Below are 57,671 nucleotides of genomic sequence, written 5' to 3'. Positions count from 1 at the left end.
AAAGACGCTGGCTACACTGCTGTCATCTCTCACCGTTCTGGCGAAACTGAAGATGCTACCATCGCTGACCTGGCTGTTGGTACCGCTGCAGGCCAGATCAAAACCGGTTCTATGAGCCGTTCTGACCGTGTTGCTAAATACAACCAGCTGATTCGTATCGAAGAAGCACTGGGCGAACAAGCTCCGTACAACGGTCGTAAAGAGATCAAAGGCCAGGCTTAATCGCCCCGCTTTTTAGCTCTTGATAAAAACCCGCTTCGGCGGGTTTTTTTGTGTCTGCAGGTGAAAGCACCAGCAAACATGACCCTCCCGCAGAAATCTGCGATAATTACCGCAGACCCCTTTTACAGAGATGATTATGCAGTACCCGATTAATGAAATGTTCCAGACCCTGCAAGGCGAGGGTTACTTCACTGGCGTTCCCGCTATCTTTATTCGTTTACAGGGATGCCCGGTGGGCTGCGCCTGGTGTGATACCAAGCATACCTGGGAAAAACTTAGCGATCGGGAAGTGTCTCTGTTCAGCATCCTGGCAAAAACCAAAGAGAGCGATAAATGGGGCGCGGCAGGCGAAGACGATCTGTTAACCGCCATTACGCGTCAGGGCTGGACGGCGAAGCATGTTGTCATCACCGGCGGCGAACCGTGCATTCACGACCTCACCCCGCTGACTACGCTGCTTGAGCAACATGGCTACAGCTGCCAGATAGAAACCAGTGGTACTCACGAAGTACGTTGCACGCACACCACCTGGGTGACGGTTTCCCCGAAAGTGAACATGCGTGGTGGTTATGATGTGTTATCACAGGCTCTGGAACGTGCCGACGAAATTAAACATCCGGTAGGCCGAGTACGCGACATTGAAGCGCTGGACGAGCTGCTGGAGACGCTGACGGATGATAAACAGCGTGTGATTGCGCTTCAGCCGATCAGCCAGAAAGAGGATGCGACCCGTCTGTGTATTGATACCTGTATCGCGCGCAACTGGCGCTTGTCGATGCAGACGCATAAGTATTTGAATATTGCCTAATAAAAAAGCCCGGTCGCGTGTACCGGGCTTTCATCGCCTCGCAGAAAATTATTCTCCGCGATAAACACAACCCGCCGTACAGGTCTCTTTTACCATCACTGCACTCAGCAGCGGTACGACTGGTTTCACCTGTTCCCAAATCCAGCGTGACAGCACTTCACTGGTTGGATTCTCCAGGCCTGGAATATCATTCAGATAATAGTGATCCAGACGATCGTAAGTCGGTTTGAACGCCGCTTTCAGTTCGGCGAAATCCATGATCCAACCGGTATGCGGATCGACTTCACCCGTAATCTCAAGGCGCACCATGAAGGAGTGGCCGTGCAGGCGACCGCATTTATGCCCTTCGGGTACGTGAGGCAAACGGTGAGCGGCTTCGAAAGTGAAATCTTTAAACAGTGTGGTGGACATCATGAACTCTCAGTCTTGCGGAAAAAACCGCCGCATAGTACCGGAAAGCACATTTTTTATCATTAATTAAAACCCATAAATGGCCGCGAAGAGCGTAATGGATTGTGTCTATACGTCATTTGTTAATTATATCAACAGGTTATCCAATCACTTTTATTGCTATTAACTACCGGGAAATCAGGTTAGTCCATTTGGTTATTTGTTATTTCCAACCCTTCTTTAATTGTTATTATCCAGCTCGTTAACCTTACATTCAGTTTTGTTTTTCCCGATTTAAAACAGCTTTGATACTGGAACATAACAAGCATGACAACACAGGTCCCCCCTTCCGCGCTGCTGCCGCTTAATACGGAGCAACTGGCACGCCTTCAGGCGGCCACCACTGACTTAACGCCGACCCAGCTTGCCTGGGTTTCTGGCTATTTCTGGGGCGTGCTTAATCAGCAGCCAGGTGCGGCGGCGGTCGCAGCAACGCCTGCTGCCGTTGCCGCACCAACCATCACGCTGATTTCAGCTTCGCAAACGGGTAACGCTCGCCGCGTTGCTGAAGCGCTCCGTGACGATTTACTTGCCGCTAAGCTGAACGTGAACCTGGTGAATGCCGGGGATTATAAATTTAAACAAATCGCGTCAGAAAAACTGCTGGTTATCGTGGCTTCCACCCAAGGGGAAGGGGAGCCGCCGGAAGAAGCGGTGGCGCTGCATAAGTTCCTGTTCTCGAAAAAAGCGCCGAAACTCGATGGCACTGCATTCGCGGTGTTGGGACTGGGCGATACGTCGTATGAATTCTTCTGCCAGGCCGGGAAAGATTTCGACAGCAAACTGGCGGAGCTTGGCGGCGAGCGTCTGCTCGATCGTGTTGATGCGGATGTGGAATATCAGGCTGCCGCCAGCGAATGGCGTGCGCGCATCGTCGAAACATTGAAATCACGCGTACCGAAAGATTCACCCGCGCAGGCTGCCGTTGCGGCCACGGGCGCGGTGAATGAAATTTATACCAGCCCGTACAGCAAAGAAGCACCGTTGAGGGCCAGCTTGTCCGTTAATCAGAAGATCACTGGCCGTAACTCAGAAAAAGATGTCCGCCATATCGAAATCGACTTAGGTGACTCTGGCCTGCGTTATCAGCCGGGTGATGCGCTGGGTGTGTGGTATCAAAACGATCCTGAACTTGTAAAAGAGCTGGTTGAACTGCTGTGGCTGAAAGGGGATGAACCCGTCACCGTTGATGGCAAAACTCTACCGCTGGCAGAAGCCTTACAGTGGCATTTTGAACTGACCGTCAACACCGCCAATATTGTCGAGAACTACGCCACCTTAACCCGCAGTGAAACCTTGTTGCCGCTGGTGGGCGATAAAGCGAAGTTGCAGCACTACGCGTCGACGACGCCGATTGTCGACATGGTGCGCTTCTCTCCGGCACAGCTTGATGCGCAAGCCCTGATTGATCTGCTACGACCATTGACGCCTCGTCTTTACTCTATCGCCTCATCGCAGTCGGAAGTGGAAAGCGAAGTGCACGTCACCGTTGGCGTGGTTCGCTACGATATCGAAGGCCGCGCCCGTGCGGGGGGGGCCTCCAGCTTCCTTGCGGACCGCGTGGAAGAAGAGGGCGAAGTTCGCGTCTTTATCGAACATAACGACAACTTCCGCCTGCCAGCCAACCCGGAAACGCCGGTGATTATGATTGGCCCGGGCACCGGTATTGCGCCGTTCCGCGCCTTTATGCAGCAACGCGCAGCCGACGAAGCGCCGGGCAAAAACTGGCTGTTCTTTGGCAACCCGCACTTTACGGAAGATTTCCTCTATCAGGTGGAATGGCAGCGTTACGTCAAAGAAGGCGTGCTGACGCGTATCGATCTCGCCTGGTCGCGCGATCAAAAAGAAAAAGTTTACGTACAAGATAAACTGCGCGAACAGGGCGCAGAGCTGTGGCGCTGGATTAATGACGGCGCTCACATTTATGTCTGCGGCGACGCTAATCGCATGGCGAAAGACGTTGAACAGGCACTTCTGGAAGTGATTGCCGAATTTGGTGGCATGGACACCGAAGCGGCGGATGAATTTTTAAGTGAGCTGCGCGTAGAGCGCCGTTATCAGCGAGATGTCTACTAATGAGCGAAAAACATCCAGGGCCTTTAGTGGTCGAAGGTAAGCTGGCAGATGCCGAGCGCATGAAGCTTGAGAGCAATTACCTGCGTGGCACCATTGCAGAAGATTTAAACGATGGCCTGACCGGCGGGTTTAAGGGCGATAACTTTCTGCTGATCCGCTTCCACGGTATGTATCAGCAGGACGACCGTGATATCCGCGCCGAACGTGCTGAACAGAAGCTGGAGCCGCGTCATGCGATGCTGCTGCGCTGCCGTCTGCCGGGTGGGGTGATCACCCCTACACAGTGGCAGGCGATTGATAAATTTGCCGGTGAAAACACCCTCTATGGCAGCATTCGTCTGACCAACCGTCAGACATTCCAGTTTCACGGCATTCTGAAAAAGAACGTCAAACCGGTGCACCAGATGCTGCATTCGGTCGGTCTTGATGCGCTGGCAACGGCCAATGACATGAACCGTAACGTTCTTTGCACCTCGAACCCGTACGAGTCGCAGCTACACGCGGAAGCGTATGAATGGGCAAAGAAAATCTCTGAACATCTGCTACCGCGTACCCGCGCGTATGCTGAAATTTGGCTCGACCAGGAAAAAGTTGCGACTACCGATGAAGAACCGATCCTCGGTCAGACCTATTTACCGCGTAAGTTCAAAACCACGGTAGTGATCCCGCCGCAGAACGATATCGATCTGCATGCCAACGACATGAACTTCGTGGCGATCGCCGAAAATGGCAAACTGGTGGGCTTCAACCTGCTGGTGGGCGGTGGGCTTTCTATCGAACACGGCAATAAAAAAACCTACGCACGTACAGCCAGCGAATTCGGCTATCTGCCGCTGGAGCACACGCTGGCGGTGGCGGAAGCTGTCGTGACCACCCAGCGCGACTGGGGTAACCGTACTGACCGTAAAAACGCGAAAACCAAATACACGCTGGAGCGCGTGGGGGTTGAGACATTTAAAGCGGAAGTGGAACGTCGCGCGGGGATCAAATTCGAACCGATCCGCCCGTATGAGTTCACCGGACGTGGCGATCGTATCGGTTGGGTGAAAGGTATCGACGACAAATGGCACCTGACGCTGTTTATCGAAAATGGTCGTATCCTTGATTATCCAGGGCGTCCACTTAAAACCGGGCTACTGGAGATCGCGAAGATCCACAAGGGGGATTTCCGCATTACCGCTAACCAGAACCTGATCATTGCGGGTGTCCCGGAAAACCAGAAAGCGAAGATTGAGAAAATTGCGCAAGCGAGCGGCCTGATGAATGTTGTCACCCCGCAGCGTGAAAACTCGATGGCGTGTGTGTCATTCCCGACCTGCCCGCTGGCAATGGCGGAAGCTGAACGTTTCCTGCCGTCGTTCGTCGACAAGGTGGAAGCGGTGATGGCCTCCCATGGCGTCAGCGATGAGCATATCGTTTTGCGCGTGACGGGTTGCCCGAACGGCTGTGGCCGCGCGATGCTGGCGGAAATTGGTCTCGTCGGGAAAGCGCCAGGCCGCTATAACTTACATATCGGCGGCAACCGGATGGGAACGCGCATTCCGCGGATGTACAAAGAGAACATCACCGATGCTGAAATCCTTGTGGTGATTGATGAACTGGTAGGGCGCTGGGCGAAAGAGCGCGAAGCGGGTGAAGGCTTCGGCGACTTTACGGTGCGTGCGGGCATTATCCGCCCGGTGCTCGACCCGGCGCGCGATTTGTGGGATTAACGCATCTCCTGACCATTCCCTCTCCCTTTGGGAGAGGGTTAGGGTGAGGGGAAAAGTGCAGAGGTAATTATGTCCAAACTCGATCTAAACGCCCTGAACGAACTGCCAAAGGTAGAGCGCATTCTGGCGCTGGCGGAACCGAATGCCGAGCTTGAAAAACTGGACGCTGAAGGCCGCGTCGCCTGGGCACTGGAAAATCTGCCCGGTGAATATGTGCTCTCTTCCAGTTTCGGCATTCAGGCGGCGGTGAGCCTGCATTTGGTGAATCAGATCCGCCCGAATATCCCGGTGATCCTTACCGATACTGGCTATTTGTTCCCGGAAACCTACCGTTTTATTGACGAGTTAACGGACAAACTCAAACTTAACCTGAAAGTGTACCGCGCCACTGAAAGCGCAGCCTGGCAGGAAGCCCGCTACGGTAAACTGTGGGAGCAGGGTGTTGAAGGCATTGAAAAATACAATGATATCAACAAAGTCGAACCCATGAACCGGGCGCTAAAAGAACTGAATGCGCAAACCTGGTTTGCAGGATTACGCCGTGAACAATCTGGCAGCCGCGCTAATTTGCCAGTGCTGGCTATCCAGCGTGGCGTATTTAAAGTGCTGCCGATTATCGACTGGGATAACCGAACTATTTATCAGTACCTGCAAAAACACGGTCTTAAATATCATCCATTGTGGGATGAAGGGTATTTATCCGTCGGTGATACCCATACAACTCGTAAATGGGAACCCGGCATGGCGGAAGAAGACACGCGCTTCTTTGGCTTAAAAAGGGAATGTGGATTACACGAAGGGTAAATGTTGTCCGGATAAATGAGACGCCTCTGTCAGAAATGATGGGGGCGTTTTTATTTTGCGAGAAGGATTCCTGATTTTAAACGTGAACGTAGCGGGGGGAATCAACAGGCATAGAATGGCGTCGGGTGCTTGAGGCTGTCTGGCGTTAAGCATTCGCGAGGTTCCAGATGGACAAAAGCCCCAGGCGATATTTCTATCAACCTGAGGCCTGCGTCCGAACCTAAGCAATTCGGATGTTAGTCTCTTCTTTGCAGGGAGGCAAGACATGCTGACAAAATATGCCCTTGTGGCAATCATCGTGCTGTGTTTTACAGTACTGGGATTCACGCTGATGGTAGGTGACTCGTTGTGTGAGTTAAGTATCAGAGAGCGTGGTATGGAGTTTAAGGCAGTTCTCGCTTACGAATCGAAGAAGTAGCCATCACGCGGGGGTAAAACCCCGCGTATTGAATTGTGAGGGTTGGGTCTCCGGCACCCTTTTAACCTAAACCTTCCCCGCCTTCGCCAGCTCCTTCACCAGCGGCATCATCACCTTCACTACATCGCGGCTGCGGCGCTCAATTCGCCCCGGGAGGGCTTTATCGAGATACTGTTGATTATCCAGACGCGCGTCGTGCCAGCTATTCCCCTCCGGGAAGCTGCGGGTTTTTGCCCGCTGCTGATAACCATCTTTTTTGCCTAACGACCAGTTAGTGGCTTCGACAGATAACACCGGAATACCCGCTTTATCAAACACCTCCGCGTCATTACAGCATCCGGTGCCTTTCGGGTAATCAGGATTCAACCCTGGATTGGTAAACGCGGCAATGCCGTGGCTGCGCGCAATCGCCAGCGCGCGGTCGCGCGTGAGTTTTCGTACCGACGCCGGGGTTTTTACGCCGCTGTTGAAATAGAGCTTATCGCCGACGACCAGATTATCGAGATTAATGACCAGCAGCGTATTTTTCTTCTCGGCGTCGCTCATGCGTTTCAGCAGATTCTCCGCGCCCAGCTTGCCTTCTTCTTCGCCGCTGGTGGCGACAAAGCGAATGCCGTACTCCGTCGGCACATCCTTCAGACGCTCGGCCAGCTCCAGCATCACGCCCAGCCCCATCGCGTTATCATCTATCCCCTGAAGCGTCAGCCCACCGAGGTTTTTTTCCACATCGTCATCATTTTGCGGCGCATAGGTGTCCAGATGCGCCATCACAATAATCTGCTGCTGCGATTTACCTTCATGGGCCGCGATGACGGTGCTGCCAATGACGTTATGCCAGTTCTGGCGGTTATTCTGGGCGGTGTAGATATAGCGGCTGTGGAAGGTGCGGATATCGCTTTGATAACCCATTTTGGCAAACTGCTGACGCAAATAATCTGCCGACAGCATCTCTGCCGGTGTGCCGGTAATCCGGCCTGGGAAATAGGTTGCGATATAACGAGCCTGGGTGTTCGCGATAGAACCGGGCGACGTTGTTGTCGCCAGTGCCGGGAAGGCAGAGCATACGCCGAGCGCCAGCGCGAAGAGTCGGCGACGCAGTGCGGAAGACATAGGGAAATCCTTTAAACAATGCAAAAAAATAGACGCAGCCAGTATGGAACCGAGGCGGTGATTACACAATTTCATTTCTTCTTAAATGCCCAAAAAAGAGGGTGTTAAGCACTTTTTGATATTTGCTTTTCCAGGCTGTTATTCCTTTGAGGAACTACTCATTCCATTTCGTAATTTCATTTGCACTAAGGGGCACCCTATAGTCGCTCTATGACTGATTGTTAGTGAGTTGTAACTCTGTGGATTATCTGCCCCTTTTTGCCGCTGTGAAAGACCGCACTGCCCTGGTTGTGGGCGGCGATGACACCGCGGCGCGCAAAATTGAGTTTCTGCTTCGCGCGGGCGCTCACGTTCAGATCGTGAGCGAAACGCTGTGCGATGAACTGACACAATGGGTAGCAGACAACAAAATTTCATGGCTGGCTGACGTTTTTCAGGAAACACAGCTTGATAGTGTGTTCCTGGTTATCGCTGCAACGGAGGATAACGCGCTCAATCAGCGTATTTATGATGCAGCAAATGCCCGCCAGCGCCTGGTAAATGTGGTGGACAGCCCGTCGCAGTGCTCCTTTATTTTCCCGTCGATAGTCGACAGGTCGCCGCTGCTGGTGGCGATTTCTTCCGGCGGCACCGCCCCCGTGTTGGCGCGCATCTTGCGTGAAAAAATTGAAGCGCTGCTGCCTACGCGCTTAGGCCTGCTGGCCGAAGCGGCCAGTTACTGGCGTCATGCGATCAAAACGCACCTGAAAACCACCGCCGAGCGTCGTCGATTCTGGGAACGTGTATTCCGTGGTCGTATTGCCAACATGTTGCTTGCCGGCAATCAACAGGCGGCGGAAGCGGCATTACAGGACGAGTTGACCCAGCCTCAGCGCCGCGTGGGGGAGATTATTCTGGTAGGTGCGGGGCCGGGTGATGCCGGGCTATTAACGTTGCGCGGCCTCCAGGTCATTCAGCAAGCTGACATTGTTTTCTACGATCATCTGGTCAGCGATGCGGTTCGTGAACTGATTCGCCGTGATGCGGAGTTGGTATGCGTTGGAAAACGTGCTGGTACCCATGCCGTGGCGCAGCACGAGACGAATCGTCTGCTGATTGAAGCGGCAAAAGAAGGCAAAAACGTGGTGCGCCTTAAAGGCGGTGATCCGTTTATTTTCGGGCGCGGTGGCGAAGAACTTCAGGCGGCGGCAGAAGCGGGAATTCCTTTCCAGGTGGTACCCGGCGTGACGGCAGCCGCAGGCGCAACCGCGTACGCAGGCATACCGCTTACCCACCGCGATTATGCGCAGAGCGTCACGTTCGTCACCGGTCACTATAAAGCGGACAGCGCGCCCTTTAACTGGAAACAACTGGCGCAAAGTCGCCAGACGCTGGCGATTTATATGGGCACGATGAAAGCCGCGGAAATTAGCCAACAATTGATTCAACACGGCCGCGACAGCGAAACGCCGGTGGCGGTGATTTCGCGCGGGACGCGTGCGGACCAAAAGATAAAAACAGGCACCCTGCAACAACTCGAAAACCTGGCAAAAGACGCCCCCATGCCAGCACTGCTGGTGGTCGGCGAAGTGGTGGAACTGCATCACCAGCTCGCCTGGTTTCAACACACAACAGACTCAGAAAATTTCGATTCTTCTGTAGTGAATCTGGCTTAAGGAACGGTTATGGACCAAAAACGACTCACTCACCTGCGGCAACTGGAGGCGGAAAGCATCCATATCATCCGTGAGGTGGCCGCCGAATTCGCCAACCCGGTCATGATGTATTCGATCGGCAAGGACTCCAGCGTGATGCTGCACCTGGCGCGTAAAGCGTTCTATCCGGGAACCCTGCCGTTCCCGCTGCTGCACGTGGATACCGGCTGGAAATTCCGTGAGATGTACGAGTTCCGCGACCGTACCGCGAAAGCCTATGGCTGTGAACTGCTGGTGCACAAAAACCCGGAAGGTGTAGCGATGGGGATCAACCCGTTCGTACACGGCAGCGCCAAGCATACCGATATCATGAAAACCGAAGGGCTCAAGCAGGCGCTGAATAAATACGGTTTTGATGCTGCATTTGGCGGGGCGCGTCGTGATGAAGAGAAGTCGCGCGCGAAAGAGCGCATCTACTCCTTCCGCGACCGTTTCCACCGCTGGGATCCGAAAAATCAGCGCCCGGAGCTGTGGCACAACTATAACGGCCAGATCAACAAAGGCGAAAGTATCCGCGTCTTCCCGCTCTCCAACTGGACTGAGCTGGATATCTGGCAGTACATCTATCTGGAAAATATCGAAATCGTTCCGCTGTATCTGGCGGCAGAACGTCCGGTGCTGGAGCGCGATGGTATGTTGATGATGATCGATGACGATCGCATCGATTTACAGCCGGGCGAGGTTATCAAAAAACGCATGGTGCGCTTCCGTACCCTTGGCTGCTGGCCGCTGACCGGCGCAGTGGAATCCGACGCGCAGACGCTGCCGGAAATCATCGAAGAGATGCTGGTTTCAACGACCAGTGAACGTCAGGGCCGCGTCATCGACCGCGACCAGGCTGGCTCGATGGAGCTTAAAAAACGTCAGGGTTATTTCTAAGGAGCCGCCATGAACAGTTCAATTGCACAACAAATTGCGGATGAAGGCGGCGTTGAAGCGTATCTGCACGCCCAGCAACACAAAAGCCTGCTGCGTTTTCTGACCTGCGGCAGCGTGGATGACGGCAAAAGTACGCTGATTGGCCGTCTGCTGCACGATACCCGTCAGATTTATGAAGATCAGCTCTCTTCGCTGCACAATGACAGCAAGCGCCACGGTACGCAGGGTGAACGCCTGGATCTGGCGTTGCTGGTGGATGGCTTACAGGCCGAGCGCGAGCAGGGCATCACCATTGATGTGGCGTATCGCTATTTCTCCACCGAAAAACGCAAATTTATTATTGCCGACACCCCAGGGCACGAGCAGTACACTCGTAACATGGCGACCGGCGCGTCCACCTGTGACCTGGCGATCCTGCTGATTGACGCGCGTAAAGGCGTGCTCGATCAAACCCGCCGCCACAGTTTTATCTCCACGCTGCTGGGGATCAAACATCTGGTGGTGGCGATCAACAAAATGGATCTCGTGGCATTCAGCGAAGAGAAATTTGAGCAGATCCGTCAGGACTATCTGACCTTTGCCGAACAATTGCCTGGCAACCTTGATATCCGATTCGTGCCGCTGTCGGCGCTGGAAGGGGATAACGTTGCCAGTCAGAGCGAAAAAATGCCGTGGTACAGTGGCCCAACGCTGCTGGAAGTGCTGGAAACCGTGCAGATTCAGCGTGTGGTCGATACCCAGCCGATGCGCTTCCCGGTGCAGTATGTGAACCGTCCGAACCTCGATTTCCGTGGGTTCTCCGGCACGCTGGCCTCCGGGAACGTCAGCGTGGGACAACGCATTAAAGTATTGCCGTCTGGCGTGGAATCCTCCATTGCGCGTATCGTCACGTTTGACGGTGACTTGCAGCAAGCGTTCGCGGGAGAAGCCGTGACGCTGGTGCTGAAGGACGAAATCGACATCAGCCGTGGCGACCTGCTGCTGGATGCCTCCGAAACGCTGCCTGCTGTGCAGAGTGCATCCGTGGATGTGGTGTGGATGGCGGAGCAGCCGCTGGCGGCGGGCCAGAGCTATGACATCAAAATCGCGGGCAAGAAAACTCGCGCCCGCGTGGACGGTATTCAGTATCAGGTGGATATCAATAACCTGACCCAGCGTGACGTCGATAACCTGCCGCTGAACGGTATCGGCCTGGTGGATCTGACCTTTGATGAACCGCTGGTGCTGGATAAATACCAGCAAAACCCGGTTACCGGTGGCCTTATCTTTATCGACCGTTTGACCAACGTCACGGTGGGCGCAGGTATGGTGCGCGAACCGAATACTGCTCCGACGGCAGTCGTGTCGGAATTCAGCGCTTTTGAGCTGGAACTGAACGCGCTGGTACGCAAACACTTCCCGCACTGGGGCGCGCGTGACCTGCTGGGAGGCAAGTGATGGCGGTGCATGACGAAAACGTCGTCTGGCACGCTCACCCGGTCACTGCGCAACAGCGTGAACAACTCCACGGTCACCGTGGGGTTGTGCTGTGGTTTACCGGGCTCTCAGGCTCGGGGAAATCCACCGTTGCCGGCGCGCTGGAAGAAGCGTTGCATAAACTGGGCGTCAGCACTTATCTGCTGGATGGTGACAACGTGCGTCACGGTTTATGCAGCGATCTCGGCTTTAGCGATGACGATCGCAAAGAGAATATCCGTCGGGTAGGCGAAGTGGCTAACCTGATGGTGGATGCCGGGCTGGTGGTATTGACGGCATTTATTTCTCCCCATCGCGCTGAGCGCCAGATGGTACGCGAGCGGGTAGGGGAAGGGCGCTTTATCGAAGTGTTCGTCGATACGCCGCTCAATACCTGCGAAGCCCGCGATCCAAAAGGCTTATACAAGAAAGCGCGTGCCGGTGAACTGCGCAACTTTACCGGCATTGATTCAGTATATGAATCCCCCGAACATCCTGAAATTCACCTCGATGGTGAACAATTGGTAACAAATTTAGTAGACCAAATGTTAGACCTGCTGAGACAGGACGATATCATCAGATCCTGAGAGAGTGCCGGGCGTATCGTTGCCCGGCCTGACAGGATTAACTATGCGCAATACTCAAAACATCAGCCTGACGCGTTCAGAGTCCATTCCCCCGCCCGATGACGAAACCACCTGGTCTTTGTCAGGCGCCACCGTGGGTTTCGTCGCCTGGCTGATTGCATTGGGTATTCCCTACCTTTGGTATGGCAATAACACCCTGTTTTTCTTCCTCTATACCTGGCCTTTCTTCCTTGCGCTGATGCCCGTTGCCGTGGTGATTGGCGTGGCAATCCACTCGCTGGTGAACAGCAAATTGCGCTACAGTATTATCGCAACGTTGCTTACCGTCGCCGCGTTGTGCGGTCTATTATTTCTATGGTTGATGGGCTAAGCCCGACATATTCTGTGAATATCCGCACAATCGCCCGACAACGAGACATAAGTATCGGCAGGCAAAATGTGATACATTGCCCGCGTGACGCGGTATCGTCCGCAGCCGGCGTAGAGTACGACGGCAAGTTTTGGGATGATGATGCCGTTTTTCAGGGGGCAGGATGGGTAAATTAACGCTGCTATTACTGGCTTTGCTGGTGTGGTTGCAGTATTCACTGTGGTTCGGCAAAAATGGTCTGCATGACTTTAGCCGGGTCCGTGATGACGTGTCAGTACAAGAGGCGACCAACGCCAAATTAAAAGCGCGCAACGATCAGCTTTTCGCCGAAATTGACGATCTTAACGGTGGCCAGGAAGCAATCGAAGAACGCGCACGCAATGAACTCAGCATGACGAAACCGGGTGAAACCTTCTACCGTCTGGTACCGGATGCATCGAAACGCAATCAGAGTTCAGGGCAAACAAACCGATAAACAGAATAAGCCCAGGATTAACACATGGCAGCAACTTTTCCGGGCGTTTGCGCCGTGGTTCCGGCGGCCGGATTTGGTCGCCGCATGCAAACGGACTGCCCGAAACAATATCTCTCAATCGGTAACAAAACGATTCTCGAACATTCGGTGGATGCGCTGCTGGCTAACGCGTGCGTTCAGCGGGTGATCATCGCTGTCTCTCCCGGAGACGAGCGTTTCAGCCAACTCTCTCTGGCGCAGCATCCGCAGATTACCGTTGTCGACGGCGGTGCCGAACGCGCCGATTCCGTGCTGGCCGGCCTGAAAGCCGCAGGGAATGCTGACTGGGTGCTGGTGCACGATGCCGCGCGGCCTTGTTTGCATCAGGATGACCTGGCGCGACTGCTGGCGCTGTGCGAAACCAGCCGCGTCGGCGGTATTCTGGCCGCGCCGGTGCGCGATACCATGAAACGCGCGGAGCCCGGCAAACCGGCTATCGCCCATACGGTTGATCGCAACGATCTGTGGCACGCCCTGACGCCGCAGTTTTTCCCCCGCGAATTACTCTTCGATTGCCTGACCCGGGCGCTCAACGAAGGCGCAACCATCACCGATGAAGCCTCGGCGCTGGAATATTGTGGTTTTCATCCGGCGCTGGTTGCCGGACGCGCTGATAATATTAAAGTGACACGCCCGGAAGATCTGGCGCTGGCAGAATTTTACCTCACCCGATCGGGACACCAGGAGAAAGCATAATGCGAATTGGACACGGTTTTGATGTACACGCGTTTGGCGGCGAAGGGCCGATTATTATCGGCGGCGTGCGCATCCCTTACGAGAAGGGGCTGCTCGCCCACTCGGACGGCGACGTCGCGCTCCATGCGCTGACCGATGCTCTGCTTGGCGCGGCGGCGTTGGGCGATATTGGGAAACTTTTCCCGGACACCGATCCGGCGTTCAAAGGCGCAGACAGCCGCGCGCTGCTGCGTGAAGCCTGGAAACGCGTGCAGGCGAAGGGCTACACCCTGAGCAACGTCGATGTCACTATCATCGCCCAGGCGCCGAAAATGCTGCCGCACATCCCGCAAATGCGCGTGTTTATTGCTGAAGATCTTGGCTGCCATATGGATGACGTTAACGTAAAAGCGACCACCACCGAAAAACTCGGATTTACCGGGCGCGGTGAAGGCATCGCCTGCGAAGCGGTCGCTCTGTTGTATAAGGCAAACAAATGATTGCATTTGATGACCTGACTTACCTGCACGGGAAGCCGCAGGGACACGGGTTGCTGAAAGCCAACCCGGAAGATTTCCTGGTCGTGGAAGATTTAGGGTTTGAGCCTGACGGCGAAGGCGAGCACATTTTGGTGCGGATCCTGAAAAATGGCTGTAATACCCGTTTCGTGGCTGACGCGCTGGCAAAATTTCTGAAAATTCACGCCCGCGAAGTAAGCTTTGCCGGGCAGAAAGACAAACACGCGGTCACCGAGCAGTGGCTCTGCGCGCGCGTGCCGGGCAAAGAGATGCCCGATTTAAGCAAGTTCGAGCTGGAAGGCTGCCAGGTGCTGGAGTATGCGCGACATAAGCGTAAACTGCGTTTAGGTGCCCTTAAAGGCAACCAGTTCACGATTATTCTGCGCGAGGTCAGCCATCGCGAGGATGTTGACGCCCGCTTGCAGGCGATTAACGCCCGGGGTGTGCCGAACTATTTCGGTGCGCAGCGTTTTGGTATTGGTGGCAGTAACCTACAGGGCGCGCTGCGCTGGGCTGAAAGCGGTGCGCCGGTGCGCGATCGCAATAAACGCAGTTTTTGGTTGTCGGCAGCGCGCAGTGCGTTGTTTAATCAGCTGGTGAGCGCACGCTTACAGAAACCGGAATTTAATCAAGTTGTTGATGGCGATGCGCTACAATTAGCGGGACGCGGCAGCTGGTTTGTTGCCACGCCTGAAGAAATGCCCGAATTGCAAACGCGTGTGGATGCGCGTGAACTGATGATCACCGCGTCCTTGCCGGGCAGCGGCGACTGGGGAACTCAGCGTGAAGCGCTCGCATTTGAACAACTTCAGCTTGCAGAAGAAACCGCGCTTCAGTCGCTGCTGGTGCGCGAAAAAGTAGAAGCCGCGCGGCGCGCAATGCTGCTCTATCCACAACAGCTTGAGTGGAACTGGTGGGACGACGTAACCGTAGAGTTGCGTTTCTGGCTCCCGGCGGGCAGCTTTGCGACCAGCGTGGTAAGGGAACTTATCAATACAACAGGTGAATATGCGAATATTGCTGAGTAACGATGACGGGATCCACGCGCCAGGCATACAGGCACTGGCCAGAGCCTTACGGGAATTTGCCGAGGTTCAGGTAGTTGCACCCGATCGTAACCGCAGTGGCGCATCAAACTCGCTGACCCTAGAATCTTCTCTTCGTACTTTTACGTTTGAAAACGGCGATATCGCCGTGCAGATGGGCACGCCGACGGACTGTGTCTATCTCGGCGTTAACGCACTGATGCGCCCGCGTCCGGATATCGTCGTGTCGGGTATTAATGCCGGGCCGAATCTGGGCGATGACGTTATTTATTCCGGTACCGTTGCGGCGGCGATGGAGGGGCGTCACCTCGGTTTCCCGGCGCTGGCGGTGTCACTGAATGGCACGCAGCATTACGACACGGCAGCGGCGGTCACCTGCACGCTGCTGCGCGCGCTGGCACGTGAACCACTGCGCACCGGGCGTATTCTCAACGTCAACGTACCGGACTTACCGCCCGATCAAATTAAAGGTATTCGCGTGACCCGTTGCGGCAGCCGCCACCCGGCGGATAAAGTGATCCCGCAGCAGGATCCGCGCGGCAATACGCTCTACTGGATTGGCCCGCCGGGCGAAAAACAGGATGCCGGCCCGGATACGGATTTTGCCGCGGTTGACGCCGGTTATGTTTCCGTCACGCCGCTGCATGTCGATTTAACCGCGCATAGCGCCCGTGAAGTCGTAGGCAGTTGGCTGGAACTGGCGGGAGTGGATACGCAATGGTAAGCGGACGCGTACTGGCGCTTCTGGAACAACTTCGCACACAGGGCATTCGCGATGAGCGGGTGCTGGATGCCATTGCCCGTGTTCCACGTGAAAAATTTGTCGATGAAGCGTTTGAACATAAAGCCTGGGAAAACGTCGCTTTACCGATAGGGCAGGGGCAAACCATTTCTCAGCCGTATATGGTTGCGCGGATGACCGAATTGCTGGAGCTGACGCCGGAATCGCGCGTGCTGGAAATTGGCACCGGCTCCGGGTATCAGACCGCGATTCTGGCGCATCTGGTGCAGCGCGTGTGCTCGGTTGAACGCATTAAAAGTTTGCAATGGCACGCAAGACGTCGCCTGAAGCAGCTTGATTTGCATAATATTTCTACTCGCCATGGCGATGGCTGGCAGGGTTGGCAGGCGAGAGCGCCTTTCGACGCCATTATCGTCACGGCCGCACCGCCGGAAATTCCGGTGGCGCTGATGTCGCAGCTGGATGAAGGCGGCATTCTCGTTTTACCCGTGGGTGATGAACATCAGTTTCTAAAACGCGTTCATCGGCGGGGAGGCGAATTCATTATTGATACCGTGGAAGCCGTGCGTTTTGTTCCTTTAGTCAAAGGAGAACTGGCCTGAGACCCGGATTTTTCTTAGGTTTTTCGGCACAATTCAGCGTATCGTGGTGAGACTTTGTAAGCATCCACGATGGACGCGACACGGTTATTAACACACTGGCAGTTAACACTATTCCTGGGGGATAAATGAGCGCGGGAAGCCCAAAAATCACCGTACGCCGTGTTGCGGCATTATCACTGGTTTCACTCTGGCTGGCAGGTTGTACTTCATCGGACAATCCGCCTGCGCCGGTAACCTCTGTTAACGGAAACACCTCCAGCAGCACGAATTCCGGCATGCTCATCACGCCACAGCAAAAAGCGGGCGGAACAGCGCAAAACAGCGTGCCGGCGACGCCGCAAATTCAGCCAGTGCAGCCGGTACAAACCCAGCCGACGCAGATTCAGCCAGTCACTCAGCAACCTGTTGCCCAGCAGCCGGTGCAAATGCAGAACGGTCACATCGTCTATAACCGAAAATATGGTGATATTCCGAAAGGCAGCTACACGGGGGGAAGTACCTATACCGTTAAGCATGGTGACACGCTTTTCTACATCGCATGGGTTACCGGTAATGATTTCCGCGATCTGGCACAGCGCAATAATGTCGCCGCGCCTTATGCGCTGAATGTCGGTCAGGTGCTGCAGGTTGGCAATGCGTCCGGTCAGCCGATTACCGGCAACAACCCGGTCGCCATGGCGAGCGCGCAGGCGGCGACCTCTTCTCAGACGACGTTCGCGAAACCTGCACAAAATTCAACCGTGGCTGTTGCGTCGCAACCAACAATTACGTATTCTGAGGATTCAGGTGAACAAAGTGCTAACAAGATGTTGCCTAATAACAAGCCTGCGACGACAGTCACAGCGCCTGTAACGGCACCTGTTGCGAGCTCTTCCGTACCGAATGCCAGCAGTACGACAACCAGCGCGCCAATTTCGTCCTGGCGCTGGCCGACTGACGGCAAAATCATCGAAGGCTTTGGCGGCTCCGAAGGGGGCAACAAAGGCATCGATATCGCAGGTAGCAAAGGACAGGCTATCACCGCGACCGCGGATGGTCGTGTTGTGTATGCCGGTAATGCACTGCGAGGTTACGGTAACTTAATTATCATCAAACATAACGATGATTACCTGAGCGCCTACGCCCATAACGACACAATGCTGGTCCGGGAACAACAAGAGGTTAAGGCGGGGCAAAAAATAGCTACCATGGGTAGCACCGGAACCAGTTCTACACGCTTGCATTTTGAAATTCGTTACAAGGGGAAATCCGTAAACCCGCTGCAGTATTTGCCGCAGCGATAATTCGGCAGAGTACTGAGCACGGAGTCTTTCAGGCGGTGTGAACACGCCGTCTGGAGATGAAGTGATAAGGTGCTTTGCCTGGGGATCACGGGTAGGAGCCACCTTATGAGTCAGAATACGCTGAAAGTTCATGATTTAAATGAAGACGCGGAATTTGATGAGAACGGAGCAGAGGTTTTCGATGAGAAAGCCTTAGTAGAAGAGGAACCCAGTGATAACGACCTGGCTGAGGAAGAGCTGTTATCGCAGGGGGCCACACAGCGTGTGCTGGACGCGACTCAGCTTTACCTTGGAGAGATCGGTTATTCTCCACTGTTAACAGCCGAAGAAGAAGTCTATTTTGCACGTCGTGCATTGCGTGGAGACGTCGCCTCCCGTCGCAGAATGATCGAGAGTAACCTGCGTCTGGTGGTAAAAATTGCTCGCCGTTATGGCAATCGTGGTCTGGCACTGCTGGATCTCATTGAAGAGGGCAATTTGGGGCTTATCCGCGCCGTTGAGAAGTTTGACCCGGAACGCGGGTTCCGCTTTTCAACCTACGCGACCTGGTGGATCCGCCAGACGATTGAACGGGCAATTATGAACCAAACCCGTACCATTCGTTTGCCGATTCACATCGTCAAAGAGCTGAACGTCTATCTGCGTACGGCGCGTGAGTTGTCCCATAAACTGGACCACGAGCCAAGTGCGGAAGAGATTGCCGAACAGCTGGATAAACCGGTTGATGACGTGAGCCGTATGCTGCGTCTCAACGAGCGCATTACCTCAGTCGACACGCCGCTGGGCGGCGATTCTGAAAAAGCGCTGCTGGACATCCTGGCCGATGAAAAGGAAAACGGCCCGGAAGACACCACGCAGGACGATGATATGAAACAGAGCATCGTCAAATGGCTGTTCGAACTGAACGCCAAACAGCGTGAAGTGCTGGCGCGTCGTTTTGGTTTACTGGGGTATGAAGCTGCAACGCTTGAGGATGTGGGCCGCGAAATTGGCCTGACTCGTGAACGCGTTCGTCAGATTCAGGTTGAAGGTCTTCGTCGTCTGCGTGAAATTTTGCAGACGCAGGGGCTGAATATCGAAGCGCTGTTCCGCGAGTAAGTGAACATTCGTCAAAAAGGCCAGTCGAGAGACTGGCCTTTTTCTTTTGTAGATGACAGGTTATTCACCCCATCATCTTTCTCACCAGTCGCGTGAACAGTTCGCGCTCTTCCTTACTTAATCGCCCCAAAAACTCCTCATCCACGGCGTTGCCGACGGTTTTTTTTGCGTTCAATAACGCTTCACCTTCTTCCGTGAGAAAAACAAAACGACGGCGTTTATCGGCGGGATCGTGCTCGCGTCGCACAAGATTGCGGCTTTCCATGCGGCTCAACATCTCAGCAAGCGTCGCCTTTGTGCTGACCGCCACTTCCGTTAATTCGACCTGCTCAATGCCCGGATGTTCGGCAATCGAGCGCATCACGGCGTACTGGGGCTTGGTCAGCTCTGGCAATTCTTGCTGCCAGCGCGCGGTGTGTTGCTGAAAAAGCTGGCGCAGCAGGTGAAATGCTTCGTTTCTTAACTCCATGAAAACCCCGTTGTAAAAACTTTTCCTCATGATAGCCGCTACGCGGCGTTTTTTTAATCCTTCATTTTTTAGCTCTGAGTGCGATCGTGTACGAACAATATTGTGCATAAGGCCATTCTGACGTAATTTAACTAAAACGTTCGTACACGAACAAATATATTGAGGTGAAGCATGAGACTGATTGTGGGGATGACAGGCGCAACAGGCGCACCGCTTGGCGTCGCGCTGCTTAAGGCGCTGCGTGAGATGCCAGATGTTGAAACGCATCTGGTGATGTCGAAATGGGCCAAAACCACCATCGAGCTGGAAACACCCTACAGTGCGCGTGATGTCGCCGCGTTAGCGGATTTCAGCCATAGCCCGGCGGATCAGGCAGCGACCATCTCATCAGGCTCATTTCAGACTGACGGCATGATTGTTATCCCATGCAGCATGAAAACGCTGGCGGGGATTCGCGCCGGCTACGCCGACGGCCTGGTGGGGCGCGCGGCGGATGTGGTGCTCAAAGAGGGGCGCAAGCTGGTGCTGGTACCGCGTGAAATGCCGCTCAGCACCATTCATCTGGAAAATATGCTCGCGCTGTCGCGCATGGGCGTGGCGATGGTGCCGCCTATGCCTGCTTTCTATAACCATCCGGAATCGGTGGGCGATATTGTCGATCACATCGTTGCCCGCGTACTGGACCAATTCGGCCTGAAGTATGACAAGGCTCGCCGCTGGAAGGGGCTTCCGTCGGCACACTCATTTTCACAGGAGAATGCATAATGGCTTTTGATGATTTACGCAGCTTTTTACAGGCGCTCGACGACCAGGGGCAATTGCTGAAAATCCGCGAAGAGGTGAACGCCGAGCCGGATCTGGCCGCCGCTGCCAATGCCACCGGGCGTATTGGCGACGGCGCACCGGCGCTGTGGTTCGATAATATTCGCGGTTTTACCGATGCGCGCGTGGCGATGAACACCATCGGTTCCTGGCAGAATCACGCCATCTCCCTCGGCCTGCCGCCAAATACGCCGGTTAAAAAACAGATTGATGAGTTTATCCGCCGCTGGGATAACTTCCCGATCGCACCGGAACGCCGCGCGGATCCCGCGTGGGCGCAGAACACCGTTGATGGCGAAGAGATTAACCTGTTCGATATCCTGCCGCTGTTTCGTTTAAACGATGGCGATGGCGGTTTCTATCTCGACAAAGCCTGCGTGGTTTCCCGCGATCCGCTTGATCCGGATAACTTCGGCAAGCAGAACGTCGGCATCTACCGTATGGAAGTGAAGGGTAAGCGTAAGCTCGGTCTGCAACCGGTGCCGATGCATGATATCGCCCTCCATCTGCATAAAGCGGAAGAGCGCGGTGAAGATCTGCCGATTGCGATCACGCTCGGTAACGATCCGATCATCACGCTGATGGGGGCCACGCCGCTGAAATACGATCAGTCCGAGTATGAAATGGCAGGCGCGCTGCGCGAAAGCCCGTATCCAATAGCCACTGCGCCATTGACCGGTTTTGACGTGCCGTGGGGTTCTGAAGTGATCCTCGAAGGGGTCATCGAAAGCCGCAAACGTGAAATTGAAGGGCCGTTCGGTGAGTTTACCGGCCACTACTCTGGCGGGCGCAATATGACCGTGGTGCGCATCGATAAAGTCTCTTACCGCACGAAACCGATTTTTGAATCACTCTATCTCGGTATGCCGTGGACGGAGATCGACTACTTGATGGGGCCTGCTACCTGTGTGCCGCTGTATCAGCAACTGAAAGCCGAGTTCCCGGAAGTGCAGGCGGTAAACGCCATGTACACCCACGGCCTGCTGGCGATTATCTCCACCAAAAAACGCTACGGCGGTTTTGCCCGCGCGGTGGGCCTGCGTGCGATGACCACGCCGCATGGACTGGGATACGTGAAGATGGTGATTATGGTTGATGAAGACGTTGACCCGTTCAACCTGCCGCAGGTGATGTGGGCGCTCTCGTCGAAAGTGAACCCGGCAGGGGATTTGGTGCAATTGCCGAATATGTCCGTGCTGGAACTCGACCCTGGCTCAAGCCCGGCGGGGATCACCGACAAACTGATTATCGACGCCACCACGCCTGTTGCGCCAGACAACCGTGGTCACTACAGCCAGCCGGTGGTGGATTTACCTGAAACCAAAGCCTGGGCTGAAAAACTGACCGCTATGCTGGCCGCACGTCAATAAGGAGAAGAAGATGATTTGTCCACGTTGTGCCGATGAACAGATTGAAGTGATGGCGAAATCGCCGGTGAAAGAGGTCTGGACGGTCTACCAGTGCCAGCATTGCCTTTATACCTGGCGCGATACCGAACCGCTACGCCGCACCAGCCGCGAACATTACCCGGAAGCGTTTCGTATGACGCAAAAGGATATTGATGACGCACCAATGGTGCCGAGCATTCCGCCGCTGCTGGCGGAAGATAAGCGTTAAGCACACAATGGCGGGTGGCGACTACGCCTTACCCGGCCTGTGCTTCCCAGGCCGGATAAGCGTAGCGCCATCAGGCTACACCAGACTCTTTAACCGATAAATCCACTCCAGCGCCTGACGCGGGGTGAGTGAATCCGGGTCGAGATTTTCCAGTGCTTCGACCGCAGGCGACGTTTCTTCCGCTACTGACAGCAAAGACATCTGGGTGCCATCGACTTGCGTTGCGGCGGCATTTGGCGAAATGCTCTCCAGCTCGCGCAGCTTCTGCCGCGCACGTTTGATCACCTCTTTCGGCACACCCGCCAGCGCCGCGACCGCCAGGCCGTAGCTTTTACTCGCCGCACCATCTTGTACGCTGTGCATAAAGGCGATGGTGTCGCCGTGCTCCAGCGCATCAAGGTGCACGTTAGCCACGCCTTCCATCTTCTCCGGTAACTGAGTCAACTCGAAGTAGTGGGTGGCAAACAGCGTTAATGCTTTGATCTTATTCGCCAGATTTTCCGCACACGCCCAGGCCAGCGACAGACCGTCGTAGGTCGATGTACCACGACCAATCTCGTCCATCAGCACCAGGCTGTTTTCGGTGGCGTTATGCAGAATATTAGCCGTTTCGGTCATCTCCACCATAAAGGTTGAGCGCCCGGACGCCAGGTCATCCGCCGCGCCAACGCGCGTAAAGATACGGTCAATCGGGCCAATCTCCACGCTTTGCGCAGGCACGTAGCTGCCGATGTAAGCCAACAGGGCAATCAGCGCGGTCTGACGCATGTAGGTACTCTTACCGCCCATATTCGGGCCGGTGATGATTAACATGCGACGCTGCGGTGACAGATTCAGCGGGTTGGCGATAAATGGCTCGTTCAGTACCTGTTCAACCACCGGGTGACGGCCATCAGTGATGCGAATCCCCGGTTTGTCGATAAAGGTCGGACAGGTATAGTTCAGCGTATAGGCGCGCTCGGCAAGGTTCACCAGCACATCCAGCTCCGCCAGGGCGCTTGCGCTCTGTTGCAGATCGGCCAGATGCGGCAGCAGCAGGTCGAACAGTTCGTCGTAAAGCTGTTTTTCCAGCGCCAGCGCTTTGCCTTTGGAGGTGAGGACTTTGTCTTCGTACTCTTTCAGCTCAGGAATGATATAGCGCTCGGCATTTTTCAGCGTCTGGCGGCGAACATAGTTGATGGGGGCAAGATGGCTCTGCCCGCGACTAATCTGGATGTAATAGCCGTGTACGGCGTTAAAGCCGACTTTCAGGGTATCCAGACCGGTACGTTCGCGTTCACGAATTTCGAGGCGATCGAGGTAGTCGGTTGCGCCGTCTGCCAGCGCCCGCCACTCATCCAGCTCTTCATGATAGCCTGGCGCGATGACACCGCCGTCGCGCACCAGCACCGGAGGCGCGTCGATAATCGCGCGTTCGAGCAGTTCCCGCAGTTCGGTGAACTCGCCCATTTTTTCGCGCAGCATCTGCACCGGAGCGCTATCAACGTTTTCGAGTTGGGCGCGCAGTTCAGGCAGTTGCTGGAAGGCGTGACGCATACGAGCAAGGTCACGCGGGCGCGCGGTACGCAGCGCAAGACGCGCCAGAATACGTTCGAGATCGCCCACCTGACGCAGTACCGGTTGCAGCTCGCCGGTTGCATCCTGCAGCGCGCCGATGGTTTGCTGGCGCTCGATCAGAACTTTCGTATCCCGCACTGGCATATGCAACCAGCGTTTGAGCATACGGCTGCCCATCGGCGTGACGGTGCAATCCAGTACCGACGCCAGCGTATTTTCCACGCCTCCGCCCAGATTCTGGGTGATCTCCAGATTGCGGCGGGTGGCCGCATCCATGATGATGCTGTCCTGCTGACGCTCCATGGTGATGGAACGGATATGCGGCAGGGACGTGCGCTGGGTGTCTTTCACGTACTGCAACAGACAACCGGCGGCGCACAGGCCGCGCGGGGCGTTTTCCACACCAAAACCGATGAGATCGCGCGTACCGAATTGAAGATTAAGCTGTTGTCGCGCGGTGTCGATTTCAAATTCCCACAGCGGGCGACGGCGCAGGCCGCGACGGCCTTCAATCAACGCCATCTCAGCAAAGTCTTCTGCATACAGCAGTTCCGCAGGATTAGTGCGTTGCAGCTCTGCCGCCATTGTTTCCCGGTCAGCCGGTTCGCTCAGGCGAAAACGCCCGGAGCTGATATCCAGCGTCGCGTAGCCGTAGCCTTTGCTGTCCTGCCAGACAGCCGCCAGCAGGTTGTCCTGGCGCTCCTGCAGTAGGGCTTCATCGCTGATGGTGCCCGGCGTGACGATGCGCACAACCTTGCGTTCGACCGGGCCTTTACTGGTTGCCGGGTCGCCAATCTGTTCGCAAATAGCAACGGATTCGCCCTGATTCACCAGCTTCGCGAGATAGTTTTCCACGGCGTGATGCGGAATGCCCGCCATCGGAATCGGTTCGCCTGCAGAAGCGCCGCGTTTGGTAAGCGAAATATCCAGCAGTTGCGATGCGCGTTTGGCGTCATCGTAGAACAGCTCGTAAAAGTCGCCCATACGGTAGAACAGCAGAATTTCCGGATGCTGGGCTTTCAGCTTGAGATACTGCTGCATCATGGGTGTGTGGGCGTCTAAATTGTCAAGTGTACTCATCGATTTCTGATGTCCATTTTCTTAATTTTTAATGAGTTAGTGATTTTTATGGTTATCATTAAGTTTCACGGTGTCTCATCGAATATCATGACATCCTACATTTAAGTGTAGGTTAAAGTGTAGCTTGCCAACCTATAGCCTGGTAAAATATGGGCACATACAGAGCAACCTACATTTATATTCATGACTGCATAAGGTGCATGATAACGGAGTCTTTATGGCAGGAAAACAAGAGGGAAAGCCACTTTCGTTTAAAGCGGTAGAAATGATGAAGCCTGGCGACAAAGATAAGGCTGATGTAGGCGAAAATCGTGGCTTACGTGTCTCCTGCGGTGCAACCGGGGTTAAGTCTTTTTTCTATCGTTACACAAGTCCTCTGACTGGCAAGCTTGCTCAGGTTAAAATTGGTAACTTCCCGCAGACTTCTCTCGCCGCTGCACGTCTTAAACTTCACGAATTAAAGCTTCTCCGACAGGAAGGTCGGTGTCCTGCGTCAGAGCTTAAGCAAGATAAGCTCCAGCGTGCGATTGAAGCTGAACAGGCTAAGATCCCTGAATTGACCGTACAGGGATTAGTTGAACTGTATCTTACCGAACGTATTGAGGATCGTAAAACGAAGGACGGGAAGGTCATTCCCGGTGCCAGAAAGCCGAAAGGGCAGGCTGAGGTTCGTCGTACTCTCTATGGTGACGCTGTTAAAAGCTTAGGAACCCGGAATGCTGCTGAGATTACACGCCAGGATGTCATTAATTTAATCAATAACATTGTAGCTCGAGGTGCAACCGTACAGGCTGGGAATGTACTGAGGGAGCTTTCACTCGCATATGAATTTGCTATTGGCCTTGGGCGCTTTGATGACAGTTTTGCGAATCCAGCGTTGTTAGCAAAATCCAGCTTACGACAGACCAGAATCAAGCTCACAAACGGACGTGGAACACGAGTACTGAGCGAGGACGAGCTAGCAAAATTCCTTAAATGGCTTCCGGGTTCGGCTTATACGCCAACGATCAAAAACGTGTTACGTCTGACCCTCTGGACCGGGTGTCGTACCGGTGAAGTCTGCAATATGGCATGGAAGGATGTTGATCTTGAAAAAGGGACTATTCATCTAAGAGAAACCAAAACAGGAATTGAGCGCTATGTGCAATTATCCACTCAAGCCATCAACTTTTTGAAAGTTCTGCGGCTGAACTCTGATACCTATCTTTTCCCTTCTTCTCGCACAAAGTTGCCTATACAGCAGAAATATCTTACCGAGAATGCCTGGCGTATGCGTGAGCAGGGGCAAATGCTGGATATACCGAGTTGGACGCCTCATGATCTAAGACGGACCGTACGGACAGGGCTATCACGGTTACAATGTCCCAATGAAGTAGCAGAGGCTGTTCTTGGGCATACAAAAGGCGGGGTTGAAGGTATTTATAACCTATATAAATATGACGCTGAGTGCGAAAAATGGTTGCAGATATGGGCTGATTATCTAGATAGCCTTCTGGAGCAATTACATTAAGGTCGTTGTAGCATATTGGCCATGTTGTAACAGGTGAAACACCGCCGTGACCAGCAGATACAGCAATATTGTAGATGCCGTTCTGTCCAGAAAACATATCAATAAAACCCGGGCCAGGCGCCACAGCTTCCTAGACGGCATTAGTCTGGAGGCCTTTGAACAGGCCTCGTCGTGATGACAGAATTTATCTATGGGCGTGGGGTCAGTCCAACTACAGGGCAGTAGCGTCTACCAGTGCGGGGTCAATCCACAACTATCCGGATTTACTGACACATAAAAGTGATGGTGAAAAAATGTTGCCTATCAAATACGCATTTTGAAGTTTTGATACATGCATTCGTTTCTCTGGTTCAGAGCTATCGTAGATGGCTTTAGTAAAAAAATCATCAGGCATTGTGTCAGTTGATTTCTTTCTTAATCGTGCTTCAGAAAGCTTTATGGTGTCAGAATTTAGCATCACGTATTCAAACGCAATGGCACGCTGGACGCTACTTTTCCCAACGCCATGCTCTCCTGTTTCCGTAACGACACCTGAAAAATCAACCTCACCGGACCCGTCTTTATAAATCTGAACGTATACACTGCCATTGAATTTCGCCCCATTAGGTAATTCTGGCATCGAGATCGTCGATACACAATTGATGCTTAAGCCATTATTGGGTGCCCAGTCAGCGATTCCTGTCGCGCGAACAGCAATTGCTGAAACAAACGCAATTGCTGACACGCTTATCAGAGCTTTTTTCTTATTAATTTTCATGGATATAGATATCCTTGCAACCTGCAAACTTAGTTTGTTCTTTGTTGCTCCAGGTGCAGCGGGACAAAAATACGCGTCCGTTTTCACCGTAGGTGTAAAGATCGTCAGGCTGGAAAAAGTAGGTCGCACCCTGAATGCACGGAAGGTAAGTGTTTGTTAACAATCTGGCTTTTTCGAGTTTGACTGACATCATTTCTGGGGAGTTGTTATAAAAAGTATACACAGGACACTGATCAATCTTACCGAGTTTCCAAGTCTTTATAGCTGAAATCATATCAGAAGCACCATTTTGTGATGGGTAAAAGGCTATAACCAGTGAACTCAGCAACAAAGTCATTACAAAAATCCAGATTTTTGCCGATACTTGCGTTTTTTTAATTTGTACCGTTGACTGAACATTTAATGAATTGATTTCACTGTAGTTATCAGCCTCACTGATAGATATAGAGTCATCAGGAACCAAGAAGCCCACCCGGGGTATAGTCTGTATGATTTCCTGATTACAGCCGAGATCGTGCAGCCCTCTTCGTATAAGTGAAATGTACTGGCTCAGAGAGCTATTCGAGGCCTGAAACCCATTCTTATCCCAAACATTAACTAAAATATCCTCACGGGAAACGACCTTACCTCGTTGCTCAAGCAGGAACGAAAAAATACGATTCGCCGTGATGGAAAGTACAACCGAATTTTCGGGTGATGAAAGACTTGCTAGGACACCATCATCAGTCCTGAATGTTACTTCATTGTTAATTTGGTAAAGCATATGTGTATTCATCTGCATATGAGTATTCCTCTCTATTTTAGCTGATGTTTAATGTGTTGACATTGCGCCCTGTCACGCACACGCATTTTGCAGATAGATATTTTATAAAACCATTCCTTCTATTGCTTTATCAGAATATCTACCTAAATGACATGACATTACTTCTATAGATTCTTGGGTAAGGTGTTGTTGTATTACTATTTTCATCTCAAACCCCCTCAGTAACGAGACTCTTCGTGAAGATTCTTTCAATTAATTTTGAGAACACCATGAAGGGCATTAACAGGATTTACTCATGATGGATAGTCAAACATTCATGGTCATCACGCATGATACTTTTCTTCGTCAGTCTATTTCCGCTTTAATGAAACAAATTTGTTATGAACATAGAATATGCTTCATTGATGTCGATTCATTTAACTCGCTTGGAGAACTGAATGACACTCTATATCATATTTCCAAAGAGGATAAAATTCGAACGATTTTGATCTCTCGCGGGTTATGGATCTCTAAGGTTATCTCATCTCAAATTGATTTATCTGTGTATGATGACTTAAATAAATGGCGATACCTTATAACGATACCAAAACTAAAATCGGTAAGTAATGTAATTGAAAAAATTGAATCCTTCAAGGACTTCAAAGGAATGAGCCAATATGAAGTTAAAACAATTCAATCACTAAAACTTTCAGAGAGTATTTTCTTGGCTGCACAAAAATCTGGCGTAAGTTATAAAAACTTTTTGAGAAATACACTCACCATAGCAAAGAGGTATAATCTTAAAAACACCGCCAACCTGCACTTCTTTGTTTACAGATTTAATAGATAGGATTACTCTTAAAAAAGTTTTCCAGGGGGGGGGAATTTACCACCCCCTGGAGCTTTTTAATCATGAAGCTATTAGTTAACGACATGCTGAAAATACTATCGATAATATGTACTCACCAGAAAGTATACTTCCGCTAACCAATAAAATGTTATGTAACACCAGTCATAACTCAGCACAATAAGCTTCAAATTTCAAGTATAATAGATAATTCATCTATAAATAACGCATTATTCATTATATGTACCCCTAAATGAGGGGCGGAAAGTAAAATCACTCACGAAACGCCTGAGCTAAAAATCAGGTACTGATAATTTTGGCCCAAATCACCTGTGAAGTAGTCGCAAAATGGGCTGTTAAAAGCGAGTGAGATGATGAACAAAGTATTTAAAGTTATCTGGAGCGTAGCGCGCTCGTGTGCCGTTGTTGTTTCCGAACTGGCACGTGGAAACGTACAATCAAGCAGTTCTGCGCTTGTTACGGAAGAACACTACATCGCAGAATTTCAGCATGCATATGTTTTTCGAATGACACCTGTCGCTTTATTAATGCTTGCACTTTTTCCAGTGAAATCACAGGCAACAGATTATGTAGTCGACTCCATGACCCCACAAGATGCCATAGAGATAACAGTGAGTGGACGAAATAATACATTGTCAGGTAGCTTTTCGAATGTTTCGTATGGTAATAGCGGTTACACCAATATGACATTGGGTGAGGCTTATGATAAAGGTCTTTTAGGGGCTAATAGTGAGTATGTTAAGAATAACAACATATTTAACGTCGGCTCGCAAAGCAAAGTCATTAACTTTGTAGACCCAGTCACCGGGAATACCGCCTCAATAGTGGTATATGATAATGATGCAATGACAGTCAAACCCCTCGCTGACTTTAATGTTACGATTTCAAATGCAGTAGGCGCAAACGGCCAGTATATCGATCGTAATCTCTATAATGTTGATGGCGGTTCCACTCTTGATGTCAATGTTGGAAGTCAGGACGTGGGCTGGGCTAATGATACTGCCAATTTATTTAGCGCTGTTTTCAAAAGTTCAAATACGAGTAGCGTAAATAAAGCCTCGGTTTTTAAAGTTTCCAGTGAATCGGGTGATAAAGCGGAGCTTAATTACCATTCTAAAACGATCGCCCAGTTAGGTAATTCTTACAACAATCACAGTGGCGGCACGGCAATTGCCTACCCAGTGATTGATGAATTTACAGGTGAGTTCAACAGCAAACTTGGTCCACAAAATGTGACAAATGTGGAGGAGTTTAAAGCTTACAACGCTGCGTTAATCGCTGCGATTGAAAAAGGTGAGCTCTCAATGACTAGTGCAGAGTATAACGCTGAACTGAATTTGGCACGAACTACCGGGTCTATCCCTATTTATGCCAATGAGGATGGGATTGCGTCTGATGATGCAGTTAGAGGAACAGTTAATCGCGATACCGTCTCCTACATCCACGGAAACGGCAAAGATGCCGTTATTAATATTGATAAAGACGCTAGTCTGCAACTTTTTTGGTCTGATGCATCGCTGGTTAACCTGGAAAATGGTGCAACCTTAATCAATGAAGGCACACTAGGGACGAATAACAACACGCTTCGTGGGGCCTATGTCGTTGCCGTACGTAGTGGTTCTGTATTTGAGAACAACGGGGTTGTTGATGCAGGGACTAACCCTGACATGGCTGAAAAATCGAATTCGAGCGCAACATTAGTCGCAGCAGGCCAGCACACGGCAATCCTGGCAAACGGCACATCCACCGTTAATAACAATGCCAGTGGCGTGATTAACCTGGCAACGAGCTCTTCTCAATACAGTAATAAAGGCGTCCTACTCTCTTCGTCTGCGGTGCTGACAAATGACGGCACGATTAATGTCGCATCAACAGCGCAGACGAGTACCACTGGCACACCGGCCACAACAGGTGTTGAGGCCGGCCAGCAATCAACATTTAACCATAACGGCATGTTGTACATTGGTCGGGAGGCTCAACGTGAGGGTTCGGATGCGACTAACGATCTTCGTATTTCGGGAGACTCCATCGGTGTTCTGTTATCAGGTAGTGCGACTTATAACGGCGACACGGCCTCAAAAATCGTAATTGGTTCTCAGACAACGAACGCAACAGCCATTGTTGTTAAAAATACCGCGACGTTGAATCAAAATGGCACGATAGAGATCAACGGCGAACTGCCTGGCGAATCCTCGATTGCTAACGTGGGGATCAACGTAAAATCAGGTACCAGTGAAAACCGGGTCGTGAACAACGGCGTTATCAATCAGAACGGGCAAAACAGTGTTGGTATTGATGTGGAAGCCGGGGGGAAAATCACGCACGCTGGTGTCATTAACGTCAACTCCGGTGTTGATGAGGGCACGCATTATGCTAACTACGGTATCCGGGCAAGCGGTGAGGATGCCCTCGCGGTGGTATCAGGAGAAGTCAATCTCAATGGCGATTATGCCATCGGTGTGCATGCGCGTGATAAAGGCACTATCACCCTGGTGGATGACGGAACGGTCACTTTCAATGCCGGGAGTCACCAGACAGGGTATTACATCTATGGTGCCGGATCGTCAATAATCGATAATTCCACTAGTAATCAGACGGTTTCGACCACAGATTCGACACTTTATCGCGTCGATGGCGGCGCTGCGTTTGATGGTTCTAGTACCAATAAGTCACAAATGAATGCAACGGGTGATAACTCCACCATTATCCTTACGACGGATACAGGCAGCAGTTTTAACTCCGGCAAGCTGGCGTTAAGCATTATGGGGGAAGGCTCGACTGGCGTTCGTATTGAAGGCGGTGCTACGGGGACAATCACGGCGGATGCCGATATTGTTAAAGTCGCCGGTAAGGGCACAACGGCGGGCATTGTTGACGGAAACTACTATGGCCTGGATGGTGAAGTCGTTGAAGCCAAAAAAGGTGAGTCGGTATTAACCAGCTATGCCACCCTTGAAACGGCCAACACCGCTGACGGCGCTTTCGGCTATATCGCTCGTAATGGTGGTACGCTGAACCATAAAGGCACTATTGATTTTGATCAGCCGGACAGTACCGGAGTGCTGATTTCCGGCGGTACGCTGAACAACGACGGCGATATTCAGGTGAATGGCGTGGCGGTCAATATTCAGGGCGCAGATTCCGTAGTGAACAATAGCGCGACCGTTTCTGCCACCGATGGCACCGCGGCGTATCTGGTCGGGAGCGACGCGTCGCTTAAACTGACCGGTGAAGGGCAAACCACCGCTGACGGTACGGCGCACGCCATTCTGCTCGCAAGCAGGGCGAAAGGGCTGGTCGTTGATGGCGCAACCATCACAATGGCCGCGGGCGGCAGCGGTAACGCCATTGAAAACCAGGCTAACCTTGTCGGTATTCAGCTCAAAGAGACCCACATTACCGTCGGCAACGGCATTGGGGTACATACCGGGGCTTCCATGGCGCAGACCAACTCTGGCACCATCAACGTTACCGGTAGTGGAACCGGCATCCTGTTTGAAAGTATGGACGGTTCGCAAACCGATCAGACCCTGGATATGTCCGACTCGCGCGATCTGGTCATCAACGTCCAGCAGGCGGGTGGTAAAGGGATAGTCACCAATTCCTCCGCAGACCTGAAAACAGGTGCCAGCGTCAACGTGCTGGACAGCGATGGCGCAGAGGCGCTGGTTGTCGGCGGGACCACGAAAAATATTGAACAGTCGGGCGAGCTGACGTCGGTTTCCACTTCGCATGCGGTGGTCGATGCAGATAACGGCTCTCTGGAAAGCTTCCTTAATAAAGGGGTGATCCGCGCGCTGGATGCTTCGCAAAAAGCGCTGGAAATCGTTAAAGGGAAGGGCATTGCCTTTACCAATGCCGCGGAAGCCAGCATCACCGGGATTGTAAATTTACTGAGTGGCGATAACACCGTCACGCTGGAGTCCGGTAGTACGGCAACCGATATCACCACCGGTAACGGCAGCGATCTCTTCTTGCTGAAAGACATCAAGGCGACGGAAACCTCGCTCTTCACCAGCCTGAATGGTGGAGAAGGTGAAGACACGCTCCGGTTGCAGAACGCACAGTACACTCTGAACAGTGCCGACGCCATTACCGGCATGGAGCATATCGATCTGACCAGCAACTCCGTGTTTACAGTCAATAACGTCGACTTCGTCCTGGGTGACGCAAAAGATGATGCAGCGAATACGGGTTACAGCATTGATACGAACAGTACGCTGCAACTGAACGCGACCGGCGATATGGCGTTCAACAGCCACCTCTCGGGAACCGGGACCGTGTCTGTGGATGCGTCCGGCAAGGCGTTTGATTTTACCGCCAACAATGCCGCAGACGGTTTCCAGGGCACGCTTGCGCTGCAAAACAGCACCTTTGAACTGGCCGGGTTAAATACTCAGGCCCTGGCTAAAGCGACGCTGAGCGCGGGTGAAGGCAGCCTCATGCATGTCGGCAAGGGCGAACAGAATATCGGCGGGCTGGCGTTTAACGGGGGCACGGTGAGTTTCGACGGTGTTACGCCGGGCAAAACGCAAGCGGATGGTACGATCCATGCGGGTAAAATGGATCTGAGTGGTCGCGGGACCGTTCAGGTGGATACCGGCAGCGTCAGCAATGATCGTCCACAGGCGGATACGACGCTCTCCCTGCTTGAGCAGGACGACGCACAGGAGTTGATCAAACTGGCCACCTCTGACTCCGCTGTGCAGGGTGGCGCGGGCAACCTGACGTTAACCGACAAAGACGGCAACGTCATCAGCGATGGCGTGGTGGCCGACATCGAGCAGAATGATGAAGTGGTGGCCAAAGGCACTTATGACTACCGCCTGACCGGTGGAGAAAACGACGACGGGTTGTATATCAGCTACGGGCTGACGCAGGTTGAACTGCTAGCGTCCGGCAGTAACGCGCTGGTGCTGGATGCCAACGATAAAACAGGTAATGCCGCTGACCTCAGCGCCCGCGTCACTGGCACCGGCGACCTGGCATTCGACAGCGCCAAAGGCCAGACCGTGTCACTTTCCAATATGGATAACGACTACACCGGCATCACCGATGTGCGTAGCGGCAACCTGCTGATGAATAACAACGACGTGCTGGGGCAGACCAGCGAACTGCGTCTGGCATCTGACACTGGTTTTGATATGAACGGCTACAGCCAGACGGTCGGTAAACTGACGGCCGCTGTCGATTCTTTGCTGAATATCCATGGTGGCAGCCTGACGATTGCGGATGGCGGTGAGGCGAACGGCACCTTAACAGGTAGCGGCGCGCTCAACCTGAACGGCGGAACGCTGACTGTCACGGGTGAAAACAGCACTATGACCGCGAAAACCACGATTGCCGAAGGGGCCACGGCGTTGCTGAACTCTACGCTGGGCCTCGGTACTGGTGACATCGTGGCGGCCGGTACGCTGGCGTTAAGTAATGCCGCAGGCGTGCTGTACAACGCCATCAGCGATAACGGCAGTGTCGAACTGACCGACAGCGATGTGGTGCTGGCCGGTAACAACAGCGAGTTTACCGGAACCTTTGACATTGATGGTGGATCGCAGCTTACCGCGTCCGTGGCTGAACATCTGGGCGATGCGGCGGTGAAAAACGCCGGTTCCCTGGTGCTCAACAGCGCCAGTAGCTGGGAGCTGAACAACAGCATTACCGGCGCAGGCAGTGTCACCAAACTCGGCAGCGGCACCATCACCGTGGGCGACAATGCCGCGTGGACCGGTAGCACACACATTGAGCAGGGCGGACTGCAACTGGGCAGCGAGAGCGCTTCAGTGGTGCTGAGCAGCACGCAGGTCACTATCGCAGATCAGGGGAAATTATCCGGGTTCGGCGGCGTGACGGGTGATATCGACAACGCCGGTCTGCTTCAGGTTGGCACCGCTGAAAGCACAGGCACTCACACCTTTACGGTGGGTGGAAACGTCACTAACAGCGGCACGATGGCTACCGGGGTTTCCGGGAAGCAGGCCGGAAACCAACTGGTGATTAAGGGTAACTATGCGGGTAACGACGGGCTGCTTTCGCTTAACACCGCGCTCGGCGACGATAAATCCGTCACCGATAAGCTGGTGGTGGAAGGCGATACCTCCGGCAACACGTATGTCACGGTGACAAACGCCGGGGGCAAAGGGGCGGCGACCATCAACGGTATTGAAGTTATTACCGTTGAGGGGGCGTCCGACGGTGATTTCACCCAGAAAGGCCGTATTGTTGCCGGGGCGTATGACTACACCCTGAACCGCGGTACCGGTGAAAACAGCAGTAACTGGTATCTGAACAGCAGCAAAACGGACCCGGGCACGGATCCGGGTGATAAAGAAACGCCGGATCTGCGTCCAGAAGGCGGCAGCTACACCGCAAACCTGGCGGCGGCTAACACTCTGTTTGTGACCCGTCTGCACGATCGCCTGGGTGAAACACAGTTCATCGACGCGTTAACCGGTGAGCAAAAAGTCACCAGCATGTGGATGCGCCATGTGGGCGGCCACAACAACTGGCGTGATGGCAGCGGTCAGCTCAAAACGCAGAGCAACCGCTACGCCGTTCAGCTGGGCGGTGATGTGGCGCAGTGGAGCCAGAGTGGTCTCGACCGCTGGCACCTGGGGCTAATGGCCGGTTACGGCAACGACCACAGCAATACTCATTCGTCACGCACGCAGTATGGTTCGAAAGGGTCGGTGAACGGCTATTCCGCCGGAGTTTACTCAACCTGGTATGCCAACGATGAGACGCACAGCGGGCTGTATGTTGATACTTGGGCGCAGTACAACTGGTTTAACAACAGCGTGAAGGGTGAAGGCCTGCAGGGCGAATCCTATAAATCGAAAGGCGTGAACGCCTCGGTGGAAACCGGCTACACCTGGAAAATGGGGGAATACCAGACGCGTGAAGGTTCGACCAACGAATGGTATATCCAGCCGCAGGCGCAGGCCGTGTGGATGGGCGTGAAAGCCGATGATCACCGTGAAAGCAACGGCACCCGCATTACCAGCAGCGGTGACGGTAATGTGCAAACGCGCCTTGGGGTGAAAACCTGGATCAAAGGCCACAGCCAGCTCGATAACGGCAAAGAGCGTGAGTTCCAGCCGTTTGCCGAAGTTAACTGGCTGCACAACACTCGTGATTTTAGCACCCGGATGGACGGCGTAAACGTCAGCCAGGCAGGAGCGAAAAACTTGGGTGAGGTGAAAGTGGGTGTCGAAGGGCAGGTCAGCCCGCGTCTCAACCTGTGGGGCAACGTTGGCGTGCAGGTGGGTGATAAAGGCTATAATGACAGTGCGGCGATGATCGGCGCGAAATGGAACTTCTGATAATCATCTCCTGACCTTTTTGCCAGGCAACCAGTTTGCCTGGCAAATTCTGACGGTGTAATAAATATGCGCCTCTCAGAGGCGCATCATAAATATCTAGGATGACATATGTCTCTTCGTAGAAAAGTGCTACCCCTATTGCTGGCACTACTGGTTCTGTTATCTGGAGTGTTGTCTTCACTCATTCAGTGGAAACAAGATGAAAAAAAAGTCAGAGAAAATTCACTTAATGATCTCATTAGTGTTATTGATGCTGAGTTCGAATCCGCACAGGCGATGGCCGCTATCGCGGGAAGTTATATTGGAAAAACCTGTACCGATGAAGTCGTTCGCTCGCTTAGCAGAATTAATGCCTCTGTTGAACACATTCGCTCGGTTAATATTATTGAGAATGGTGAATGGTCATGTTCTTCGTTAGAAGGACGTCAGTCTTTAGGGATTGACTCCGAGGGCACAACGACACGCACATTGATGACGCAGTACGTTAATCGTCAGGGAACTGAAATGTACATGACCTACTTCCCTGTTAAAGAGCAAGTCGTGGCCGTTGCCATCTACAAAGCTGCAATAGATAAAATTCTTTATGATTTCTCACGCGATGAGGATATTGAAGCCCAGTTTCTACTGGAACCAAAAAGTAACCCCCTCATGCAGGCTGGATCTTCAAACTTTCCTTTCTGGGTTGTCTTTAACACCCAAGAAAGTTGGGTGGATTATCTGAAAGATAACCGCTATATAATCGCAATTTTTGTTGCACTCGCAGCAGGTCTCTTTTTCCACCTGAAGACTTTACAGAAACGTTCTCCCATTAAAGAACTCAAATCGGCTATTAATGATGATCAGTTTGTTCCTTATTACCAGCCAGTGGTTGAACTCAGTAGCGGTGAGATTGTGGGCGCAGAGGCACTTATTCGCTGGGTACATCCGGAGCAGGGAATTATACCTCCGAATGAATTTATCAACGCAGCTGAGCAAAGTGGTCTGATCAATAAAATGACGCTTGGCCTCATGAAACACATCGAAAAGGACATGCAGGCATTAAGCAATGTAGTGTGCAAAAGTTTTCATATCGGGCTGAATGTTCCCCCCGGAGCGTTCAGTGATGACGGATTTACAAAAAACTGCATTGAATTTATTACCCGAATGAATCTGAAAAGTATTCGGGTGATGCTGGAGATCACAGAGCGCCAGCAAAATGTTGTAAGCGAAGATGTTCGGGATCGCTTAAAAAATGCAGGGGCCGATTTGGCGCTGGATGACTTCGGCACTGGTTTTTCAAATTATGAGGCGCTGCAGAAAATTGCGCCGAAGTTTTTAAAAATTGACAAGATGTTTATTGACACGCTTACTCATGGGGGCGTTAGCGAGCATATTGTTGATAACATTATTCATCTTTCTAAATCAACTGGAATACCGCTGATTGCAGAAGGAATTGAAGATAGTGAACAAGCAGTGAAACTAATTTCTAAAGGGGTCACATTGGGACAGGGATATTTGTATAGCAAACCAATACCGTATCAAGATTTTCGGCGGTTACTTTAAAATATGAGGGCTCATCTCTTTCAAAGAGGAGTCTTCATATTCGCACGAGAGTTATTGATAAAACTCTGTATCAATAGGATGAAGTTCCTGGTTCCTCCAGGTTAGTTTCTCACAGTATTATAACCAGTATTAGTATATGTAGAGTGCTGATATGTCCCGTAAATCATGGGGAGCCTCAATTTGAATTAGATGTATATTAAATATTTAACTGATATCGAAGATTTACTGCGTTAATTTGTAAGGTGTATTTGTTTAATTAAAATAGCATTAATACATATCTGCATGATAAATACTAAATAATGATAGCTAAGCGTCGGGTGTCCACTATATACTATACCATTAACCAATGGTAATACGTCAGTAATAAAAAATAAAATGCAAACCTTAGAATTGGTAAATTAATGACCCCTCTGGGTCCAATAAATTGAGGTGAACATAATTCCTTTCTTATATCGATATCAGAAAGAGGGGGGGCATATGTGGGTTCCATAAATTGGGCTGAATTAACGTAATTACATGGTCTATTTTAATTTGTTGAAATAAAATCGATGTGGTTGTAATCACTCCGTATAAGTTATAGTTCGGTTTTTACATTGCATCTGTTATTTGATCATAAAAGGCGCGATTGAAATAATCGTGCCTTTTATGGATGCACATCGTTATGTATATATCAATTGATGCATATTGGTTTTGTTAAGTTAAGCTTGGTTTATAGACCCTTTTCCCCGTCGAGTAAATCAATCATAATAGGATAAATTTTGTCAGATCTTATCTTTGGATTCTGTATCGCGAAACTCCAACCCTCATCCATTGCAGCTGCAACTTCGGTTGTTGAGGCTATGGGCCAGTCAACCACAGTATTGTAGACTTTACTGATCGCCTTGTTTTTATCGACGCCCGCACGCTGCTGCTGACACATCCTGACCATCACCTCCGCTGCCTGAGCGGGTTGACTGGTTGGATAAGCAGCTAGAATTGAAGCTGGTGTTATTGTGATGAGCAATGCGGCAACAATACGCTTTTGCATGTGTACCCCTCAGTGTACCTGAATGCCCTGTACCGGGCTGTTGTCCCATGTCATCGCGCGTTCTTCTGACACTGCGGGGGCAGGAACTGGGGATTCGGTTCGAGAAGAGATTGCGGCTGAGATTTTCTCCTCCAGCTCATCGAACCGGTCAGTGAAATCTTTCAGCACTTTATTGCATACTGCAGAGGCCTGCTCCTGCTGTCCAAGCATTCGTGCATTCTGAACATCCATATCCGCACGATTGTGGTATTCCTGCTCCATTTCAGGAGTGATACGGGTTTTGGTTCCTGAGGCATCCTCGTATTCAAAACGTTTGATGAGATTATCCAGTCGCTTAAGTACCGCAGTATCGACAATATATCCTTCAGATCTGCATGTGTTTAGCATACTGAATTGCTGCGTCAGAATATTATATGACTGGATTGGTAATACTTTGGCTTCTGTTGATAATATAAGCAGGGCGACAAATGGTAGTAAAGTCATCAATGTTTTTTTCATTATTTCCTATCCTTAACACGCAAAAAAATCATGTAGTTGTCAGTCAGTTTCTGGTTTGTGATATCAGAATCTGTCAGTTTTACTTCTTTCTTTCCCCGTATAACGTTGAGGCCAGATGGATTCAGGTGTGGTCCCCAGAGCATCTGCAATAATTTTTTCAGCCCGTGGATAATGGCGTTCGAAAGCATTGTTTAATGTTCGTGAAGCCAGCCCATACTGTCGTGAGAGGGAAGACAGGGATAGCCCCTGTTTGTGCAGGGCTGCGATAATATCTGCCCGGTGCCAGTTAACAGCACTTCCCTTACTTCGCTTTTTTTGCGAATCTGTTGAGTTACTCAATGTATTCACTCCGGGTTGTTAGTACTGGAGATATTAAAAGCGAACAAAGGGAACTTATCAAGTTCCTTTTGTGGTTATTTGCGCTCATTTAACTAACGCTTTGATAAGAGGTGAAATTTTTATGAGCAGTGAACAGATGACTGAGCCCTGTGATGGCGGAATGGCGAACAGTGGGGAGTGGCTTACAGCAGAGCAGTTTGCCGGAATGGAAGGAATGCCGGGCACAGCGAAAGGGGCCCGACTGCGACTGGAAAAGCTCACAACCCTACATCCGGAAATCCGCCGCAAACGCACCAGTGGGAAGGGGTTTCTGTACCATATCAGCGCTGCAGGGATGGCGCTGAAAAGTGAGCGGGATGCGGCAGATACCTCAACAGACGAGCAGCTTAACCTGTTGATACAGCTGTTTCGCACTATGAAACCAGCCTCCAGGGATAAACTTTTGCAGCAGGCTCTGGCTCAGGTTGCGAGGGATCTGGCTGAAGGGGACGTTAACCAGTAACAAATGATGGAAGCCCTGGTTGCGCTGGATAAGTGATAATAGGAATTGTTTGCAATAACTGATTGATTTTGTTATAATTAATACAGTGGCAGTCATTGCGTACCCAGCCACTGTATTAACCCATCCTGGCTGGTTCACAGCCATCACTTTTCCTGGAATAGCAACAATGACACTTCCCCGAGACGTTCATGCGTCCCGTCAGGGCCAGCATGACTACTTGTGTGGCATCTACAGTCTGATTAACACCCTCAGTTACCTTTATGACGGCAGAGTACGGCGGGAAAAATTAATGTACCGTCTGCTAAGCAGCTATAAGCGACGATGGGACTTATTTGATCTCCTGACACTCGGCCTCGACGAAGAGCAAATGGACCACCTGATTGGTGATGTTCTCCTAAAAGGGCATTACGCCCGGCATTATCCCCTGAATTTTCATACCCCCTTCCGTTACCGCTCCCTGCGCTGCCGACAGATACTCAGCGACATCAGCGACTGGCTGGCGTTGCCGGAGAACCAGGCGCAGCGCGTGGTGATTCTGGGCACATCCTGGCACTGGTCTGTGGTAGTCCGAACCGATGCCACCCGGCTGTTCCTGTTTGACAGCCTGGGAATACGCAGCCAGCGCAGGGATACATTCTCCGTACAGCCGGAGCTGAAGCGCCACACGCTGCTGCCGGACGCTATCTATTTCGTCGAACGTGAGTTCTGACCCCTGCAGAAGGAGACTGACCATGACTTTTACCGCCTGCGACCAGAGCGGTCTTTACCGGACCACCGGGCCGGTGTCCCGTGAGGATATTATCCGCTTTGCCCATACGCTGCTCTCCCGCCGGTTTCGCAATCGCCGAAAAATTACGTCCTCTGATGATGTTCACCAGTGGCTGGTGCTGAAGCTGGCAGAGGACACCCGGGAGAGCTTCGGAATGATACTGCTCTCGCAGCAGCACCATCTTCTGGGCTACCACACCCTGTTCACTGGGACGCTGAACCAGACCATGGTGTACCCCCGCGAAATTGTCGCTCTGGCGCTGACGCATCATGCAGCCGCAGTGATACTGGTCCATAACCACCCAAGCGGTGAGCCTGAGCCGAGCAAGGCCGATAAACTCATTACCCAAAAAATTACCGATGCGCTTTCACTACTTGATATCCGCGTCGTGGACCACCTTATTGTGGGTGGTGATGATGCATACTCTTTTGCAGAGCATGGCCTGCTTTGAGTTACCTGGTTTAATACACATTAACCACGGTAATCCACGTTCGCCTTATCCCTTCATTTTTAACCTGTAAATACCGAGGTTTTACCCATGAACATCAATGCCGTTATTCAGCCGGCAGGCTTTGTGCTGCCTGTCAGTCTGCAACTGTTCGACATGCTGATGGCAGAGGCGGGCGAAATACCCGTTCATAAGCATTTTGTCACCGCCGTTACGCTCAACTTCCGGGACCTGGACTACAGCGCGGAGCGGGGCGGCTACCACCCGGTGGAAATCCGGCTGATTCACCAGGGGGACGAGTGGTGCCTGGACTACGCCACCGATTTTGGCTATGTCGGCAACGTTTACCCCGAGCTTGAGAAAATCATCGATATCAGTTGGTCGCAGGGCTACGTCTGGCACTGGCGGACAGGGGATTTGACCCCATCTGAGGCCCGGGCGCTCTACGCCCTGTGGGAGCACAACTTTCTGAGCTATCACGCCAGTGGGGTCTACACCACCCGAGTGCTGTGGGAAAGCTGAACTACTGACCTGAGCTGCCGGGCACACCGGTAAACATCCGTTCTCCCTTCTGGCGGGCGGATTTCCATAAGCGCGAATCGGGTTGCCTTCATGTTCGCGCCTTCTTTTCAATACCATTCACATTACCCACGAGAATACTGTCATGAAAAAACAACCTGTCTCACCGACACGGGTAGCATCGTGCAGCCTGTCGCCTGCTTATGTCTGGCGCACCCTGCTGACTCACCTGCTGGCACAACACTATGGGCTTGCCCTCAACGATACGGCCGTTTGGTGAGGAAGGCACCATTCAGGCGCATATTGACGCTGGTGTTTCCATGATGGAAGCCCTGAATACCGTCGTTGAGAAGTATGACCTGGTACGCACAGATCGGGGCCATACGAGCTTTCACCCTGGCTCCCCATTGATTATTGCTATTGATGTTCTCCGGGCACGAAAAGCCACCGGGCTCCTGAAGCGGGGAGCATATCAGGTCGTGAGCCACATCACGCAGGGGCGCAGGCCCGCCCCGGACAGTGCAGTAACCGCCGGGCCCTCCACGTCGTTGCCGTTGCTGCCATTGGACACATTCACCCGACAGGACGCGGAGTCTGTTATGGCGGCGTATGACTGTGTGGCTATTGAGGATGACCAGCATACCCATTTCCGTCTGGCAGTACGCGATGCTGAAGGTCAGCTTATCTGGCGTGCCTGGAACTTTGAGTCCGGAGCCGGGCAGGGGCTTAACCACTACCTGCAACGTTATGGTGTGAAAAAGTGACCACACAGGACTGAATGGCATCACCAGATGAATTGACTGCTCCCCCGGTCTACATGGCCGGGATACTCCATTTTTAAGTATTGAGGATGATGTTATGACCTCGAACCGCAAGGGCAGGCGTGCGGAAACTGTGCGCCTACAAAACGTCCCCACCATCAACCCGGCACAGCTTTGGCTGTCAGGTCTGACACCTGCCGAGCGCAAGGGGATGCAAAGCCAGCTTCGGCGCTGTGCCGGTATCCTGCTTCCGGGCTCGGATACCAACAGCTATCCTTGGCAGATGCTGAACTACACGGGGGTGATGCAGATCCGTGCGCACATGCTGGATGCTGGCTATGCTGTCGCGACTGTCAACATGGCACTGTCGGCGCTGAAATCGGTTGCCCTGAGCGCGTTCAGTATGGATCTGATGGATGCTGACACGCTTGCGCGCATACGCAACGTCAGGCGGGTCAGTGGTGACGGTTGTCGGCTGGGGCGTGCGCTGGCCCGCCATGAAATCCGGTCAATGCTGGCGGCAGCAGCGACGCTCTCCACTGTGCGCTGTCAGCGCGAACGGGCCATTTTGTTGCTTCTGTGTGGGGCCGGGCTGCGTGCGGGTGAGCTGGTTGCCCTGAATGCGGAGGATATTGACGTTGCCGCAGGGATTGTCTGGATCAGGGAGGGGAAAGGACGCAAAAGTCGTGATATTCACCTTGCCGTAAAGGTTTGGACACAGCTGCGGCGCTGGCTAAAGTGCCGGGGAGGGCACGAGGGGCCGTTATTCAGTCGTATCAGCTTGGCAGACCGGCCTGGGCCACGCAGGCTTACCACTACCGGAATGACGGGGCTGTTGGCACAGCTACGCGATGCCGCTGGCGTGGACTATTTTACCCCGTACGACCTCAGACGAACGTTCATTACACAACTGCTGGAGCAGGGAACCGACCTCAAAGTGGTACGCCAACTGGCAGGTCATGCCGATATCGCCACAACCACCCGCTATGACTACAGGGGCCGAGGTATGCTGGACAGGGCCTCCCGAGCGTTCTGTTGCTGGTAAATCGTAATGGGGGGGATGGCCTTCGTTACCTACTGGCTAAAACCATCAAACGGGGCCAGGGACTATTTTTGATGACTCACAGGCGTGTCCAGGGCGAGTTTAGAACATCGGGTTGCCGGTAAAGCACGACCAACTCACTACCCCTGATGAATGACACTGTCGAGCCACCCGACGCGGGGTATTCTAGAGATACTTGCAGTGTACAGTCCAGCCTGGCGCACTGGCCGGATCATCATTTCTCAAGCATTATGTCACTGCTGACATACTGACCGATATCATTTTCTTTCCATCCCCCCTTCCTACTGTTAGGCGCTCTATAGCTGCTTTCATTCATGATTTCAGCAACCTCGACAAGCCTGCGTCTATGTGTATTACGCAGACCTTTCTCGTAAAGCTGGTTAATCATCGTCCGGAGAAAGAACTTATGAGGATTGTCTGTCGCTTCGCTGGCTCTGCACTCAGTGCCCAGATTTTTAGCCACAATGTCTGATACCACTTTTTCCCCTAAGCGTGCTGCTGCGTGACTGTGGATACCGGCAGTGACAGCTATACTGCGGAACATATTGATCTCATCGCCCTTCATTTTACCTTCTGACAAGTTTTCCTGAAGTAACGCCAGTAGCTCCAGCGTGGTTTCGTCAAGATAAACCTTCACCTGGGTCAGTCCCGCATCAGTCCTCATTTTTGTCGACCGTTGTTGGCGGCTCGGTTGTTTTTTTCCAGCCATGTATGTTCCCTTCTTTAGCCATTTAAACCAGTCTAACATCTCCCGTGTCGGCCCGACAATGGAACGTCTAATGTGCTTGCAGACATCCCAAAACGTAGCCGCAGCTCCCGAATTTCGATCTTGTGAATAAGGCGTTCTTTGAACTGCTCAGGAATGCAGAAATATGAACGAGATGAAATTGATTAAAATTCAGGTCGTACTGGAGCGCTGTGCAGTAAGCCGCGCCACGCTGTACCGGATGATTGAGAAGGGGACTTTCCCACGCCCGAAATCCCTGACTGGAGGGCGAGCGGTCGCGTGGCTGGAAAGTGACGTCAGTGAGTGGATTGCTTCCCGCGTCACCACAGGAGGCTGCTGATATGTTTGGTGCAAAACACCGCATTGCGCGTTCAGTATACGTATTGCTGACAGAAGAGGAGCGCCAACTGGAAGAGCTGGCTCTCACCATTCCGGGGTTTGAAAACTGGGGGCAAATGGAGAAGGAACGCCTGTACCGCATTAAAGCATTACTAAAGGCTGTGCGGCAGAACAGGAATGATAATCAGGATGAGAGCAAAGAAATCAGAAAAGCACACAAAAAGTGGCGAAGACAGGCTCGCCAGCTAAAGAGAAAACTGGAAGCCTGCACGCCAGAACATCAATGTGGCAGTGCGGCCTGCCCACAGTGCTTCCGTCAGCACAGGTTACGTAAACTGGCTGAGCTGGTCCCACTAAGAGGCTCTATGGGCGCGTACAGAGTGGTTACGCTGGTTTATTACGATGCAATGCTGGAAGAATCTGAGATCAGCAGCTGGGAGCATAAGAAATTCCGGGAGCGGGTCTACAGGATGATAAAAAGAGCCGGATTTAGGGGCAAAATAGTGGGGGGCTATGAGCTGGATTTTCATACCGATATCCAGCGCTGGATGCCTCATTTGCATCTGCTGATGCCGAGAGAGCCTGGAGCACTCAAAATGCTAAGAAAGGCGATGACGAGGCGTAAAAATATGCGGGCCAGAGAAGGGATAATTAGTCGACCAATGAAAAGCCAAAAATTAAGGGATTTTGATGCTCAGGTTACTTACTGTTTTAAGGGGATGTGGCAGGAAGTTAGACCCTACCCTGATGAGGCCGGAAAACGGCAGACCCGCAAGCACAGGCTGCCACCTGTTCTGCTGGCACGGGCGTTATGTAAGCAGGATGAGATGGGGTTTACGGGGCTGACATTTACTTCTGGGGTGAGAACCCGTAAGTAGTTTGTCCATAAGAAAGGATGTCCATAAGCGTTTAGACACATGTAAGCCATCAGTTGATACACTCAATGGGTATGTATATCTATATGGGTGTATCAACACTATATGGGGGTATCAACTCTATTCAGTGAATATCGATGGATCTCGGTCATGGTGATGGGCGTGGCAGATATGTAGCACGTGTGTATAATAAGCTTGCTCTTGAGTGAGCGTAATCCGGTGATACTTTCGTGGGCAAAACCCTGTGCAGCGTGAAAAATGCTATAAAAAACAGGTTCCAGCTTGTTCTTTTAACCACATGATTATGTGATGATTGTTTTAATTCATGCTAGGATTGTCTCCAATTTATGAATTTAATATTCGTGATTGTGAGGACACTCAATGGCGCTGTCTTTCGAGCTGAAAACGGCCACAGACTGGTTACATAAAATAGTCGCAAAAATTCAGGTTGCTTCAGACTATGATTCCGGAACGGAAAATCAACCGGAAACGCAATCGTCGAATGCCGGGGCCGAAACTGTAGTAACGGAAAATGAATTCCAAACACTAACCCCGATTGTCGATCCTGATAAAGAGGGTTATCAACCCTATTTTAAGGCGCTGGATTATGCCCTCAGCCGGGATGATGTGAAGAACATCGCTATCACAGGCCCCTACGGTGCGGGCAAAAGCTCGGTTATTCTCTCATACCTTAAAAAAATTGAAGGGCGAAAGCGGTTGTGGCACCGCCTGAAATATTGGCTCGGGTTTACAAGTTTAAAGCCAGCGGATGAGCACGTGACTATTTCACTTGCAAACTTTGAAACGGATGAGACGTTAAAGGGTTCCGAGTCTTTATCAAAAGAACAAAGCATTGAATACAGCATTTTACAGCAGATTTTATACAAAGTTGATAAAAGTACGCTGCCAGATTCGCGAGTAGAGCGCATTCACACCCGAAGTGTTGGGCAAATACTAACAACATCCTGTTTGCTGTTTTTTGTTCTCGCACTGGCAATTGTTGTCACAACATTGTTGTTTCCTCAAAAAATCGTTAGCACGTTTTCATTATCGCCAGCGGTGAGTCACTTCATCACGATACATCCAGTATGGCGTTGGGGATGTATTGGTTCACTATCGTTTATCATTTGTTGGTATTTGCTGTCCCGTTTTTATCGGATAGGATTTTTTGACAGGAAAATTGCCCTTGATAAAGTAAATCTCCTAAAGGCGGAAATTGCAGCTGAAAAACAGAATACGGCTTCACTGCTAAATCTGTATATTGATGAGATTGTTTATTTCTTCCTTAAAACAAAATATAGAGTTGTCGTATTTGAAGACCTAGATCGTTTAAATAATGGTCATATCTTTATTAAACTTCGAGAAATAAATCAAGTGGTAAATAATTCCAGGCTCTTGGAAAAGAAACCGATTAGGTTTATTTTCGCAGTCAGAGAGGATTTATTAAAGGATGCTGAATCACAAACCAAATTTTTTGATTTTATTGTGCCAATTATACCCGCGGTAGATAGTGAGAATGCTTACGATATATTAAGTAGTAAAGTTATAAACTTTAATGCGGTAGATAAAGAACAGTTTTTCAAGAAGGTATCCCTTTACCTGACTGATATGCGGGTAATGAATAATGTTATAAATGAGTTCAATATTTTTAAAAAATTAATCACGGGTGAGCTTTCTGATGTGAAGTTATTTTCTTTGATAATGTATAAAAACTTATGTACCAAAGATTTTACTCTGCTTGATAATCAGGATGGTTTTTTATACAGAGTGGTTAATGCTTACTCCAAGAGAACGCTACATGATCTGTATTTTAAAGATTTGGAAATAAAGGTTTCTCAACTGAAAGAAAAGTTAGACAAAGCACAAGAGGAATTGCAAACATCCAGTTTAAATCTGAGGGCTGAAATCCTTAGACGTTATCTTCCTGAACATATTGAGTCGCATGCGGTGTTTTATGTAAGCCATAATAAATATGGGCACATCGGGAGTAGCTGGAGTTTTGCTGTACTATGCGAAGATGAAACGTTGTTCACAGCTTTTTTAACTTGTGAGTTTCCATCCGGAACATTAATCACATATGAAAGAAACGGAAATCGTTACCAGGATTCTTTTAATATTCCACGTGATAAACGGTCTGAAAGTTTACGCGAATACAACAAACGTTCACTTGTTATTTTAGATAAAAACCAGAAAGGTATTGAGAAATTATCTAAAAATATTTTAAACTTACAACGTGTTCTTTATCAACGGAATGGTATATCCCTTCATGAATTATGCGAGAAAATTACTTTAACAAAGTTGCGTGAATGGTTGAACAAGGTTTCATTAGTCGACGATAGGCTAAATAAAAATACAGCCAATTCTTCGGCGATCAATTTCAATATGGAATTTTTGTTTTTCATGTTATCAAATGGATACATAGAGCAGGATTATATGCAGTATCGCTCTATCTTCCATGCAGGTGCATTAAGTAAATCAGATAACGTTTATATCCAGAAGGTCGCTGCGAAGGTGGATTTTGAGGAATTGAAAGATATTCATCTTAATAACATTTCCAATGTTGTGGACAAAATGGAGTCGCTATCATTTAAATATCACGAAGGGGTTTTCCATCCACATATAATTAGTTTTTTGATCAATTACCGAGTTGATTTTGTCCGAGATGTATTTATTCACTTATTCAATCATTGCTCACATGGGCTGATCATTCGCACCATACGGACGTATTTTTATGAGTTCAGTAAAGATGATTACCAGGATTTGATTAATATAATTTTAAACGATGAAAAGACATTGGGTAAATTGATGGAGGCAATGAGCACTAACCGTGACATTGACTCTGATGATGATTTTTATCAGCAGTTATCCGTGTCATTTATTCGTTTCGGTCTGATAGAAAACATTGCCCGACAAAGTGCTGTTCAGGATTATCTGTGTGAATTAAAAACAGATACCACGGTGTTTAAATACATACAGCCCGATGAGATTGCGTCATTCAGCATGAAATTAAAAGAGCTTAATGTTGTATTCGATAGTGTCAATGAGGCTAGTGATGAGAGTGAACGTGCGTTGGTAAAATTTATCGCAGAGAATTTTCTGTATGTGTTTAATATTGATAACATCACTGCATTGTTTAATGCTTACTCTGTTAACAGAAAGAATGTTGAGGAGCTATCACGCAATCCGTATACCTTAATCATGAGTGAAAAAGTCCCATGCTTAGCTGAGGCTGTAAATAAAAACATTGAGATGTTTATCCTGGAATATTTCATTCATTCTGAGGAAAACGTTGAATCTGTTATTTCACTCATTAATTCAGATGTTACGGAGCATTCCAAAGAAATTATAATTGAAAGCATGGATTTTGAAGTTCGGCAGCTGTCGAAAGTTGAAAATATCAGGCTATCGGTAGTTGATGGAGCATCATTCACTGTTTATGACCTCTTGTTTAAACATGGACGTGTCGCTGCCAACTGGGATAACATCTTTGACTACATGTATACCGATGTCGACGATGAGATATTATGGACGTTTTTTGCTCACCATCCAGAGGCGCTTTCAGGCCATATGGTCAGTGTTCCTGAGGAGTCTGTTGATAATGTTGTGAATCACATCATTTCAGCAGCGGATAAGCCAGACGCGTTGTATGCAAAGTTGATTAGCGTGCTGCCTGTGAGCATCAACCAGGTAATCAGTGACCTGCCACTGACAAAATTTAAAGCACTTTGTGACAGCAACAGAGTTTTGCTGTCAGAAGCGCTCTATGAAGACGTACTCAGTATTTATGAAGGGCAACGTCGCAAGGGGCTCAATGAGTGTCTGTCGCTTATGATTAGAAACAACCTTGCTGTTTTTGAAAGTAATATTGAGTTTTACCTGCAAGATGACGAAGATTTCGATAATGAACTTATTGAGCTTGTGCTCAATGATGACGATATATCGTTGACGACTAAAGTTTCAATCATCGACATTATCTGGCCGCACTATACCAATAGTTTCTTCGACCATATAAGTGTGAATAGTAAGATCAGTATGGCACTTCTTCTTAATGTTTCGGAAGATGACGCCCGGCTTGTGTTCTTGAATCATCTTTTAGAGTTTGAAGAACTGCCTTTTGAATACATCAATCGTGCACTTATGGCCTTCATGTCTGAAGAATACAATTTGATTGCGGATAAAACCAAACGAGCAAAAGTACTCAAAACTGAAGGTAATGAGATCCTTTTAAAGTATTTAAAGCATTGCTACTTTATCAGCAGTTATAAAGACAAGGAGAAATACTTTGAAGTGTATCATTACCGTAAGATGTTTCAGGACGAATCACCAGAGGATGATTAACTCGCCACTTGAAAAACCCAACAGATGGATTGAATTGCCTTCATATGATCAGTCGTATTGACGGGCAGTCATTTTGAGGTGTTAAAGTTCATTTATCGAAGGCGTTTATTTTATTGTTTGTCAGAATGCAGAAGCATTATGAAAGGTCCCCCTTAAAAGGTGGCCTTTTCTCTTTCAGAAGAGATGAAAACGTCATTCGTTTTGTCAGCCCTGTATTATTTGAGTGATGGAGAAATAGGGGGATTATAGTGCTGGACGAGTACAGCAAACAATATTCTTAAAATCATATAGTTACAAAAGTGTAGGTTAAAATATAGTTTTTAATTTATGGTGGAAAATAACCTTTAATAATCAGCTTTGACACACCAATGCATCATCGGCGTGTGGGCGTCAAGGTTATCAATCGTACTCATCGAATTCGTTATTCCATTCTCTTTACTTTTAATGCGTTAGTGAGAATTTCGCATCTCATGCGCGACCACGAAAGTGGACAGGTTCGCGTCAACGCCGCCGATGAAATTCAGCTTATTGGAGGGGCGATTGTACCATCAATACGATGTTGATTTAACAATCTGCGCGGTTGTGCGTTGTGCCTTCCAATTGTGGTTTAAGATCGGTTTCCTGTGACAGGGTGATGGTAATGCATTCACAGGTTGTAAGGTGTATTATCTATGCAACTTATTTAGGGGGGCGGGGATGTCAGGCAAACGCATTGAACGAGAAAAACAGACTATCCGTTGCATGATTTCGCTTTATCAGCGGCAATGCCCGGATGCACAAGCTGATGAGGAACACTATCAGGCGCTGAACCGTTATGCCGATAAACGCCTCGACAAATGCGTATTCGGTGAAGAAAAGCCGGCCTGCAAACAGTGCCCGGTGCACTGTTATCAGCCGGCGAAGCGCGAAGAGATGAAGCAGATAATGCGCTGGGCCGGGCCACGAATGCTCTGGCGTCATCCGATTCTCACCGTCCGCCATCTGATTGATGACAAACGCCCTGTACCGGAACTGCCTGAAAAATATCGCAAGAAACCCAGTACGAAATAGTTATCCGCCCATCACCACCCGATAGCCAGCGCGTTCCACTTTTTCCCGCAGCGGGGCGATATCCTGCTCCGCGGGGGCGGGGATGCCTGCCATCTGCCAGACTTTATCGAGCTGGTGGTATTTGGGTTCACCATACTGATGGAACGGTAACAGATGCACTTCCGCGATGGGAAGCGGGGCGAGAAACGCCAGGATTTGCGCCACATTTTCGTCGGTTAACGTAAAACCGGGGATCAGCGGTAAACGCGGCGTCACCCGCATGCCTTCCTCCAGCAGTCGCTGGAAATTATCCAGCACGCGCGGTTGATTGATATTCAGCACCTCGCGGGCGCGTTCGGCATCCATGATTTTGAGATCAAACAACACCTCATCACAGGCTTGAGCCAGCGGCAGCAAACGGCTGAATGCGGTATCGCCTGCGGTTTCAATCGCGGTGCGAATGCCTAACTGACGCAATCGCTGTAAAAAGCGCGTCGCAAATTCTGCCTGCATCAATACTTCTCCACCGGACAGCGTGACACCGCCGCCTGATGCGCGAAAGAAGATTTCATCTTTCAGCACGTCACGCTCAAGCTGTTCCAGCGTGACGTCGCGGCCAATATGTTCCCATGCGCCAGACGGGCACTCATCCGCATCCTGGCGGCAGCGCACGCAGCGCAGGCATTTACTCTCGCGGCGCACGGTTTCGATTCTGGGCGACAGAGATTCCGGGTTGGCGCACCACGGGCAGCGATGCGGGCAGCCTTTAAAAAAGACCACCGTGCGGATGCCCTGACCGTCGTTCAGCGAATAGCGCTGGATATTGAAGATGCGCGCCTTGTCGGCACGCATTTCAGTGACCTCACAGCTGATGCGCGGTGCGGCGGATGATGTCATCCTGAATCTCCTTCGACAGCTCAACAAAGAAGGCGCTGTATCCGGCCACGCGCACCACCAGCCCGGCAAAATCCTGCGGGCGCTGCTGGGCTTCGCGCAACATATCGGCGTTGACCACGTTGAACTGCACGTGCTGCAACTTCAGTTTGGTGAAGGCGAGAAGGAAATCAGAAAGTTTGCTCAGGCCGCCTTCGCCTTCCAGCGTTGCCGGGGTAAATTTCACGTTCAGCAGTGTTCCGTTAGAGAGCAAATAGTTATCCAGTTTACTCACCGATTTCAGCACCGCCGTTGGCCCCTGACAATCCTGGCCCAACATGGGTGACAATCCGCCATCCGCCAGTTGCTCTCCGGCAAAACGGCCATCCGGCGTTGCGCCAACGACTGAACCCAGCGGCACGTGTGCGGAAACCGTATAGGAACCCGGTGTAAACTGACCGCCGCGCGGGTTGCGGTATTTTTCCACCTCTTTGCAGTAAAAACGCAGCAAATCGGCGCTGATATTGTCCACTTTATCAATATCGTTGCCGTATTTATCGAAACGGTTAATCAGGCGTGCGCGAACTTCTTTCCCTTCTGGTGTTTCGAAGTTGGCTTTAAGCACCGCCAGCAGTTCATCGAAGCTCATGCGTTGCTGGTCAAATACCATGCCTTTTAACGCGTGCAGCGAATCGCTCAGGTTGGCGATACCGATGCCCTGCACGCCGGAGAAGTTGTAGCGCGCACCGCCTTCAGTGATATCTTTGCCATTGACCATGCAGTCGCTGATAAACGATGAAAGCAGCGGCACAGGAGCCCAGTCGCGATGACCGATATCGCAAATATTGCTGCCTTCAACCATTAACTTGATGTAATGGCGGATCTTGTCGCGGATCTGCGCCTGCAAGCCCTCCCAGTCGATATCCGGATTGCCCTCATTTTCATGCAGCACGATTTCCATCACCTTCAACAGGTTAAACATGGCGATATCGTGCAGCCCGTAGGTGCGCCCTGGGATCGACAGCTCAACGCAGCCGACCACCGCGTAATCGCGCGCATCTTCCAGCGACACGCCACGGTTTAAAAACGCCGGAACCACCACTTCATCGTTAAAAATTTGCGGAATACCGGTTCCAAGGCGAATGGTCTCGGCGGTTTTACGCAGGAACGGGCGATCGATCAGTTCATTGATGCGCACGCCAAGGTTTGGCTGTGGCAGGCGCACGCTCTGGTAAGCATCCAGACACATAAACGAAAGGGCGTTAACGGCGCTGCGGCCATTCTCGGTTAAACCACCGAGCAGTGCGGTATAGCCCGTCGGGAAACCAGCAAAATAGCGGGCGCTGCTGGTGGAACGTAGCAGCACGATGTCGTTACATTTCACCCACAGGGATTCCAGCAATTCGCGCAGCGTTTGCGCGTCAACGCCACGGTTGAGCGACGCCTGCCAGAAGGGCAGCATGTACTGATCGAAACGGCCCAGGGAAATGGAACTGGCGTTAGATTCGTATTGCAGAATGATGTTCATATACCAGAACAACTGGCACGCCTGATGGAAATCTTCCGGGCGCTGTTCGGCGTTATGGCGTGATGTCGCAGCGATAGAGAGCAGTTCCTGACGGCGCATGGCATCCTGGCACGCTGCGGCCAGCGTTTCGGCCAGTTCGGCATAGCGCAGGATATGACGTTGCGCGGCCTCCAGCACAATCAATACCGCGGCATAAAAATGATTTTCGGGCTGCCGATCGCAGTGCGTTTTCATCTCTGAAACCAGCGCGGCGAGGCCGTTATTCAGCAAGCGCGGGTAGTCGATAATGATATGACCCTGGCCTTTATCGGTCTGGTTAACGCTGAAAATCTGCGTACCAACAGCGGCTTTCACGTCATCGGTCATCTGGGCGTTAATGAAATCTTTCATCGAGCGCTTTTCCCAGTAGGGGAAAAGTTCTTCGCGATAGCAACGCTTGTCGTCGTCGCTGATGGCAAACCGATCCTGCGGACGCGTCGGGAACTGATCCAGCTCTTTGAGCAACCAGTAAGGATCCATTTCCGGTGACATAATCCCGGCGCGCGGCTTAATCGTGCGGTTACCGGCAATCAGTTCATCATCGCGAATGCTAATGGCGACATTGTCCAGAATGTGCGCGGTGGCTTTGGCGCGGCGAATCATCACCGGCTCGCCTTCTGTCTGGCGATGGCTTTCGGTGTAGAGCAGGGCGCGCTCAAGTGAAATTTCACGTGGGTGAGCGAAAAGGGCGTCTTTCAGGCGTTCAATGCGATGGGTCATGTGGGTTGCTCCTCAGAACAGGTGATGCGTCTAAGGTAGGCAAATCAGGGGGGCGAAGACAGGAGACAATCTGGCGAAATACTGGATTATTGTACGCAGATTTTGAAAGTGAGATCTCTGTTTTGTCCTGTATTAAAAACAACAGCGCCATTGATTTGGCGCTGTGTATGTTTGCGTGTTTAGGGGATCAGAGCGTCTTTATCAATGCCCAAACGCTTCATGCGCGACAGCAGCGTGGTGCGCTTCAGCCCCAGTCTTTGCGCCGCGCCTTTTGGCCCGGCGACGACGCCGTTGGTCTCTTTCAGCACGCGCGTGATCAGCTGGAATTCGTCTTCCCCTTCCATTGCACACGTCGCGGCTGGCGCGACAGGCTCATCAGGCTTGAAGGCCAGTTCCGGCAGCGACAGTTGCAGCACGCTGCCGCGCGTCAGCAGCACGGCGCGCTCAATCACGTTTTCCAGTTCACGGACGTTACCCGGCCACTCCATACGTTCCAGGGTGCGCAGAGTTTCCGCCGGAATGCTGTCGATATTGCGCCCCAGACGGCGGGCGATTTTAAAGGTGAAGGCTTTCACCAGCAGCGGAATATCTTCCGGGCGCTCGCGCAGCGGCGGCAGGTGGATCGGGAAGACGTTCAGGCGATAGTAGAGATCGCTACGGAATTCGCGATCGGTCACCATCTGTTTCAGATCGCGATTGGTGGCGGCGATCAGACGCACATCGGTGCGGATCAATTTATTGCTGCCGAGACGCTCAAACTCCTGCTCCTGTAATACGCGCAGCAGTTTTGGCTGAAGTTCCAGCGGCATGTCGCCGACTTCATCAAGGAACAGCGAGCTTTTATCGGCCAGTTCAAATCGGCCAATGCGTTGCGTATTCGCCCCGGTAAACGCACCGCGCTCGTGGCCAAAGAGATCGCTTTCCAGCAGCCCGGCAGGCATGGCGGCGCAATTCATTTTCACCATCCGGCGACCGTTACGGTTGCTGAGGTTGTGGATCGCGCGGGCAATCAGCTCTTTCCCGGTGCCGGTTTCCCCGAGGATCAGCACCGTGCTGTCGCTTTGCGCCACCATTTCAACCTGCTTGAGCACGCTGTACATGGCTTCGCTGCGACCAATGATTTCGCCGAACTCGCTTTCAACGTTGTTAAGCTGCTCGGTTAGCGCCAGGTTCTCATCCACCAGCCGCTCTTTCAGTCGATGAATTTCCTGATAGGCGAGAGCGTTATCTACCGCGATGGCCACGCGTTCGGCAATCTGACGCAATAGCTTAAGGTTGGTAGCGGTAAAGACTTTTTCATCGCACTGGGCAAGTTTCAGCACACCCAGCATGGTATTACCCGACATCAGCGGCAGCAGGCACAGAGTCTGGATCTGGTTATCCCACATGTCGAACAGCATGCGTTCATAGGGCGCGAGATTATCCTGCTCACGCAGGTTGAGCATCAGCATCTCTTTGCTTTTGAATACACGCTCGGTCAGCGTACCGGCTTCACTCACTTCGCTCTGATCGTGAACCGGATCGTTCACATCCAGATAGTGTGTGGAGTAGATGTTCAGTTTGCCCTTGCGATTGCTGCGCAGCACGATGCTGATGGCGTCGATGCGAAAGTAGTAGTGGATCTCTTTGGCTACCGCACTCACCAGGTCATCCATATCCAGACGCGAGAGGACGGCGTTGGTAATGGCAACCAGAATGCGGAAGTTATCGCGCTCATGGCACAGCAAATCGTAATCGACATTGTTGGTGACCCGAGTCTGAATTTGCTCGGTCACCACGGCGACTATCTGGGTGAAAGTTTGCAGCCGTTGGTACTCTTTTTCCGTCCATGGCTGGTCGGTGTCGCGAATAAATTCGCAGCCGCCGAAAATACGACCCTCTGCGGCGAGTGGCAACAGGCTGTAATGACCAAAAGGCGTATAGAGTTCGCTTGCGGCGAGCTGCGGCCAGGTTTCGCTGAATTCATGATAGTCGCAGTGCAGCGCGTCCGGGCGCGAGAGCAATCGACGCACCGGGCCGTTCGCCAGCAGGCTGTCGTCGTCCCAGGCAATGGGTTTCCCTGCTTCATGCGTCGCATGGTAGCTGGCGCGGTTGTTGCCCGGGTGCAGCAATACGATAGCTGCCCGATCTGCCAGTGCAGATTGCTTCACCAGTCGCGTTAGCGTTTCGCTAAGCGCCGCCAGATCGGGTTGTTGCAGAAGTGTCCGGGTGATATCGAACAGCCCTTGCTGACCGAGATCGCCCATCGGTGTATACGACATTGATTAGCCCACAAACGTACCGTGAGGGTACGGAAAAAGAAAAAAAGAGTAATGGCAGGGCGGAACCTGCTTTTTTGTCGGGTAGCGCTACGCTTACCCGACCTACAACGGCCAAACCGTCATGCCGGTACATGGTGTCGGGGGCGCTACGCTTACCCGACCTACAATGGCCAAACTGTCATGTCCGGCCAACGGTGCCGTGTGGCGCGGTGTTTACCCGTAGGCCGGGCAAGCGTAGCGCCCCCGGCATAATATTGGCACTCAGCAAATCCGCGGCAGCGGCTCGGCGTGCGGAAGATCGAGCGTGCGTTTCACGCCGTACAGCCCGGCGACGCGTACGCCTTTGCGTTCGGTCACTTCGCCAATGATCGCCGCATCGCGCCCCAAAGGATGCGCACGCAGTGCTTCCAGCACGGCGTCAGCGGCTTCGCGTGCCACGCCGATCACCAGTTTGCCTTCGTTGGCGAAATTAAGCGCATCCAGCCCCAGCAGTTCGCACACGCCGCGCACCGCCTCTTTCAGCGGCAGTTTTTGCTCGTGCAATTCAATACCGAAACCGCTGGTGGCGGCATACTCATGCGCCACGGCGTTCACGCCGCCACGGGTGGCATCGCGCAGGGCCTTCACGCCAGGAATATGACGCAGCGCCTGAATCAGTGGTGTCAGTACCGCACAGTCGCTTGCCAGTTCGCCATCCAGCCCCATCTGCTCGCGAAGGTTAAGGATAGTCGCTCCGTGGTCGCCCAGGGTACCGCTCACCAATAATTGGTCGCCCGGCTGCAATTGCGCCGCACCCCAGTGAATATCCGCCGGAATAGCCCCCATACCGGCGGTATTGATAAACAGTTTATCCGCCGCGCCGCGCGGCACCACTTTGGTATCGCCGGTCACGATAGCGATATCCGCCGCTTTCGCCGTCGCCGCCATGCTGTTCACCACTGCTTCCAGCGTCTCCATCGGCAGGCCTTCTTCGAGGATAAAACCGCAGGAGAGAAAGCGTGGGATCGCGCCGCTGACTGCGACATCATTCGCCGTACCGCACACCGCCAGTTTGCCGATGTTGCCGCCGGGGAAGAAGAGCGGGTCGATAACGTAGCTGTCGGTGGAAAAGGCCAGGCGGTCGCCCTGCGCGGTCAATGTTGCCAGCGAAAGGCGCGCCTGATCTTCCTGCTCCGCCAGCCACGGGTTGGCGAATGCCTGCATAAACAGGTCGCCAATCAACTGCTGCATTGCCTGGCCGCCACTGCCGTGAGCGAGCTGAATACTTTTCATGCTTCTGATTCCTGACTGCGATATTGATACCAGGCAGCGCAGGCTCCCTCGGAGGAAACCATCAGTGCGCCGAAGGCACTTTGTGGATTACAGGTGTTGCCGAAAAGCGGGCATTGATGCGGTTTGCAGCGCCCGGTTAGCACGTCGCCGCAGCGCGCGCGCGGATCATCACTCACGTTTTGCGGCGCAGGTTTGAAGTGCGCTTCTGCATCAAAGGATTGATATTTTTCGGTTAACTGCACGCCAGAGTCATTAATAAGCCCCAGACCGCGCCATTCGCTGTCGCCTTTCACGGTAAACACGTCGGCGATAGCCACCTGTGCCAGCCGGTTGCCTTCATCGGGCACGACCCGGCGGTATTGATTCTCTACCTGAATGTTATCCGCTATTTTCTGCTC

At 51.6% G+C, this 57,671-nt stretch carries 51 protein-coding genes and 1 pseudogene (2 of these 52 only partly in view); 37 read left to right on the top strand and 15 right to left on the bottom strand.

All coding sequences use genetic code 11. The features are described 5' to 3' along the window. Together eno and queE are read left to right on the top strand one after the other, a co-directional pair. Window positions 1-222, top strand: partial view of a phosphopyruvate hydratase gene (gene eno, locus DBY68_RS10680; RefSeq protein ID WP_108476356.1) — the 3' portion only. Its footprint begins 1,077 nt before the window's first position; 222 of the gene's 1,299 nt are visible here — the last part of the coding sequence; its start codon lies off the left edge, out of view; its stop codon occupies window positions 220-222. 136 nt (window positions 223-358) lie between these two features. Then, on the top strand, window positions 359-1,030 hold the full coding sequence (queE, locus tag DBY68_RS10675; RefSeq protein ID WP_108476441.1) for a 7-carboxy-7-deazaguanine synthase QueE: 672 nt from the start codon (window positions 359-361) through the stop codon (window positions 1,028-1,030). A 48-nt stretch (window positions 1,031-1,078) separates the two neighbouring features. Here the strand turns inward: queE and queD are convergent, their stop codons facing one another. Then, window positions 1,079-1,444, bottom strand: a complete 366-nt coding sequence (gene queD, locus DBY68_RS10670; RefSeq protein ID WP_015963241.1) for a 6-carboxytetrahydropterin synthase QueD — start codon at window positions 1,442-1,444, stop codon at window positions 1,079-1,081. A gap of 303 nt (window positions 1,445-1,747) precedes the next feature. Between queD and cysJ the strand changes: the two genes are divergently transcribed. From cysJ to DBY68_RS10645, 4 genes are all read left to right on the top strand, one after another. Next, window positions 1,748-3,556 carry an NADPH-dependent assimilatory sulfite reductase flavoprotein subunit gene (gene cysJ / locus DBY68_RS10665; RefSeq protein WP_108476357.1) on the top strand — a complete coding sequence of 603 codons (1,809 nt, stop codon included), beginning with the start codon at window positions 1,748-1,750 and terminating at the stop codon, window positions 3,554-3,556. Continuing rightward, complete coding sequence (gene cysI, locus DBY68_RS10660; protein ID WP_108476358.1) at window positions 3,556-5,268, top strand: assimilatory sulfite reductase (NADPH) hemoprotein subunit; 1,713 nt, start codon at window positions 3,556-3,558, stop codon at window positions 5,266-5,268. Before cysJ ends, cysI begins: the two co-directional genes overlap by 1 nt. 69 nt (window positions 5,269-5,337) lie before the next feature. Beyond that, window positions 5,338-6,072: a phosphoadenosine phosphosulfate reductase gene (gene cysH, locus DBY68_RS10655; protein ID WP_108476359.1), complete on the top strand. Its 735-nt coding sequence runs from the start codon at window positions 5,338-5,340 to the stop codon at window positions 6,070-6,072. Window positions 6,073-6,337: 265 nt separating this feature from the next. Continuing rightward, on the top strand, window positions 6,338-6,490 hold the full coding sequence (locus DBY68_RS10645) for a Hok/Gef family protein (protein WP_000956460.1): 153 nt from the start codon (window positions 6,338-6,340) through the stop codon (window positions 6,488-6,490). 66 nt (window positions 6,491-6,556) lie between these two features. On the opposite strand, the gene DBY68_RS10640 is transcribed toward DBY68_RS10645, so the two are convergent. Next, window positions 6,557-7,600: an aminopeptidase gene (locus tag DBY68_RS10640; RefSeq protein WP_108476360.1), complete on the bottom strand. Its 1,044-nt coding sequence runs from the start codon at window positions 7,598-7,600 to the stop codon at window positions 6,557-6,559. 248 nt (window positions 7,601-7,848) lie between these two features. Between DBY68_RS10640 and cysG the strand changes: the two genes are divergently transcribed. From cysG to rpoS, 13 genes are all read left to right on the top strand, one after another. Continuing rightward, on the top strand, window positions 7,849-9,255 hold the full coding sequence (gene cysG, locus DBY68_RS10635; protein ID WP_199538663.1) for a siroheme synthase CysG: 1,407 nt from the start codon (window positions 7,849-7,851) through the stop codon (window positions 9,253-9,255). 9 nt (window positions 9,256-9,264) lie between these two features. Next, entirely contained in the window at window positions 9,265-10,173 is a 909-nt protein-coding gene (gene cysD, locus DBY68_RS10630) for a sulfate adenylyltransferase subunit CysD (protein ID WP_015963247.1), read from the top strand. Between the two features lie 9 nt (window positions 10,174-10,182). Next, window positions 10,183-11,610: a sulfate adenylyltransferase subunit CysN gene (cysN, locus tag DBY68_RS10625; protein ID WP_108476361.1), complete on the top strand. Its 1,428-nt coding sequence runs from the start codon at window positions 10,183-10,185 to the stop codon at window positions 11,608-11,610. Continuing rightward, window positions 11,610-12,215 (top strand): adenylyl-sulfate kinase, encoded by a 606-nt coding sequence (gene cysC, locus DBY68_RS10620; protein WP_108476362.1) that lies wholly within the window; start codon window positions 11,610-11,612, stop codon window positions 12,213-12,215. Before cysN ends, cysC begins: the two co-directional genes overlap by 1 nt. Before the next feature lie 43 nt (window positions 12,216-12,258). After that, window positions 12,259-12,585 carry a DUF3561 family protein gene (locus DBY68_RS10615; protein ID WP_015963250.1) on the top strand — a complete coding sequence of 109 codons (327 nt, stop codon included), beginning with the start codon at window positions 12,259-12,261 and terminating at the stop codon, window positions 12,583-12,585. Window positions 12,586-12,748: 163 nt separating this feature from the next. Then, window positions 12,749-13,060 carry a cell division protein FtsB gene (gene ftsB, locus DBY68_RS10610; protein WP_015963251.1) on the top strand — a complete coding sequence of 104 codons (312 nt, stop codon included), beginning with the start codon at window positions 12,749-12,751 and terminating at the stop codon, window positions 13,058-13,060. 24 nt (window positions 13,061-13,084) lie between these two features. After that, the gene (gene ispD / locus DBY68_RS10605; RefSeq protein ID WP_108476363.1) at window positions 13,085-13,795 is read left to right on the top strand and encodes a 2-C-methyl-D-erythritol 4-phosphate cytidylyltransferase; all 711 of its coding nucleotides are present in this window, start codon (window positions 13,085-13,087) and stop codon (window positions 13,793-13,795) included. Then, a complete protein-coding gene (gene ispF, locus DBY68_RS10600; RefSeq protein ID WP_015963253.1) occupies window positions 13,795-14,274 on the top strand; it encodes a 2-C-methyl-D-erythritol 2,4-cyclodiphosphate synthase in 480 nt (159 codons plus the stop codon). The genes ispD and ispF overlap by 1 nt, the downstream gene beginning before the upstream one ends. Beyond that, complete coding sequence (gene truD / locus DBY68_RS10595) at window positions 14,271-15,320, top strand: tRNA pseudouridine(13) synthase TruD (RefSeq protein ID WP_108476364.1); 1,050 nt, start codon at window positions 14,271-14,273, stop codon at window positions 15,318-15,320. Before ispF ends, truD begins: the two co-directional genes overlap by 4 nt. Then, on the top strand, window positions 15,301-16,062 hold the full coding sequence (gene surE / locus DBY68_RS10590; protein WP_108476365.1) for a 5'/3'-nucleotidase SurE: 762 nt from the start codon (window positions 15,301-15,303) through the stop codon (window positions 16,060-16,062). The genes truD and surE overlap by 20 nt, the downstream gene beginning before the upstream one ends. Further along, window positions 16,056-16,682, top strand: coding sequence for a protein-L-isoaspartate(D-aspartate) O-methyltransferase (locus DBY68_RS10585; RefSeq protein WP_015963256.1), 627 nt, complete (start codon window positions 16,056-16,058; stop codon window positions 16,680-16,682). The genes surE and DBY68_RS10585 overlap by 7 nt, the downstream gene beginning before the upstream one ends. 125 nt (window positions 16,683-16,807) lie before the next feature. Continuing rightward, window positions 16,808-17,965, top strand: coding sequence for a murein hydrolase activator NlpD (gene nlpD / locus DBY68_RS10580; RefSeq protein WP_108476366.1), 1,158 nt, complete (start codon window positions 16,808-16,810; stop codon window positions 17,963-17,965). Between the two features lie 105 nt (window positions 17,966-18,070). After that, on the top strand, window positions 18,071-19,063 hold the full coding sequence (gene rpoS, locus DBY68_RS10575; RefSeq protein WP_015963258.1) for an RNA polymerase sigma factor RpoS: 993 nt from the start codon (window positions 18,071-18,073) through the stop codon (window positions 19,061-19,063). A 64-nt stretch (window positions 19,064-19,127) separates the two neighbouring features. Here the strand turns inward: rpoS and DBY68_RS10570 are convergent, their stop codons facing one another. Next, window positions 19,128-19,532, bottom strand: a complete 405-nt coding sequence (locus DBY68_RS10570; protein ID WP_108476367.1) for a MarR family transcriptional regulator — start codon at window positions 19,530-19,532, stop codon at window positions 19,128-19,130. Between the two features lie 171 nt (window positions 19,533-19,703). Between DBY68_RS10570 and DBY68_RS10565 the strand changes: the two genes are divergently transcribed. Genes DBY68_RS10565 through DBY68_RS10555 form a run of 3 tightly spaced genes read left to right on the top strand, consistent with a single transcriptional unit; the run spans window position 19,704 to window position 21,971 of the window. After that, window positions 19,704-20,297, top strand: a complete 594-nt coding sequence (locus tag DBY68_RS10565; RefSeq protein WP_108476368.1) for a non-oxidative hydroxyarylic acid decarboxylases subunit B — start codon at window positions 19,704-19,706, stop codon at window positions 20,295-20,297. Next, a complete protein-coding gene (locus tag DBY68_RS10560) occupies window positions 20,297-21,724 on the top strand; it encodes a non-oxidative hydroxyarylic acid decarboxylases subunit C (RefSeq protein ID WP_108476369.1) in 1,428 nt (475 codons plus the stop codon). Before DBY68_RS10565 ends, DBY68_RS10560 begins: the two co-directional genes overlap by 1 nt. A gap of 10 nt (window positions 21,725-21,734) precedes the next feature. Then, window positions 21,735-21,971, top strand: a complete 237-nt coding sequence (locus tag DBY68_RS10555; protein WP_108476370.1) for a non-oxidative hydroxyarylic acid decarboxylases subunit D — start codon at window positions 21,735-21,737, stop codon at window positions 21,969-21,971. A gap of 75 nt (window positions 21,972-22,046) precedes the next feature. On the opposite strand, the gene mutS is transcribed toward DBY68_RS10555, so the two are convergent. Continuing rightward, window positions 22,047-24,608, bottom strand: a complete 2,562-nt coding sequence (mutS, locus tag DBY68_RS10550) for a DNA mismatch repair protein MutS (protein WP_108476371.1) — start codon at window positions 24,606-24,608, stop codon at window positions 22,047-22,049. 217 nt (window positions 24,609-24,825) lie between these two features. Here mutS and DBY68_RS10545 point away from each other — a divergent pair, with 217 nt between their 5' ends. Continuing rightward, on the top strand, window positions 24,826-26,118 hold the full coding sequence (locus DBY68_RS10545; protein ID WP_108476372.1) for a site-specific integrase: 1,293 nt from the start codon (window positions 24,826-24,828) through the stop codon (window positions 26,116-26,118). 253 nt (window positions 26,119-26,371) lie between these two features. Here the strand turns inward: DBY68_RS10545 and DBY68_RS10540 are convergent, their stop codons facing one another. Together DBY68_RS10540 and DBY68_RS10535 are read right to left on the bottom strand one after the other, a co-directional pair. After that, entirely contained in the window at window positions 26,372-26,875 is a 504-nt protein-coding gene (locus DBY68_RS10540; RefSeq protein WP_108476373.1) for a hypothetical protein, read from the bottom strand. Next, window positions 26,865-27,656, bottom strand: a complete 792-nt coding sequence (locus DBY68_RS10535) for a winged helix-turn-helix domain-containing protein (RefSeq protein ID WP_233503884.1) — start codon at window positions 27,654-27,656, stop codon at window positions 26,865-26,867. The genes DBY68_RS10540 and DBY68_RS10535 overlap by 11 nt, the downstream gene beginning before the upstream one ends. Window positions 27,657-27,933: 277 nt before the next feature. Here DBY68_RS10535 and DBY68_RS10530 point away from each other — a divergent pair, with 277 nt between their 5' ends. From DBY68_RS10530 to DBY68_RS10520, 3 genes are all read left to right on the top strand, one after another. Further along, complete coding sequence (locus DBY68_RS10530; protein ID WP_108476374.1) at window positions 27,934-28,467, top strand: hypothetical protein; 534 nt, start codon at window positions 27,934-27,936, stop codon at window positions 28,465-28,467. Window positions 28,468-28,838: 371 nt separating this feature from the next. After that, the gene (locus DBY68_RS10525) at window positions 28,839-35,804 is read left to right on the top strand and encodes an autotransporter outer membrane beta-barrel domain-containing protein (RefSeq protein WP_108476444.1); all 6,966 of its coding nucleotides are present in this window, start codon (window positions 28,839-28,841) and stop codon (window positions 35,802-35,804) included. Window positions 35,805-35,912: 108 nt separating this feature from the next. Further along, a complete protein-coding gene (locus DBY68_RS10520; RefSeq protein WP_108476375.1) occupies window positions 35,913-37,346 on the top strand; it encodes a cyclic diguanylate phosphodiesterase in 1,434 nt (477 codons plus the stop codon). A gap of 709 nt (window positions 37,347-38,055) precedes the next feature. On the opposite strand, the gene DBY68_RS10515 is transcribed toward DBY68_RS10520, so the two are convergent. The 3 genes from DBY68_RS10515 to DBY68_RS10505 all read right to left on the bottom strand — a co-directional run bounded on the left by DBY68_RS10515 (window position 38,056) and on the right by DBY68_RS10505 (window position 39,210). Continuing rightward, the gene (locus DBY68_RS10515; RefSeq protein ID WP_108476376.1) at window positions 38,056-38,373 is read right to left on the bottom strand and encodes a hypothetical protein; all 318 of its coding nucleotides are present in this window, start codon (window positions 38,371-38,373) and stop codon (window positions 38,056-38,058) included. Between the two features lie 9 nt (window positions 38,374-38,382). Next, entirely contained in the window at window positions 38,383-38,871 is a 489-nt protein-coding gene (locus tag DBY68_RS10510; protein WP_108476377.1) for a hypothetical protein, read from the bottom strand. A 63-nt stretch (window positions 38,872-38,934) separates the two neighbouring features. Next, window positions 38,935-39,210 carry a helix-turn-helix transcriptional regulator gene (locus DBY68_RS10505; protein WP_108476378.1) on the bottom strand — a complete coding sequence of 92 codons (276 nt, stop codon included), beginning with the start codon at window positions 39,208-39,210 and terminating at the stop codon, window positions 38,935-38,937. A 121-nt stretch (window positions 39,211-39,331) separates the two neighbouring features. Here DBY68_RS10505 and DBY68_RS10500 point away from each other — a divergent pair, with 121 nt between their 5' ends. The 7 genes and pseudogenes from DBY68_RS10500 (at window position 39,332) to DBY68_RS10475 (ending at window position 43,254) form a co-directional block, all read left to right on the top strand. After that, on the top strand, window positions 39,332-39,712 hold the full coding sequence (locus DBY68_RS10500; protein ID WP_108476379.1) for a hypothetical protein: 381 nt from the start codon (window positions 39,332-39,334) through the stop codon (window positions 39,710-39,712). 166 nt (window positions 39,713-39,878) lie between these two features. Further along, the gene (locus tag DBY68_RS10495) at window positions 39,879-40,421 is read left to right on the top strand and encodes a hypothetical protein (RefSeq protein ID WP_108476380.1); all 543 of its coding nucleotides are present in this window, start codon (window positions 39,879-39,881) and stop codon (window positions 40,419-40,421) included. Window positions 40,422-40,443: 22 nt separating this feature from the next. Further along, complete coding sequence (radC, locus tag DBY68_RS10490) at window positions 40,444-40,932, top strand: DNA repair protein RadC (RefSeq protein WP_108476381.1); 489 nt, start codon at window positions 40,444-40,446, stop codon at window positions 40,930-40,932. Between the two features lie 87 nt (window positions 40,933-41,019). Continuing rightward, window positions 41,020-41,451: a DUF2787 family protein gene (locus DBY68_RS10485; RefSeq protein ID WP_108476382.1), complete on the top strand. Its 432-nt coding sequence runs from the start codon at window positions 41,020-41,022 to the stop codon at window positions 41,449-41,451. 142 nt (window positions 41,452-41,593) lie between these two features. After that, window positions 41,594-41,951, top strand: a pseudogene (locus DBY68_RS23080) (TA system toxin CbtA family protein); the annotation flags it as partial. A 96-nt stretch (window positions 41,952-42,047) separates the two neighbouring features. Then, the gene (locus tag DBY68_RS23000) at window positions 42,048-42,212 is read left to right on the top strand and encodes a DUF905 family protein (RefSeq protein ID WP_108476445.1); all 165 of its coding nucleotides are present in this window, start codon (window positions 42,048-42,050) and stop codon (window positions 42,210-42,212) included. Between the two features lie 130 nt (window positions 42,213-42,342). After that, window positions 42,343-43,254, top strand: a complete 912-nt coding sequence (locus DBY68_RS10475; RefSeq protein ID WP_349254580.1) for a site-specific integrase — start codon at window positions 42,343-42,345, stop codon at window positions 43,252-43,254. 232 nt (window positions 43,255-43,486) lie between these two features. Here the strand turns inward: DBY68_RS10475 and DBY68_RS10470 are convergent, their stop codons facing one another. Beyond that, on the bottom strand, window positions 43,487-43,981 hold the full coding sequence (locus DBY68_RS10470; RefSeq protein WP_233503883.1) for a hypothetical protein: 495 nt from the start codon (window positions 43,979-43,981) through the stop codon (window positions 43,487-43,489). 163 nt (window positions 43,982-44,144) lie between these two features. On the opposite strand from DBY68_RS10470, the gene DBY68_RS10465 reads away from it, so the two are divergent. The 4 genes from DBY68_RS10465 to DBY68_RS10445 all read left to right on the top strand — a co-directional run bounded on the left by DBY68_RS10465 (window position 44,145) and on the right by DBY68_RS10445 (window position 50,601). After that, the gene (locus tag DBY68_RS10465; RefSeq protein WP_108476384.1) at window positions 44,145-44,339 is read left to right on the top strand and encodes an AlpA family transcriptional regulator; all 195 of its coding nucleotides are present in this window, start codon (window positions 44,145-44,147) and stop codon (window positions 44,337-44,339) included. A 1-nt stretch (window position 44,340) separates the two neighbouring features. Continuing rightward, window positions 44,341-45,216, top strand: a complete 876-nt coding sequence (locus DBY68_RS10460) for a hypothetical protein (RefSeq protein ID WP_108476385.1) — start codon at window positions 44,341-44,343, stop codon at window positions 45,214-45,216. A gap of 378 nt (window positions 45,217-45,594) precedes the next feature. Next, window positions 45,595-49,551, top strand: coding sequence for a hypothetical protein (locus DBY68_RS10450; RefSeq protein WP_108476386.1), 3,957 nt, complete (start codon window positions 45,595-45,597; stop codon window positions 49,549-49,551). A gap of 696 nt (window positions 49,552-50,247) precedes the next feature. Beyond that, window positions 50,248-50,601, top strand: a complete 354-nt coding sequence (locus DBY68_RS10445; protein ID WP_108476387.1) for a nitrous oxide-stimulated promoter family protein — start codon at window positions 50,248-50,250, stop codon at window positions 50,599-50,601. On the opposite strand, the gene DBY68_RS10440 is transcribed toward DBY68_RS10445, so the two are convergent. The 5 genes from DBY68_RS10440 to hypD all read right to left on the bottom strand — a co-directional run. Next, window positions 50,602-51,477 carry a [formate-C-acetyltransferase]-activating enzyme gene (locus tag DBY68_RS10440; RefSeq protein ID WP_108476388.1) on the bottom strand — a complete coding sequence of 292 codons (876 nt, stop codon included), beginning with the start codon at window positions 51,475-51,477 and terminating at the stop codon, window positions 50,602-50,604. Continuing rightward, the gene (locus DBY68_RS10435) at window positions 51,443-53,740 is read right to left on the bottom strand and encodes a formate C-acetyltransferase (protein ID WP_108476389.1); all 2,298 of its coding nucleotides are present in this window, start codon (window positions 53,738-53,740) and stop codon (window positions 51,443-51,445) included. The genes DBY68_RS10440 and DBY68_RS10435 overlap by 35 nt, the downstream gene beginning before the upstream one ends. Before the next feature lie 179 nt (window positions 53,741-53,919). Then, the gene (flhA, locus tag DBY68_RS10430; RefSeq protein ID WP_108476390.1) at window positions 53,920-56,001 is read right to left on the bottom strand and encodes a formate hydrogenlyase transcriptional activator FlhA; all 2,082 of its coding nucleotides are present in this window, start codon (window positions 55,999-56,001) and stop codon (window positions 53,920-53,922) included. Between the two features lie 261 nt (window positions 56,002-56,262). Continuing rightward, complete coding sequence (gene hypE, locus DBY68_RS10425) at window positions 56,263-57,273, bottom strand: hydrogenase expression/formation protein HypE (RefSeq protein ID WP_108476391.1); 1,011 nt, start codon at window positions 57,271-57,273, stop codon at window positions 56,263-56,265. After that, window positions 57,270-57,671, bottom strand: partial view of a hydrogenase formation protein HypD gene (hypD, locus tag DBY68_RS10420; RefSeq protein ID WP_108476392.1) — the final stretch only. It continues 720 nt past the right edge of the window; only the last 402 of its 1,122 coding nucleotides appear in the window; its start codon lies beyond the right edge, outside the window; its stop codon occupies window positions 57,270-57,272. Before hypD ends, hypE begins: the two co-directional genes overlap by 4 nt.

It is taken from the genome of Pseudocitrobacter sp. RIT415, from assembly GCF_003057695.2.
Lineage (GTDB): Bacteria > Pseudomonadota > Gammaproteobacteria > Enterobacterales > Enterobacteriaceae > Pseudocitrobacter > Pseudocitrobacter faecalis.
The sequence above is the reverse complement of the archived record's forward strand: the minus strand, read 5'-3'. Positions and strand labels throughout refer to the sequence as shown.

What these genes read in the sequence shown, in the direction of transcription:
- queE (WP_108476441.1), top strand. Translation starts at nt 359, where the DNA reads ATGCAGTACCCGATTAATGAAATGTTCCAGACCCTGCAAGGCGAGGGT.
- queD (WP_015963241.1), bottom strand. Translation starts at nt 1,444, where the DNA reads ATGATGTCCACCACACTGTTTAAAGATTTCACTTTCGAAGCCGCTCAC.
- cysJ (WP_108476357.1), top strand. Translation starts at nt 1,748, where the DNA reads ATGACAACACAGGTCCCCCCTTCCGCGCTGCTGCCGCTTAATACGGAG.
- cysI (WP_108476358.1), top strand. Translation starts at nt 3,556, where the DNA reads ATGAGCGAAAAACATCCAGGGCCTTTAGTGGTCGAAGGTAAGCTGGCA.
- cysH (WP_108476359.1), top strand. Translation starts at nt 5,338, where the DNA reads ATGTCCAAACTCGATCTAAACGCCCTGAACGAACTGCCAAAGGTAGAG.
- DBY68_RS10645 (WP_000956460.1), top strand. Translation starts at nt 6,338, where the DNA reads ATGCTGACAAAATATGCCCTTGTGGCAATCATCGTGCTGTGTTTTACA.
- DBY68_RS10640 (WP_108476360.1), bottom strand. Translation starts at nt 7,600, where the DNA reads ATGTCTTCCGCACTGCGTCGCCGACTCTTCGCGCTGGCGCTCGGCGTA.
- cysD (WP_015963247.1), top strand. Translation starts at nt 9,265, where the DNA reads ATGGACCAAAAACGACTCACTCACCTGCGGCAACTGGAGGCGGAAAGC.
- cysN (WP_108476361.1), top strand. Translation starts at nt 10,183, where the DNA reads ATGAACAGTTCAATTGCACAACAAATTGCGGATGAAGGCGGCGTTGAA.
- cysC (WP_108476362.1), top strand. Translation starts at nt 11,610, where the DNA reads ATGGCGGTGCATGACGAAAACGTCGTCTGGCACGCTCACCCGGTCACT.
- DBY68_RS10615 (WP_015963250.1), top strand. Translation starts at nt 12,259, where the DNA reads ATGCGCAATACTCAAAACATCAGCCTGACGCGTTCAGAGTCCATTCCC.
- ftsB (WP_015963251.1), top strand. Translation starts at nt 12,749, where the DNA reads ATGGGTAAATTAACGCTGCTATTACTGGCTTTGCTGGTGTGGTTGCAG.
- ispD (WP_108476363.1), top strand. Translation starts at nt 13,085, where the DNA reads ATGGCAGCAACTTTTCCGGGCGTTTGCGCCGTGGTTCCGGCGGCCGGA.
- ispF (WP_015963253.1), top strand. Translation starts at nt 13,795, where the DNA reads ATGCGAATTGGACACGGTTTTGATGTACACGCGTTTGGCGGCGAAGGG.
- truD (WP_108476364.1), top strand. Translation starts at nt 14,271, where the DNA reads ATGATTGCATTTGATGACCTGACTTACCTGCACGGGAAGCCGCAGGGA.
- surE (WP_108476365.1), top strand. Translation starts at nt 15,301, where the DNA reads ATGCGAATATTGCTGAGTAACGATGACGGGATCCACGCGCCAGGCATA.
- DBY68_RS10585 (WP_015963256.1), top strand. Translation starts at nt 16,056, where the DNA reads ATGGTAAGCGGACGCGTACTGGCGCTTCTGGAACAACTTCGCACACAG.
- nlpD (WP_108476366.1), top strand. Translation starts at nt 16,808, where the DNA reads ATGAGCGCGGGAAGCCCAAAAATCACCGTACGCCGTGTTGCGGCATTA.
- rpoS (WP_015963258.1), top strand. Translation starts at nt 18,071, where the DNA reads ATGAGTCAGAATACGCTGAAAGTTCATGATTTAAATGAAGACGCGGAA.
- DBY68_RS10570 (WP_108476367.1), bottom strand. Translation starts at nt 19,532, where the DNA reads ATGGAGTTAAGAAACGAAGCATTTCACCTGCTGCGCCAGCTTTTTCAG.
- DBY68_RS10565 (WP_108476368.1), top strand. Translation starts at nt 19,704, where the DNA reads ATGAGACTGATTGTGGGGATGACAGGCGCAACAGGCGCACCGCTTGGC.
- DBY68_RS10560 (WP_108476369.1), top strand. Translation starts at nt 20,297, where the DNA reads ATGGCTTTTGATGATTTACGCAGCTTTTTACAGGCGCTCGACGACCAG.
- DBY68_RS10555 (WP_108476370.1), top strand. Translation starts at nt 21,735, where the DNA reads ATGATTTGTCCACGTTGTGCCGATGAACAGATTGAAGTGATGGCGAAA.
- mutS (WP_108476371.1), bottom strand. Translation starts at nt 24,608, where the DNA reads ATGAGTACACTTGACAATTTAGACGCCCACACACCCATGATGCAGCAG.
- DBY68_RS10545 (WP_108476372.1), top strand. Translation starts at nt 24,826, where the DNA reads ATGGCAGGAAAACAAGAGGGAAAGCCACTTTCGTTTAAAGCGGTAGAA.
- DBY68_RS10540 (WP_108476373.1), bottom strand. Translation starts at nt 26,875, where the DNA reads ATGAAAATTAATAAGAAAAAAGCTCTGATAAGCGTGTCAGCAATTGCG.
- DBY68_RS10535 (WP_233503884.1), bottom strand. Translation starts at nt 27,656, where the DNA reads ATGCAGATGAATACACATATGCTTTACCAAATTAACAATGAAGTAACA.
- DBY68_RS10530 (WP_108476374.1), top strand. Translation starts at nt 27,934, where the DNA reads ATGATGGATAGTCAAACATTCATGGTCATCACGCATGATACTTTTCTT.
- DBY68_RS10525 (WP_108476444.1), top strand. Translation starts at nt 28,839, where the DNA reads ATGAACAAAGTATTTAAAGTTATCTGGAGCGTAGCGCGCTCGTGTGCC.
- DBY68_RS10520 (WP_108476375.1), top strand. Translation starts at nt 35,913, where the DNA reads ATGTCTCTTCGTAGAAAAGTGCTACCCCTATTGCTGGCACTACTGGTT.
- DBY68_RS10515 (WP_108476376.1), bottom strand. Translation starts at nt 38,373, where the DNA reads ATGCAAAAGCGTATTGTTGCCGCATTGCTCATCACAATAACACCAGCT.
- DBY68_RS10510 (WP_108476377.1), bottom strand. Translation starts at nt 38,871, where the DNA reads ATGAAAAAAACATTGATGACTTTACTACCATTTGTCGCCCTGCTTATA.
- DBY68_RS10500 (WP_108476379.1), top strand. Translation starts at nt 39,332, where the DNA reads ATGAGCAGTGAACAGATGACTGAGCCCTGTGATGGCGGAATGGCGAAC.
- DBY68_RS10495 (WP_108476380.1), top strand. Translation starts at nt 39,879, where the DNA reads ATGACACTTCCCCGAGACGTTCATGCGTCCCGTCAGGGCCAGCATGAC.
- radC (WP_108476381.1), top strand. Translation starts at nt 40,444, where the DNA reads ATGACTTTTACCGCCTGCGACCAGAGCGGTCTTTACCGGACCACCGGG.
- DBY68_RS10485 (WP_108476382.1), top strand. Translation starts at nt 41,020, where the DNA reads ATGAACATCAATGCCGTTATTCAGCCGGCAGGCTTTGTGCTGCCTGTC.
- DBY68_RS23000 (WP_108476445.1), top strand. Translation starts at nt 42,048, where the DNA reads ATGGCGGCGTATGACTGTGTGGCTATTGAGGATGACCAGCATACCCAT.
- DBY68_RS10470 (WP_233503883.1), bottom strand. Translation starts at nt 43,981, where the DNA reads ATGGCTGGAAAAAAACAACCGAGCCGCCAACAACGGTCGACAAAAATG.
- DBY68_RS10465 (WP_108476384.1), top strand. Translation starts at nt 44,145, where the DNA reads ATGAACGAGATGAAATTGATTAAAATTCAGGTCGTACTGGAGCGCTGT.
- DBY68_RS10460 (WP_108476385.1), top strand. Translation starts at nt 44,341, where the DNA reads ATGTTTGGTGCAAAACACCGCATTGCGCGTTCAGTATACGTATTGCTG.
- DBY68_RS10450 (WP_108476386.1), top strand. Translation starts at nt 45,595, where the DNA reads ATGGCGCTGTCTTTCGAGCTGAAAACGGCCACAGACTGGTTACATAAA.
- DBY68_RS10445 (WP_108476387.1), top strand. Translation starts at nt 50,248, where the DNA reads ATGTCAGGCAAACGCATTGAACGAGAAAAACAGACTATCCGTTGCATG.
- DBY68_RS10440 (WP_108476388.1), bottom strand. Translation starts at nt 51,477, where the DNA reads ATGACATCATCCGCCGCACCGCGCATCAGCTGTGAGGTCACTGAAATG.
- DBY68_RS10435 (WP_108476389.1), bottom strand. Translation starts at nt 53,740, where the DNA reads ATGACCCATCGCATTGAACGCCTGAAAGACGCCCTTTTCGCTCACCCA.
- flhA (WP_108476390.1), bottom strand. Translation starts at nt 56,001, where the DNA reads ATGTCGTATACACCGATGGGCGATCTCGGTCAGCAAGGGCTGTTCGAT.
- hypE (WP_108476391.1), bottom strand. Translation starts at nt 57,273, where the DNA reads ATGAAAAGTATTCAGCTCGCTCACGGCAGTGGCGGCCAGGCAATGCAG.